Source organism: Clostridium weizhouense, from assembly GCF_019431045.1.
In the GTDB taxonomy this organism is placed as follows: domain Bacteria; phylum Bacillota; class Clostridia; order Clostridiales; family Clostridiaceae; genus Clostridium; species Clostridium weizhouense.
The window spans coordinates 173,015-217,531 of the sequence record NZ_JAHXPT010000006.1 but is presented as its reverse complement, the minus strand read 5'-3'; the positions used below and the strand labels follow the sequence as shown (position 1 = coordinate 217,531).

Here is a 44,517-nt window from a genome sequence, read left to right as displayed (position 1 = left end):
ACTATTTCATTTATAAGTTCATCATATGTCATATCAATATTTTGAAATGATCTACTCTTTTTTTCTATATCTAATTTAATACTTGAAGTTAAGGCTTGAATTTCTAAATAGTATATTCCATCTACATTACTTGTCCTAATATTTTGAACTATTCCATTAAATAATCTTTTACTATTTCCTTCATTAACCTCATTTATATTAGCTATCTTTTCATCACTACTTGTACTTTTATTCTCATTATTTGTATTCTCTAGTTCTTCATATACACATATTTCATCTTCTATAGAAGCTTTTATAGCAGAATTAAAATTTATACTTTCATCTATCAAACATTTTAAATACAAATATCCATGTTGATTTGGCTTATTTTCAATTTTTATATCTACTATCTTCATTAACTCATATGGTGATTTTACTCTTAGTTTATGAATTTCTCCCATCTATTTTACCCCCTTTAACTTATTAACTTTTCTTTAGTCCTGACCATCTGTAATAAATTTTATTACTCCTCCATAGGCGCATATTAAAATTGAAGCTGTAGTCAATGCTGGTGCTCCTTCTATTAAAGTATCGTTCTTGACATTCATCCATTTTTTTAATATCATAACCTGACATTTTTTTATTTTTTCATTGCTACCACTTGATGGACAGTTTCCTCTGCATGCTCCAAAGCTGCTTATATTTTGACCTACTAAATTATCATTTTCATTCATTATTGGTTGTCCATTTGAATATACTCCATGACTTACAGACAGATTTATTCTTTTTATCTCAGTTCCCTTGTTACATATCATACTTGCTCCTCTGACTACATATGCAGTACCCTGTTCCACTTTCATCATCTCCCATTTTTTAATTAAGACTATATTTTACTTAAATGTTGATATTCTAGTATAATGGCGAACTGGGATTATATTATAATATTAACAATGTTTTAAAAGATAAATTTTAATCATCAATTTCTAATCTTTTTAAACACATCCCTTTAAATTCTCTTCTCAGAAGGCTTTCAGCAACATCTAATCTTATTACTACTAATGTTTTTTCACTTTCTTTTATTTTAAAAATTTTCTTTCCTTTTATTTTTTCTTTGTCCAATATTATTTTCTTTACTACTGTCTTATTTAAGTTTAATTCTGCCTTTTCACTTAAACATTCCACTTCTTCAAATATTGGCATATAATAATTTTCTTGTCTTTCATGAGACAAATCTATAAGAGGAATAGTTTTGAATAAAATTCTCGGATTATACTTTTTAATTATTTTTTTCATTCCTTCTGAAATGAGAAATAGATTTCTATCTAGTATATCTAAGAATTCAGTTTCATCATTGCACTTAACATTAAATATAACAATATCATCAATTTTATGAGCTTTTAATAAATTTATATTCCTAATATCTAACTTATTAAAAACATCCATTAGTACTGGCGCATTTGTATATTCTTCATCCTGTTTTAATAAAAAATATTCCATGTTCTTTCCTTTCTACTAAAATCCCATTTATGAATTTTTAGTGTTTATTTGAATTGCAACATCCATATATTCACCTACCATAATCACTATATCTTCTTTCTTTTTCATTTCTTTATATGAAGTACATTCTAAAAAATTTTGCAAAGTATTTCTAATTATTTTTAAAGCCACACTGTGATATTTATTTGCTTCTCTTAGTTTTATAGCTTCTAAGTCTTTTTCTTTAATAGTTCTTCCATATTCTTTTTTCTTCTCTGAAAGCTCTTTCATATGATTAAATAAAGGTTTATAAATAAAATCTAAATCTATATTTACAGAGCATTCCTCTTTATCTAAAAACCATTTTTCATCATATAAATCAATTCTCCATTCTCCTTTATTTTCAAGAAGCTTTGTTCTAAGCATTGAAAAATAAATATATTTTATTTCCATTTTTACTTCTTTTTCTTGAAATAAAATAGCTGCCTTGCAAACAGAATTAAATTGAGATGTTAATTTCGCTTTAATTACTTCTCTATTATTTTGGTATTCTTCTATAATTTTTTTTAATTCTTCCTTATATCTATCTGCTACATATTTTTCCTGAAATTCTTTTAATACTTTTTCTTTATCTGGTCGTATTATCATATCTTTAACACCTGTAACATTCCCCATTAATTTTGGACATTTACTTTTCCTCCACTTATTGTTACATCATCTTTTATTGTCATACTTGCACCTGCTTGAGTTAAACTAATTCCTTTATACCCTTTAATTTGCACCTTAGATCCGCTATTTATTTCTATATCACCTTTAGCATCTAGTATTATCTTTTTATTACTATTTAGCTCAATCCCTCCATCATCAGTCATTTTCATTAAAAGATTACCATTTCCTATTATCTCAACAGAACCAGGACTCATAACAATTTCTTTTCCATACTTTGTACTTATACTTTTCACTGATGGATCACTTCTTTTACTATCATCAATTCCCTCATAATGCATTGAACTTATTACATATGCATTTTTTTCTTCATTATCAGGGAAATATAATCTAACTATATCCTCTATTTCAGGCATACAATACCAGCCTGTCCCATTAGGCTGTGAAAATATTGTTGCAAATTCAAACCATCTTGTACCGTCACGCTCTGTTGGACTTCCATCAAGTTCTAAAGAAACTTTTACTCTATCTTTTTCAGTAGCTAATATTCTTCCTTGAAGTGAAACACCAACTATATTGTTGTTATAAACTTTTTTCACTTTCATTCCTGTTTCATCTCTTAAGACATATTTATTTGATAGTATTCCACCTACAAGTTCAATCTCACATTTATATACTAAAAGTTTTTTTCCTTTGAAATTTACTTCACTATATAATCCAAGTATTTTATTTGTTATTACTTCGTAACTTATTAGGTTTACATCATTTAACTCATACCCTTCATTAGACGATTTTAAGTTATATTCTTGTAATCCCTTTTCTATTGAATAATTAAATTCATCAATATCATAAACTACTATTTGACCAGCTCCCCCTATTGAGTATTTTATTCCTGATAATCTACATTCAGGTACTAATGCTACATTAAAATGGGAAGCTAATCTTTTTAAAAATGTCCAATCTGTTTCTTTATATTGAACTATAAATTTATCTATTTTAGTTTCATTAGTGATATTATCTACCATTACAACATCACCATATCCACTATTTTTTTGATTAAAAATATCACTATAAGTAAGATTTGGATCTTGGAATGAGCCATTATTTTTTCTTATATCCATTAAAAATGTTTTACTTAAAGCTTCTATTTCTAAAGTTCTTACATCATTTTTTGCTTTAATTCTCACTTTGGTTAGTATTCCTTCAAATAAATTAATTATGTTTTCTTGATCATCTTTTGCTGACACTTTAATAGTTTCATCTGCACCTGCTTCTTCAACATACTTATCTACATTCTCATCACTTATTATTCCACTTATATAAAGTTTTGCATGTTCATTTAATTCCCTAACAACTTTTAATTTTGTTATTTTTTGAAACTTATAAGGTTCTATTAAAATATCACCTGAAGTATACATATATTCTTCACTCATTAATTTTCATCCCCCTTATCTTCTTTCATTATTCTTATAGTTTTAATAACTTGAAAAGCACACTCTCTCCATTGCTGACATTCACTATATAAACAGCTGAAAGTTCCCATTAATGTTTTTCCTTCAAATTCAAGAAAAAACATTATGTTATATAAAGAATCATCTATCGCATAACTTTTAAAATCAAAAAATCCAATGTTTTTAGAATCAACTTCTAAAACCCCATCTTCATAAAATACATTAGCGGGATTTGTTTTTTTTATTATAACTTTCATTCCATCTTTTAGTTTTCCAACATTTTCTTCATTTAATGGACTATCAATGATATTTAATGTTATGCATATATTGCCTTTTTCATTGCATTTAATTATTTCTGGTCTACTTTCTGATGGATATTTAAGCTTCCTTGCTTCTAGTGACATATCTGTAAAATCTTTTGGTATATATATTTTTAACTTTTCATCAAAGAATTCACTTTCCTCAAACTCATAATATCTCTCTCCAATTTTCACTGGTCCATTGCAAATATCTTTTTTAGCTTCCCTTTTCTCTACTTCATTTATAAAATCTAATATTTTTTCATCTACTCTTTGATCCATATTTTCCTCTCTCTCTTTAAACTCCATTAATCTTGAATATTATTTTACATAAAAACTATTATTTTCATCTTTTTTACAACTATATTTATTATTTTCGTCTAATTTATGGTTATCTTTACTTAAATTAGATTTTAAGGTATAAAATTGTTGGAATTTTATTACTGCTAAAAATAACTAGGAATGAAAAAAAACACCTAAGATAAATAAATCCTAGATGTTACTAAAATGATGCTACTCTAATTAAATTTCCAATAGTAGATTTTATCAGAAGTTAAGACTTTAAAAGTTCTATACTTTTCTTGTACAAAAAAATAAAAAGATTAGATTTAACTGATTGAAATAATACCTTAATTTATATTACAATTTTCTATAACCATTCTAACTATATAAGCTAATTCATCATCATAAATTTTTATTTTATAAATTTTCTCTAAAACTTCTAAATTCTTTCTAATTAATATAAACTCTTTAAAATGTTTACATCGATATTCTTCTAGACCTTTAAATTCAATTTGATTTATACCATGCTTAATCTTGTCTATTAAAAAACTAACATGAATTAAAATCCCTACTTGTACATCATGTTGAATTTTTACATTTAAACTTTCTTCTATTTGCCTTATCATTTCTCTAATATCACTAATTAACTTTATGCAATTTAAATTTTTTATTTCGTTTGTAAGTGCTTTTCTTACTTTTAAAAAATCACTCTCAATATCTATTAATTCATCTAAACGTTTTATTCCTTCTTCTATAAAAATATCTTGAGCAGAAATAAATGCAACTCCTTCAATAAATATATTTACTGTTCCTACAACTGCTAAAATTATATATTTTTCTTTTAATAAACCTACCTTCTTTAAGAAATCTTCCTTATCTAAAATATCTAAAGGTATAATTTTTACTTTTTCTATATTCTTAAGCCCACAATTTATCCTAGATTTTATTCTTTCTGCTGCACCCTCTCCTGTAAAGCATGTTGTAATTATTATAAATTCTTTATTACCAGTGTAATCTTCCTTTGGCATTTGGATAGATGTTCTTCCTATCTCCTTACATGAATTATAAATAGACTCTAAATTCCTACCATTTATCGCCTTTCTTCCAGCTTCAATAACACTTAATGTTGTTACCCTATCAATTGTTTTAATTTTAATATCTAATTCACTACTAATAATGTCTCCAAAATTAATTAATGATCCCATATCAACTAAAATCAATAAACCTTTTTTAGTATACATTTGTTTAATTGTTTCCTTAGCCTTTTCAAGCATACTTTCTGCTTTCATTGTAAGTGGCATATCCAATGCTTGTATATATTCTTCTCCTATTAATGAATTAGCTACCTCAACCATACTACTTGCTGTACTTCTTCCATGCATCATAACAAGTACACCAACTTTTTCTTCTAATTGCTCATTACTTTCATAATCACATGCAGCTAAAAACATAGTAACATACCCTATCTCATCTAATGGAACATCTAAATCAAACTCTTTTTCTAAAATCTTAACTATTTCCATAGCTACAATAAATTCTTCTCTACATTGAACTCTAATGACATTAAGTTTAGGATGATATATCTTTTTACCAGATGTTATTCTTTCAATACTTCCTTGCAAATGAAGTGATAATCCAAAATAAACCTTTTGATCAAATTCTCTCTTTAATTTTTCAGATGCTACAGTTAACATCTTTTCAACAACTCTTATTATTCTTAAACCAACAATTTTAGATATTTCATCTTTTTTAAAGCTTGTATTTATTGTGTTTATATATTTTTTAAAATACTGTTCAAAATCAATATTTAAAATATCATTAATATTTTTTTCATCCATGCCTTGATTTTTTAATATCTCTATCTTTTTTTCTATAGTTGAATAAAAACTTTTATTTGAAGAGTTTTCTTCTTCACTAACTTCTAATTCAAAATTTCTTGATAAATTATCTTCAGTAGAAAATCTTAAAATATCTGTCATGCTTTTTACCAAAGATTCTATTTCTTTTCTATGCTCTTGAATCTTCATTAGCCCTTTTTGTACTCTTGGCTGTAATTCTCCCTGATCTATTAAAATATAATTATCCTTATTTATTTTATAATTTAAAAATGCCTTGGCACAAGAAAGTTGTACATCACTCTTTAATTGACCAATATTATTTGGACAATCATATAATAAAAATGATATAAGAGCATTTTTACTTACATATATACTCTTTCCAAGTCTTAAAGACTCTGCTACTATAAATTCATTTAAAAGATAATACCTTTCCTTTAAACTTCTTTCCCTTAATGGGGGCAAAACTATTGTCATTGGGATTCTTCTAGTAAATGTCTTTAATAAAAATGATTGAGGAGATTCTGTTGTTGCAGCTATAATTTGTACCTCAGCTTTTATTTTTTTCTCTGTATCACCAAGTAATCTGAAATATCCTTTATCAATAAAAGTAAAAAGCATTTCTTGTCCTTGTGGAGATAGCCTATGTATTTCATCTAAAAAAAATATACCGCCGTCTGCTTTTTTTAATAGTCCTTCTTTATCACTATCTGCACCAGTAAATGCTCCTTTTTTAATCCCAAATATCTGGCCCACAACTAATTGAGGATTGTCTGCATAATCTGCACAATTAAACCTAACAAAAGGCGCATCTTCACTTATCATATTTGACTCTTTAGCAAAGTAATACATAACCTCAGCAAATAACGATTTTCCAACACCAGTTTCACCTAAAATTAAAGTGTGTAAGCCTCTAGGTGGATATAATATTGCTGCTTTAGCTTGTTGTATAGGTAGCTTAAGTGAATGTTTTGCACCTACAAGCATTTCTAAACTATCTTTATTGATTGATACTAGATTTTCTTTATTTCTATTTAAAGAATTATTCTCTTTTAAATCATCTTTGATTTTACTTATTTTATTTTTCTCTATTGAAACTTCATCTTCTATTAAGCTTCCAATACTACTGTATATAACAGGTCTACCCTCTTTTTTATTTATTCTTTTTTCTTTATATAATTCATTTAAATATCTACTTATATTAGTACGATCTAAACCCATATACGAACTTAATTCTGATGCTGTTACTCCTCCTTTTTTATTCTTTTCAAACTCAATTAGATGTTTCATAACCGTTTCTTTTCTAGTTACTACCCCCATCAAATTCTCCCCTTTATTAAATTCTTAAAAATAACATTTCAATGGACAATTGACAGTTATGGTTCTTTTTATTTTTTTGATATTTTATTTATTTTTATAAATATACCAATCAATACTATGCTGATTATTGGCAATATAAACATTAATGTTTTTGCAATAATGTTTTTGCAATAATGTATAAAGAATATTCTGAACCCCAATAAGAATCAACTATCTCCATACTTATCCTCCTTTTTCATGGTTGAAAGCTAATGCCTTTCTTAAAAATATATATTTTAGAAATCACAAGATGATTTTATCCTAAATTGTCAATCGTCCATTGCCTATTTAAAATATTTCATTTATCTTAGATTTTATCACTCTTTCAGTATTCAGAAATTCTATATTTTCCTATACATAAATAAAAGTGGCTGCCTGGTGTTTCAATTGATAGGTGGCACTTATTTACTTCTCTAACTTACTAATCACCTCTTCAAATTGAGGTAAATATTCTTTATGCGCTAACAATAATTCATCTAATACTTCCTTAGCAACTTTTCCACTTGGAACTAAAGGATTTATTGTAAATGCATGAAGTGCTTCATTATAATCCCCATTAATAGCTGCTAAGATTGTTGATTGTTCCATTGATTTCATCAATTGAACCATTCCTCTTGGTTCTACATCCAATTTTCCAAAATTTATTGGCTCTGGACCATGAGATGTTATTATACTAGAAACTTCTGCCACCGAATCATATGGAAGATCTGAAAGTGACCCCTTATTAAGAGTGCTCACAACCATTATTTTCTTTTTATTATTGTATATTGAAGATATAACTTCACATGCAGAGTCACTATAATAAGCTCCTCCACGTTTAGTTAATTGTTCTGGCTTATAATCTAAATTAACATCTTTGTATAATTCAAATAATTCTGCTTCAGTTCTCTTCACAACTTCTGCTCTTGTCTCCCCTTTTGAAAAGCTTTGCAACTCTTCTTTTAACATATCATCTGTAGCATAATAATAATTATGATATGGACAAGGTAATAATCCCAAATCTTTTATTTGTTCATATAAAAATTTTGATTCCTTAATATTAGCTACTACAGCCTCATTATTAGAATCAGCATTTTCTGGGTTATATAATAATTCTATTAATTTTGATGTTTTTTCATTACCATTTTTATCCCAAACTCTATGCCAATGGAAATGATTTATTCCTCCAAACTTAAAAAATAAATCTTCTTCAGGAGTTTCTAAAGCTTTACTATCTTGCTTTATACAATTAATCGGTACATTGCATAGTCCCACTGTTTTTTTCCATCCAGCATATTTAATTGCAGCTTCTGTTACCATTCCTGATGGATTTGTAAAATTTATAAGCCATGCATTAGGACATAACTCTTTCATATCTTCTATTATACCTAATATTACTGGAATTGTCCTAAATGCTTTAAACATCCCTCCAGCTCCATTTGTTTCTTGTCCAATTAACCCATGACTTAAAGGAATTCTTTCATCTTTTATTCTTGCATCTAAAAGTCCCACTCTAAATTGAGTTGATACAAAATCTGCATCCTTTAATGCTTCTCTTCTATCTAAAGTTAAATTAATCTTCCAATCTAACCCAGATTTTTTAACCATTCTTTTTGCCATAGCACCTACAATTTCTAGCTTTTCTTTCCCATCTTCAATATCAACAAGCCATATCTCTTTAATAGGTAATTCATTACTACGTTTTATAAATCCTTCAATTAATTCTGGGGTATAACTTGAACCCCCTCCAATAGTAACTATTTTTATCTTTTTATTATCCATAAAAATCCCTCCATATTTTTAATTTAAAATTACTGTTGAAAGTTTAGTATAAAGCTCATGGACAGAGGAATTTACTTTAAGAACTCTAAAAATAAAGCTTAGTCCAATTAATGCATGTTCCCAATCAAAGATTGATGACAAGCAATTAATTGTACAAATCTTCATTAAGAGTTCTAAAAAGCAAATTCCAATGCCAGTTCGCCCTTATACTAAAATTTCAACAATATTAAAAAATATAACATCATTAATTAAAAATTTTATTTATATTTTTACACAAGTATATAAAGCAACTTTTTTAATGGCTATGTTTTAATTAAGTGTTAATATTCATATATAACAATCATTAAAAGAGGAGTGTATTTTTTAATGATCATGGACCAGCGAATATCAACATTATTTTAAAACATAGCCTTCTTAAGATATAATTTGTTTATTGTTAATTAAAGAATCCAATTTAAATTTTAAGCAAATTCACACTTTATTTAACTTTAAGATTCTTATAACAACTACACGCTTTCAGATTATAATTTCTAAAGCTAAAGATACTTTATTGTACTTTTTTACACTATTTATATAAAGCAATTATTATGCCAAGTTTTAATATATTTAAAATTAATTCTTTAAAGCAGTTTAGATAGTATAATATAGATAGAACTGTAAATCTTCAAGCAAAAATTGTCTTTTAGATTAATAATTTGAATATTATTCCATATATTCTGTGTAAAATTAATAAAAAGTGTGCAATTTACACTTAGGTTTACCCTAAATAAATTACACACCATTTTATATTACACGCTATTTTTAAAAATTGTCTTTAATAGCTTTCGCGATTGCTTCTGCTATTTTTCTTTGACTACGTGAATCTGCACATCTTTCTGCTTCTTCTTCATTTGTTATAAATCCACATTCTACTAATACTGCTGGCATATTAGTATTTCTAAGAACAAATAAACTACGTTCTGAATCACTTTTTGCACCTCTATCTTTTGTATCAAATTCATTTACAATACTAGTATTTATAGCTTTAGCTAGTTTTCTGCTGATTTCAAGTCTGTTTTGGTCTATTCCACCACCATATTTATCATCCTTAGGAGATACACTATAATATGTTTCAACTCCCTTTGCAGTTTCTACTGCTGAATTATGATGTATACTTATAAAAAAGTCTGCTTTTTTCTTATTTGCTAAATCTACTCTATGTGAAAGACTTGCATTTAAATCTTCATATGATGGTCTTTCATCACTTTCTCTTGTCATTATTACATCAAACCCAATATCTTCTAATTCATCTCTAAGTTTAGATGCAACTTCAATATTTAAAACTGTTTCTTTATAAGTTGTTCCATTAATAGTATTTTGAGAACCATAATCTTTGCCATAATCATGTCCTGCATCTACCACTATTATTTTTTCATCATTATCTTTTTTATCTCTATCATTTTTACTATCTTTATCATTTTTATCTTTATCTTTTTCTGTATTTGAATTATTATCTAAAATCATTTTTTTACCATCAGGACCTACTTTTTGGCCATCCACTGTCATATTAGTAACCATTTTTCCACAAACTGGATCAAAATAATATGAATCACTACCTATATTAATCCAACCTGTTGCCATTGTTCCATTGTTATTTAAATAATATTTTCCACCATCATTTATCAAACCACTTGCCATACTTCCATCATTATTAAAGTAATGCCAAGCATTATTTATCATAGCCCATTCAGTTTTCATCTTTCCACTATCATTAAAGAAATAACATTTACCATCAATTCTTTTAAATCCTTTAACCATTGATCCATCCCCTTGAAGGAAGTACCAAGAATTATCTAATTGCATCCATCCCTTAGCCATATTTCCTGAATACTTAAGATAATACCATGTACCATTATCATTAAGCCATCCAGTCGCCATCTTTCCGTCATCTTTTAAATAATACCAATTACTATCAGGTTTAATCCAACCTGTTGCCTTTGTATTATCTGATTTATAATAATACCAATCACCATCTTTTACTTTCCATCCATTAGTTGATGTTATATTAGGAGTGTTGTTTTCTGATTGTTTTATAACATCACTTGCATTTGATGAATTAGGAATGGTTACTTTAATTTTATCATTTTGATTAGATGTATTTTGATTATTATCTTTATTCTTATCTACATTTGAATTAATACCATTGTTTATCTTATTAGACTTTTCTACTTCTTTAATTCCTGAATAAACAAGTAAACTATCATATAAACTATATAGCTCATCTCCATATGTAGTACTTGGACACCATTTTTCATTCAACCCTTTTACTGTAGTTGCTTTACCTTTAATAGTTATGAAATGTCTTGGATCATAAGTATTGCTCTTTGGATAACCATTTGCCCCTGCATATAAAGCTAAATGATCCATATGAGCTTGTACTCCATCATCCCAACTATCAAATATTTTATGAGCATTTTTGTCATAATCTGATCCTGATTTTGCAGTTTTAAGTCCACAAGGATTATAAAAACTTTCATCAAGTACTCCTGTAAATTTTCCAAAATTAGTTTCCTTAGCTGCTTGAACATATGCAATAGAAGGATTAACATCTCCACAATCTTCAGAATACTTAAAATAAAGGTTTGCTAAATCAATAAATGTTTCAGTTGCTCCTCTTGATTTAGCCCATTTTTTTGCTTGCTTTACAGTAACTTCACTCTCTGATATTATGTCAACATCATTAGTAATAGCTTGTACTTTTATATTTGGAAATAATCCTAACATTATTGCAAAAGCAAATATAAAAGCAATTATCTTATTCTTGTTTTTCATGAAACTTCTCCCCTTCCCCTTATCATTAAATTTTATCATTTTTTACACTTAATAACAATTTGCACCCTAAAGAATTAATTAATATTTAAGAATTATAAATTTCAATGCCAAAACTGGCTACGCCATGTTTCAATTGACAATTGAAAGTTGACAATGCACAATTATAGTTGAAAGCCACAGGCTTTCTTCAAATATATTTTATAAATCTTCTTAAGAAGATTTCTTCCTTCATTGTCAATTGTCCATCGTTCATTGTCAATTCAAAAACCTCTCTATAAATTTAGATTTGATCAAGGTTTTAGGCTTCTCAAATTATATATTTTGCTAGATATATATGTTGTAATATGATTTCTACACTCAAATTTAAAGTTTAATTTTAAATTCTCTTCAACAAGAGTGTTTAACAAATGTAAATTTAAAATTGCAATATATAATAAAAAAAAATGATTATCTCAAAACACATGCCTACATTTTGAGATAATCCTATATGTATTTTCTATATTCTAAATAAAAGTTTATATTGTAATAGAGAGGCGAATTTATATTGACTAATGGTTTTTAATACTTAGTTAAAGACAAGCTCAATCTTAAACTAAGAATTTTATTTATCCGATAGCTAGTATCTGTAACTTTATAACAGATACTTTATTGAGTGGGGTACTACTTTAGCGGATAAAAACTTCTAAATCTCATTTGAAGACGCTCTTCATATGTGACTAAGAATTCTGTTTATCCTACAACATTAACATTATTTTAGAATATAAATTTATTTTAAAAGCTTATCTATATTGCATTAGGGGGGACTAACACTAATATACGCTTTTATTATAACTCTTAAATAAGAGGAATAATCTAACTGGTCATATTTATATAATAAATCCCTTTTGTGAAATCTTTGTGAAATATATAAAATTTTTTCCTTAAAATATCTATGGCAAATCTATAAAAAATAAAACTCCATTCTCTACATTTTCTACACCAACAATTCCACCATGAAGTTCTGCTATTAACTTTACTATAGAAAGCCCAATTCCCTGACCTCCATATTGTCTTGATCTAGCTCTATCTACTTTATAAAATACATCCCAAATATTTTCCAATTCATTTTCTGGTATCTGCTTACCAGTATTAAACACAGATATTCTTACTCTTGATTTGTTCTTCTCTGCAACTATTCTTATAAATTTATTTTTATCTAAATGATTTAAAGCATTTATAATATAATTGTTTATAACACGTTCAATAAGCCCATAATCAGCTAATATTACTAAATTTTCTTTAATACTTAAATCTAAAATTACATTTGTCTCAGCAAATTTAGGTTTAAATATTTCCACTATATTTTTAATAAGTTCTCCTATATCAAATTTATATTTTTTTAGTTCAAATACACCTGATTCCATCATTGATAGATTTAATAACTCTTGAACCATTCTATTCATTCTATCACATTCTTCTGAAATAACATTACAATACTTTTCTCTATTTTTCTCATTTTCAGCAACACCATATTTTAAACCTTCTGCATATCCTTTAATTACCCCTATAGGTGTTTTTAATTCATGAGATATATTCCTAACAAGTTGTTTTCTACGATCAACATCATGTTTTAATACATCCATAGCATCTTTTAATTTTTTTGACATCTTATTTATGCTATTTCCAAGACTACCTATCTCATCTTCAGAAGCATACACTACACGTTCATCAAACTTAAGATTAGATATATCTTCAGCAATATTACTAATTTGTCTTATTGGTTTAGTAATTTTATTTGAAAAAATAAATATAAATATAATTCCTATAAATATTATAAAAACTCCTACAATAATATAAAATTGATTAGAAATATATACACTTTCACTAATGCCTTTCATAGATTTTCTTAAAATAATAAGTTCACCATCATCCATTTTTGATAAAAATACTACTTTAGGTTCTTGTTCATTTTGATTTTCAATAATAGAGTACACATATGTATTTATCTTTAAAGATTTTTTCCACATCATTAGGCAATCTTGCTGGATTAAATCCACCTCTTCTAGTGATAGAAGTATATTGTACTTGAAGATTGCTATCAGTAACCATGCAATTAACATTTTCAATTTCATTAATAAATTTTATATAATCTACAAAATCTTCTCTATCATTCCTATATTTATCTTTAATTTTCTCATTTACATCTATAAAAATACTCTTATTTTTATAGATATAATATTTTTCTAAAAATAAGTTATTTATAATAATACCTAAAGCAATCATAAAAAGCATTGCTAGAGCAAATATTAAAGAAATCTTTATTCTTATGCTCTTCATAATTTATCATCCTCAAACATATATCCAGAACCTCTTACAGTCTTTATATAATCACCACATTCTAATAATTTAGCTCTTAAAGTCTTTACATGAGTATCAATTGTACGAATATCTCCTTCAAAATTATGTCCCCATATTCTATATAGTATTTGTTCTCTAGTTAATACTCTTCCACTATTTTGAGCAAAATAAATAAGTAATTTGTATTCTTTTCTATTTAAATCAACCTCTATATCATCTATAGTTACCTTATGTGCCTTCTGATTTATCTTTATCTTTCCAACTATAACATCATCAGTATGTTCTTTTTTTATCTTATCTACCAATCTATTAAATCTAGCAATAAACACTTGATAACTAAATGGTTTTGAAATATAATCATCAGCGCCATTTTTAAATCCCATAACTTCATTTTTTTCATCACCTAAAGCAGTTAACATAATTATAGGCACATCCGAATACTCTCTTATATGTGTAAGAACCTGCCATCCGTCATATATAGGCATCATTACATCTAATATAATTAAATCAATATCATTCAAATTAAAATAAGTATCAATAGCCTGTTGTCCATCGCAAGCTTCTATAGGGATACATCCTTCTTTCCTTACAATGTCACATACAAGTTCCCTAAAAACATTATCATCATCTGCAATAAGAACTTTTATATCCACATAAATCCCCCCTTATAATTATTATTATCAAGTTATTTATTATGTAACAAGTTATTTTATAAAAATTATGTGAAATTTATATGAAAAGTTTATGTTAACTCTAGATATTTTTATATTTTTTTCCTTAAAATACAAAATAAAATGCCTATACTACATTTCAATGGAAAGTTTACAATAGACAATTAAGATATAAATTTCTACACAATTTTAAAAACATCTGAAACTAAATTTTATCGACGATTAAATCTTTAAGAATTTTATAATTTCTATATAATATCAAAGGCTATTTTCAAAAACATATTTTCAAATAACAAAATTTATATTGTAATATAAGGCAAACTAGCATTGAATTTTCCTGCACATGATTTCTTTTAAACATATCTTCAAATAAAAGAATAGTAGTGATATTAAATACATCCAAGAAAATTTTCTTAGTTCTGTAAAACAATTATCACTACTATTTTTAATATAGACTATGTTTTAAAATATCAACATTCACTTAAAATATAGCGTTAATATAATATTTTCTATTGTGCCTCTTCTCTCTCCATGTAAGCTACACTTCTGTTTCTTCCTAATGTTTTCGCCATATAAAGAACCTTATCTGCTTTTTTTAATCCTTCATAGAAATTACATTCATCTTTTTTAAATTCATAAATTCCTAGGCTTAAAGTTATATTATTAAAAATTGTATTATCAATACAACAACTATGATTTTCAACAGCTTTTCTTATTCTTTCACTAATTATTCTTGCTGTCTCCAACTCAACATTAGGTAATAAAACTAAAAATTCTTCTCCTCCGTATCTTCCTATAATAGCATCTTTTCTTATTTCATGTTTTATTATAGAAGTTACTTCTTTAAGTACAATATCTCCTGTATTATGTCCATACGTATCATTTATTTTCTTAAAATAATCAATATCAATCATTATTATAGAAAACTTATTTTTATTTGTAATACTTGATTTTAAAATCTCTTTACCTTCTTTTAATATAACACTTCTATTAAAAACTCCAGTTAATGAATCATAAGTTGCAAAATATTTAACCTTATTAAATAGTCTACTGTTTTCTAAAGCAACTCCCATATAAGATGCTAATACTTTAAGTTCGCTAACATGATTTTTGTTATAAGCATTCTTTTTATAATTTTGCATAGTTATTATGCCTACAGTTTTACCTTTAACTATAATTGGTACATAAATCATAGATTTAGATTTTATATCATCCAGACTTTTTATAGAAGTATATTTTGAATATTCACTGAAAAAATCATTAATTAATATATCTTTTTTATTTCTAAAACAATATCCTGCAAGATTTTTTTTGTCATTTACATTTATAGGTTTTAAATTTACTGTATTCTTATTATTTATAAATAATTTATAATTTAGCTCTTTAAATCTTTCTTCATATAAAGCTATTCCAAAGATATCCGCATCAACCAAATCTCCAACTTCAGCATAAATTACCTTAAACATCTCATCTATCTCCAAAGTTGATGTAATTTTTTTACCCAACTCTGAAATAACATCCATTTTTTTATATAAATTCTTATATAACTTTGCTTCTTCCACTACATTCTCATATTTTAAAATTGTGAACCACACACTGTTAAATGAATTATAAATAATCTTTTCACAATGATTAAACTTTTCAATAGCTTCACATGCTTGTTCATACTTTCCTAATTTTTTATATATATTGCTTAGCCCACTATATGCTTTAGATTCTAAAATAATAAAATCTGAATTTTTTAAATACTCTAATGCTTCAATAAATTTATTTTCTGCAAAAACATATTTTCCAAAATTCAAATCACATTTTGCCCATCTTATTAAAGTTTTTATCTTTAAATATTCTCTATTATTTTTTTTGCATATATTAATTACATTATTAAATTCTTCTACTGCCTTCTCATGTTTACCTAATCTATAAATAACCTCTGATTTAATTGATAATATCTTAACCTTATAAATCTCATCATTGTTTTTATTTATTAAATCTAAGCTCATATCACAGTATTCTTTTGCTTTTTCAAAATCTTTAAATTTTAATTTAAATTCAGCTAATATTATATAAAATTCAATTTTATCATTTAATTTAAGATTATTTTCATAAATTTCTAATTTATCAATTATTTTCAGCGCTTCATCATAATTATTACTTTCAATATAAGCGTGCACTATATTTATTAACAATTCAACTAAAAGATTTGAATCCTCTATTTGATTTGCTAATTTTATTCCTTTTAAACCATTCATAATTGCCAAATCAAATTTTCCAAGTTTTGCGTAATCTAAAATAAGTAAAGCACATGTTATAATACGCCCTCTTATACTACCAATATTTTCAAAAAACAAATTTGCTTTTAAATTAAAATCTATAGCTTTTTTGAAATTACAATTCATACTTTCATACCAACCATTATAAACAAAGCACCAGTTCTTGCTATATTCATAATTATTTTGTTCTGAAATTTGTAGTAAGCGATTCATTATCTCTTTCACGTATTTAGGATTATATTTAATATTTTCTATAGCAAAATTTTTAAAATATTCAATATACTTTTCATCTTGCTTAAAATTATTAATATGTTCCTCCAATTCAGGATAATTATTCATGTCTCCCCCCCATATTAATCATTGTCTAAATATATCCATTCTATATTTAAATTAATTAATTTTTTTCATCACCATCAAACTCTTCTTAAATATAAAATAAGAAAAGTTAAAAGACTGAATATCATACTTGATTAAACTTCACAGATCCATCTTCATTAAAATTATAAGTATATCCATCAATAGTTATAGTGCTTGTCCTCATACTCCCATCTTCATTTAAATAATAATATTTATTATTTTGATATAGCCATCCAGTTCTCATCGTACCTATATAGTTTATATAATACCAATATCCATTATCATACATCCATTCTCCACTTTTCATAGAACCATCATTATTTAAATAATACCAGTATCCATTGTATTGAAGCCAACCTTCTTCCATTGCACCATTAGAATTAAAAAAATATTTTTTACCATCATATATAACCCATCCTGTAACCATAACTCCAGAATTATCTAATAAATACCAATTACCATCAACTTGTATCCAACCTTTTTTCATCATTCCTGCTTGATTTAAATAATACCATTTATTATTATTATAAAGCCATTCTGTTTGCATAACTCCATCTGCATTAAGATAATACCAATCGCCTTCTTCAAAAAGCCATCCTGTTTGCATTGCACCATGACTAGCTAAATAATACCATTTATTATCTACAGTTATCCATCCAACTTGCATATTTCCTCTTTTATTAAAATGAAAATATCTATCATAGTATTTATCATAAAACCAAGTATCTTTTAAACATTCACCTAACGAATCATTATATCTCCATCTCCCGTTTACAATAACCCATTGATTAGGCTTAATTACTGAATTAATCGAATTTGAAATATCTGGTGATATAGGAATTCCCACATACATATTTAATGTATATTCCTTAAATCTTTTGGTTTCTATATCAGTGACTTTAACTTTAATGACATACTTTCCAATCTCACTGAACCTTATTTTTATCAAATTAGGTTCATCTAATTCTGTGCCATTAACTGATACCTTATAAGTTTCATCCTCAGTAACAGCATTAAGAAGTACCTTTGATGTATCCTGATCAATTTCTATATTATAAGAATTTCTTTCTTTTTCAAATCCAACATTACTAGAATCAATAGTTATATCATTTAAATATATAGCTTCTTTTCCACCCCTATATATATACAAAGTATAAACACTTGTATTGGCACTATTATCGTCTTTAACTTCTATTTCTATTTTATTTTTTCCATCTTTTAAACTTATTATCTTTCTATACTTATCGTCCCTTTTTAATAATTCTCCATTAATTTTTACTTTATCATCATCATCTTCTGGTCTAGCTCTAATTATTATCTCATCTAATGATTTATCAACATCTAAAATATAAGAATATTTATTTTCAGAAAAATCAATATCGTATCCATCACTTAAATATAAACTCTTTAAATATACTTTGCTTGCAGCATAAGCTTTATTCCTTGTTAAATTCAAATAATCTGCTGGCCAAAATACATTAAAAGCATTAACAATTAATATTGATGTAACTATATTTTTTAAGATTTTCTTCAAAACGCATCCCCCCTTAGGCCTATAAAATAATAGTTCAAGTAATTAATCTATTATTTTTTTATCTGCCTCATATAGTTGATATAATATATAATTCTACCACTATAATCCTATAAGGTAAATTAATATTACCTTAATATATGATTAACTTTCAAAGAGGGATATAGAGTTAAATAGCCTTATTTTTGTATAATTATTAGATATTGCTTGCTAATTTTATAGGTTAATTATTTTTTATTTTAATTATAACAAAACAAAATATGTATAACAAATATACTCTATTTATTCCAGATATATATAATACCAAAATTAAATACACACTTCATATGTAATATTTGCCACAATAATTTTAATATTTTATATATTGTAAATTTTATTCCAAACATAATTAATTTTTAAATTCACTTTTTTCTTAAATTTCATTTAATTTTCAATTCTATAAAATCATATGATTTTCTATACAAAAAAACTGTATTACTCCAACATAGTAATACAGTTTTTCTCTCTCTTTAATAATTTGTCGATATAATTAAAACTTAACCTTATTATAACATATTTTTAAATTTATTCAATATATTTTTGTAAACCTTTATATATTTTTACTTTTTATAAATTATATATTAAAATTTAACAGAATATCATTTCTATATAGTTGCTCTTCTAAATATATAATATTTATAAAAAAGAACAATTAATACGAAATGATGCATAAAAAAAATAAGCTTTAGTATTTCTTGATTTTAGGCACATGAAATAAAATAATAGATCAAAGAGGTGTAGTATATTTTGTGTCAGACAAGGAAGTAAATTTAGTTAATAGCGAGCTATTAGCTAAATTTACTGACGCAGTCTCACACAAAATAGACAAGCATGTTGATCTATTATTTTTTGAATGTGCCTTAATATGAATTTTACGTTAAGAATATTGTTATTGTTTTAGTGCTTGATAGTCTATTTTTCCAAAGATAATCTCTATGTAAAAATATAAGAGTATATATAATTGACGAAGATGCATTGAAACAAGCTTTTAGTGTTTCATCATTTGTTTAAGCTGCTTAGCGTTAAGAAATAACTATTCTTTGAACCTTTAGGTGAGTTTAGTTATTTTAGCTAAGTTGATTAAACAAACGATAGAAACTCTTAAGCGTAGTTTCTTAGCATCTAGAGTCAATTATATATACTCTTTTTTATTTATAGATTATCTTATCCAAGCTCCATTCCAGCCTAATCTATATCCACCTATTGTTGTATTCTTAAGCATTGCTCCTGAACTATTACAATAGTACCATACTCCATTATCATATACCCAACCAGTTTGCATTGCACCACTATATTGGTTTAAGTAATACCATGTTCCATTAACATATGTCCAACCTGTTTGCATTTGTCCAGTGTATGGATTTAAGTAGTACCATGTTCCATTAGTGTATGCCCAACCTTTTCTAGCATATCCATATGCATCAAATAGATACCATGTTCCAAAATTTCTATCAAGGAACCAAGAATTTTTAATAGGATTTCCTGTTGAATCATTATATACTAAGTTTCCATTAACAGTTATCCATTGATCTGCCTTGATTGGTTTGTTTGTTTCTTTATTACTTTCTTTATCATCACTATCTTTATCTGAAGATTTTCCTCTATTGATAGTTAATGTATAAGTTCTTCTGTCATCATCTTCTTTAAGTTTTATTTCAAATTCATTTTTACCTTCTTTTAAGCTTACAGTTTTCTTATAATCGTCATCATCATCAACTCTTTTTCCATCAATATAAACTTTGCAGTCATCACCATCTTCTGGTTCAGCTATTATTTTAACTGATGAAGTTGATTTATCAAAATCTATGCTATAAGAAGTTTTACTTTCTTTTAATTTTATAGTTTCTCCGCCTACTTTAAGTCTATCTAAATAAATTTCATCATAATCGTCATCATCATCGTCATCATCATCGTCTCTATCTCTATCACATTGAACATATATTGTATATCTTTTACCATCTGACTCTGATTTGTCTTTTGGCCAAACATCTATTGATATTTTAGTTGAAGATGAACTTACAGGTATCTTTTCATTTTCTTCATATTTTTTAGAACCTTTTTTGATTTTATAATCATAATCTCCATCAACATCTAAATCTATATATACTCTATTGCCTGATTTTATATTAACATAATATTTTGAGTCTTTTTCATCAAAATCAACTTTATCCTTACTTTTACATTTTTTGCTATCATATAATTGTAATCCACTGCTACCAGATGATTTTTTCACCTCAACCTCTTTTACTTTAAACTCTGTTTTAGCTTCATCTGCATGTGCCTGCGTAGTCATTAAATTAATATACTTTGCTGGTTCAATTGTAGCAAATGCTGATACAGTAAGTAGTGTAGCAACTACTCTTTTGAATATTTTATTCATTTTACCACTCCTCCCCCTATTAACATACATTTTACCATGGAATTATTAAACTGTAAATTAAGATAACCTTAAGATATTCTTAATTGAATAATTATCAAATATTTGACATGAAATTTCAAAATTAGATATGATAATAACAGTTATGATTTTGAATCTCATTAATACATACAATTTTCTTTGAAAATTTTGGTACCTTTTCAATAAATAATTGGATATTTAACAACAAAAAAACTATAAATTACCACTTCAATATTTTTAATAAACACCTAAGCTAATTACTTCTATAAACAAAAATAAGTATATATAACTTACCTATATTTAGGAAATTACATATACTTATTCATAAAATATATAAGTACCTTCTTAACTATATTTTAAAACTGTTGATATCCACGTTTCAATTCACGATTGACAGTTGACAATGAACAATTGTGGTTGAAAGCCACAGGTTTTCAAAAAAATATATATTTTAGAAATCACAAAGTGATTTCATCCTACATTGTCAATTGTCCATTGTGAATTCAAAATATCTCTTTAAAACATACTTCATGTCTTATATATTCTGTTATTTATATATTCTACTGTTAAAAATTTATCCTCTTATCCATGCTCCATCTGAACCTAATTTATATCCATTAATTGTTGCATTTGTAAGCATTGCTCCAGATTGAGTTAAGTAATAATACTTACCATTATCTATTATCCAACCAGTTTTCATTGCTCCTGATTCACTTAGGTAATACCATTTACCTCCATCAAGTAGCCAACCTTTTTGCATTGCTCCACTTCCATCTAAATAGTACCAAGCTCCACCACTAGGTAACCAACCTGTTACCATATCTCCATTCGAATCCAAGAAATACCATTTTCCTGAAGATCTATCTTGATACCAATTACTCTTTATTGCTTTTCCGTTTGAATCATTATATTGCCATTTACCATTAACAGTTACCCATTGATTACATTTTAATTGTACACTTGGTCCTGGAGTATTTGAATTATTGTTTGTGTTATTGCTTGGTTTAGTAGTATTTGTATTGTTTTCTGTTTTTTTATCTTCTAAAGATTTATCTGCTCTATTTATATTTAATGTGTAAGTTCTCTTATTATCATCATCATCTTCAACAGTGATTTTGATTTTATTCTTACCCTTCTCTAAATCAACTTCTCTTCTATATTTATCATCATCATTGACTTCATGTCCATCAATTTCAACTGTATAATCTTCATCTTCTGGTTTAGCTTTAATCTTTACAGATTTAACTGATTCAGGAACAGTTATATCATATGAGCTTGTTTTCTTTGAAAAGTTTATTGTTCCTTCACTTAATGTAATATCATCTAAATAAATCTTATCATTTGAATCATCATCATCATCTTTTTTTGAATCAGATTTATCATATACATGTATTTCGTAAGTTTTTTCAGCATGTCTTTTTACATTATCTTCATCAAATTCGCCTTTTTCGTATATTCTTAAATAAAGAGTTGATCCAGAACTAACTTTTATATCATCTCCTAAATCATGAGCTTCCTTTTTACTATCTTTAAATACATATGCTTCATAATCATCATTTATATCAGCATTTATACTAAGTTCTTTATCATCTTTACTTGGCTTTACATAATATTTTGTAGTGCTATATTTAAACTTTGTTTTATCTTTACATTTTGAATCACTGTAAAGCTTAAGGTCATCACTATCTCCATTAACTTTAAAATCATCAATGTCATCCTTATCTATTTTAGAAGATTTGGCATAAGCTGTAGTTGTCCCAAAATTAATAGCACTTGCTGGTGCTACTGCAGTAAATGCACTTATAACAAGTGTAGCTGCAATAATGTGTTTTAAATGTTTATTCATGTTCTTTCCCCCTCATTCAATATAAGTATAATTTTACCACATAAGGCATGTTTTATGAATACATTTAATCTTAAATAATTCTTAAGAGAAAATAAATACCCCTTAAGCCCAAAATCATATTACAACAAATGAACAAACTTTCATTGAAACTTATATAATTTAAAAATAAATTCAATAAAATTATCATCTTCCTGAAAATAAAAATTGATATTGTTGAATAATTCAGAACCGACATTGGAATTTACTTAAATCCTCCTGTCCATTATTTTTATTCAACAATATCAATACTATTTTAAAATTTATTGTAAACTTCCATCTTCATTGAAGTAGTACTTAGTTCCATCTATATATCTTGATTTTGTTACCATAACACCATTTATATTAAAGTAATACCATTTTCCATTAATTAAAACCCATTCATTTTTTTTCATTTGACCTGATTCTTCATCTAAGTAGCACCATCCATCACTTGAATATGCCCATCCTGTTTTCATTGCTCCATTTTCATCTGCACAATACCAGTTTCCATCATGTCTAAACCAACCTGTATACATAGCTCCTGATGGATCTTTAAAGCAATACCATTTTCCATTTACTAAGTTCCAATCTATAGCTGCTGCACCATTCTCTTTTAAATAGTACCAATCTCCATCAACCCATTTCCAAGCGGAACTTTCCATATGACCATAATTATCAAAGTAATACCAATCTTCTCTATCAACCTTAAACCATCCTGTAGCTAAAGTCCCGTCTGCCTTTAAATAACATGTCTTACCACCATCTTGAGCCCATTGTGATTTTCTCACTTCACCATTTCCATCAAGACAATATATCTTATCTCCATCTTTTATCCATTGAGCATATACTTGATATCCTTGCTTTGGAGAGAAGTAACATCTCTTCCCATCAACAATTTGCCAACCTGTTTCCATAGCTCCATCAATTCTATTGAAATAATAATTTTTACCCTCTATTTCATGTACTCCTCTATATTTAATACCATCCTCATCATAGTAATAAACATATCCATCTTGCTTGTCCCATCCTTCATCTTTGTTAATCCTATCAAAGAAGTCATCAGTATGGTCATCTAAATCATCAAATAAATCAGTTATTGAATTTGTAACCTTATCTACTGAATGAGCTATATCATCTAACCCATCAGTAACTGAACTAACAATATTCCCTATTTTCCCTTCTATTTGCCCTATTATTCCATCTACTTGACCTTTTATTTTATCTCCTAAATTTTTTATTACATCTTCTAATTCATCAATCAACTCAGGTAAAGCTGCATTCCCTACAGTTCCTAACTTAGTAGTATCAACGTATATAGGTTTTTGGCCAGACTTTAATAACATTCCTGTAATTGGTCCACCAGCTATAATTCCCATTCCTAATACTGTACCATCGTTCTTTGATGCTGCATACTGATATACAGGTATTTGTTGAGCTGCATTTTGTAATTGTGTAGCTGCTGTATCAATTGTGCCAGGCAATACTTGTGCAACTACTGCCTTAACTTTTTCATCAATCTGAGGTTTAATCATTTGTGCAATTTTTTCGTCTGGTAATGCAGCAAATTCTGGATGTTCTTTTTTTGCTATAGCAACTGCCTGTGCTGTTACCATTGCCGTTACCTTTGATGTAACCTCTTTAGTTACCATTGGAGTAACTATTTTTTCTGCCGTTTGCTTGCTTAAGTTCACCTTTACATATTTCATAAATGTAAGCTTAACATCATCTGCTGTTGTATATATAGTACTCTTTAAATAATCTTTTAATCCAATTTGCACCTTTACTTCATCTGCTGCTGTCCATCCACCTGTCTCAGATGTTGTTTTTGCATAAGCTGAAACATTTCCTGTAAATATATCCTTAGGTGCTATAGCTACAACTGAAGTTGCTACTAATACTAATGCCATCACTTTCTTAATTCTTTTTATCATATTTCTTCCCCCTTGATAATTCCCGAAATTTAAAATAATAAAATCTATATACCCCTGGGGTACCCCAGAGGTACCCCAGGGGTATATAGATTAAAGTTAATATCTAAACTATAAGATTAAAATTTCAATTTATAGCTTGTCTAATATGTAAATTCCATAATTACATATTAGATTTAATTAATTATATTTTACATCATAAAATCAAAATACAGGAAACAAATCCACAATAATATTGATATAAAATATTATACCACTTATACTGATCAGTTTAAATATGAAATTGACCAACGTTCATTGTTAATTTTTTCTAATAAATATAGCTATTATTAAACTTTTAAGTTGTAATAAATAATTATATTTTAAATAAGGCACATTCAAAAAAATAATAGAGCAGTATGCTAGTCTATTTGATCTATTATTTTATTTCATGTGCCTAAATTATTTGCAAATGTATTTACCAATTAGTATCATATTTTTGATATAATTTATTTATTATATGTAATACCTTATTTCTTAAATACATTAAAATTAAATTTTATGCTATCTTTTAAAATAGCTCTAATTTAAAATGTCAACATTCAAGATTTAAAAAAGGATGTGAAAAATTTGAGTGAATTTTATCTTATGAATAAAGATATACAAGTTCTAATTTTTAATGATAAATTAAATATTAATGGAGATTATGAAATCATAAAAATAATTAATAAAGCTCTAAGCCCATATATTTTAAAAAATGAAACCTCAGGATTAAATGATTGGTTTAAAAGCAGAGTAATTCCTGCTAATAGAAATCATTTAGAAAAACTAATTGAATCTTTAAAATTTGAAAAAAAACCAACTGCCCTGGATTATTTAAAATTAAATAATGGATTTAGTTTAAATGATAGCTACTGGATAAAACCATTAGATAGTATGAATATGTATCCATCTGATTTATGTTGGAGTAAACATAACTTATATGATAATAACTTTCAGGAAGCCTTAGGATTAGTAACTTTCTTTGGTAATAATACTAGCTTAGGTGGTACAGTAAATACTCCTAAAGTTTCATCACCAGAACTTACAACTCAAGGGGTTATGAATAAGGCTTGGAGAAGAATAAATAATAAACTTTTATTATATAAGCGTGGTAATATCGGCGCTGCAAACTTAGATAAAGAACATTTTGCAGAAGCCATTTCAAGTGAAATAGGAACTCTATTAAACATTAATTGTATCCCTTATTGGATAGATAAATGGCATAATCAAAATTGTTCAGTATGTGAAATTTTCACTTCTAAAGATAAAGGTTATTTACCTGTTAGATACTTTTTAGAAAACATGGAACCTAACAAAAAAAAGTGGGGTTTTGCAAATGTCATTGGATGGATTCCTAAAGAATTTAAACAAGATTTTTTGGATATGATAGTATTTGATTATATTATAGAAAATAGAGATAGGCACTTAGGGAATTTTGGATTTATTATAGATAATAATACACAAGAACTTTTATCTTTTGCTCCATTATTTGACCAAGGATATTCTTTAATGTCTAATGCTTTAAGTGATGATTTTCATAAAGATCTAACTAATTATTCTGAACCACATCCAAGTTTTGTATTAGAAAATAAAGATTTAGCTAAGTATGTTATAGAACAAAACAAACCAAGATATAAACATTGGACTAAACTTCTAAGATTAAAATTAGATACTATCGACTGGTTTAATTGTCCTGATTGGTATAAAGATGGCATCAAAAAATTAATATTTACTAGATGTGATATTATAGATTCCTTTTAAAAATACTCTACATTTTAAATAAATGCTAGTATTTTATTATAAACCTAAATGTACATTAAAATTTTATTTTGATTAACTATATACTAAAATATCAATATAGTTTTAAAACATAAATTTAAAATACAAGTTTACTCTTTTAAATTAACTTTAAAGTACTAACATGAAAGGATTTGATACTATGAATATAGGTACTATAATATGTTTAACACTTGCAATATTTTTTATATTACTATCACTTATTTTTACTTTATTAAAGGAAAAAGCTGCTTTATTAATCAGTGGATTTAATACTATTTCTAAAGAAGAAAGAGAAAAATATGATAAAAAGAAAATGAGCATAGATATGAGAAATTCTCTTTTTCTTTGGTCTATAATTTTACTTTTAGGGGTAGCTTCATCATATTTTATAAATAAATATTGTTCAATTATAGCAATTGTTATTTGGTTAATTGTTTTTCTGAAAGATATTCACATTAATTCAGACAAAGCATTTGAAAAATATAAAAAATCATAATTCTTCTTATTTTAATAAGGATATTCAATATTCTAAAATTATAATAGATTAAATCATAAAAAGTATAAATTTATACTTATCCCTTTTTATATTTTATTATTAACAGTAATTTAAAGTAAAAATTGATATTATAAAATAATGAAAATTTAAATTTCCTTTTCATGAGCTTTATTTTAAAGATAATTTTAATTAAAAATAATAGACCAGTATGATGGTCTATTATTTTATTTCATGTGCCTAAATCTTAAATTTTTGTACCATTTCAGCAAGTTTTTGTGCAAGTTCTGCTTGACTTTGTGCTGATATAGCTATTTCATTTATTCCTCTTGTATTTTCATCAATACTTTGCTTAATTAAATCTACCTTTTCATTAGAATTTTGATTAATTGTCTCCATCTTTTGAATTGCCATACTAACCTCTCCAATTGTAGCTGCAACTTCTTGAGACATGCATGAAATCTCATCTGACATTTTGCTTACAAAATCTGAATCATTGTAATAATGGTGTCCTGCATCCCCATAAGCATCAAATTGTTTTTGTATATCTGTATTAATAAACTCAATCATATCTTTACCAGTATCAATACTCATTTTAAATGCTTTATTAACATCATCAATAGTATCTTGTATTCCAATTACTGCCAATGAAGATTGTTCTGCAAGCTTTCTAACTTCATCTGCAACAACAGCAAATCCCTTACCTTGTTCTCCAGCTCTTGCTGCTTCTATTGCAGCATTTAAAGCAAGCAAATTAGTTTGATCTGCTATACTTGCAATTGTATCTGCCATAACTTTTATATTTTCAACTACCTTACCATCTTCAATAGCCTTTAACATTCTCTGTTCTTTTTCATGAGATAATTTTTCAGTTTCTTCAATAGCATTTTTACTTTTTTCTTGAACTACAGTGGCTTTTTTCTTAAATTCATTTGCATTATCACTACCTTGCATTGCCTTAGCTGAAAGTTGATTTATATTTGCATCAACTTCTTCAACTGATGCTGTTATCTGTTCTGATGCTGCACTTGTTTCATACATTCCACTTGAAATTTCACCTACTGCTTCATTTATGTGTGTAGCACTCGCTGATAATTCCTGAACAGTTGCTGAAAGTTCTTCACTAGCTGAACTTATATCTTGAGAATCATTTATTATATTTTTTACTAATTCCCTTACATTCCCTTGCACTTTATTTAAAGCATCAGCAGTTTGTCCAAATTCATTATTTGTTCCAATGTCAAGAGGTGTTGAGAAATCATATAAAGCTAATTTCTCAGCAAAATTCCTCATTTTATTTAATAATTTAGAAATAGTAAGTGATGAAATTAATGCAAGTGCAATTGCAATTAAAATTGATATTATAGTTATAGCATCAATATATAACTTAGATTTCAAAAAAGTATTTTTATTACTTTCATTAGTTGTCTTAGCCACACTTTGATTTGCATCTGCAAGTTCATTTAAACTATTTACCATTTCATTTCTAAGAGGTTTTATATTAGAATATATTTTTTCAGCTTCTTCTAAGTTACCATTATAAATTTCATTAAGTAAATCGTTTCTCTTATCTCTATATGCATATAAATCATCTTTAAATTGAGTAAATGCCTTTCTTTCTTCTGAAGAAATATCTAGTATTTCATATTTTTCTATATGTACATTATTTTCTTCAATCTTTTTATTTATATCACTCTTTGCTTCTTCAAACATATCCTTATGGTCATCATGCATTATAAGTAACATCTTCCCATTTATAGCTTCAATATTTGATTTTATTGATAAAATTCTATCCATTCCTTGTAAATTGACATTATACATCTGTTTTGCATTATCATTTATTCTTATTAAAGCAGTTCTTCCAATATACCCAACACATAGTACAATGATCGCCATAAATAAAAATGATAATATTAATTTAGTTTTGACCTTCAAATTTTTATAAAAATCCATCCTATTTACAATCCTTTCCTATTTAACTTCTTGATATATGATACTAATTTTATAGTATTAATACAGATATTTATTTTCTATAAAAATTAAATAAGAAATTATAAATGTATTAACTTAATTAGAATATATATATATATTTATCTTTCGTTTAATATTAATTTACCTTTATGTATTTATAAATTAAATCCTATTTTAAATTAATTTTTTATGACAAATTCCTTCATAGACTAAAGACCACAAAAAACTTCTTTTATCCTTACTTTAAAATTATGCTAAATATTATTAGCTTAATAATATAAATTTTAGAGTTATTGCTTTAAGGAATAAACTTATAATATACTAAACATTACATACAAATTATATTTAACTATTTAATTCAGATATTAATATAACTTATTTATAAATTTAAATCTATATAAATTTATAAAAGCTCAAAAAAAATCACACCCAAAGAGTGCAATTTTTTTAATTTAAATTTTCAACTATATTTTTAATTTAAGCTCCTACTGTTTGTATCATTCCATTTTTATTTGTATAATATTGTGCACCACAATCTTTTATACAACCAATTTGCATTACTCCTTTTGAATTAGCAAAATAATCTGCTTCTCCATCCTTAAACCAACCAGTTTGCATTTCTCCCTCATCATTTAGATAATACCAAGCATGTCCATCTTGAATCCAACCAAATTGCATCTCTCCATCATCATCAAAAAAGTGCCACTTTCCATCAATATATTTCCATCCTATAAGTTTGTTATTTTCTACTGGTTCATGTGTACTTTCTGCTGTTTGCATTAACAAAGTCCCCCTTAATCTTTAGTGTTTTTATTTAAGGCATCTTCCAAAAAATAATCTACCTATATATTTTTGATTTATTAAATCTTTTCATGTGCCTAATGTTATTGTAAAAATATTAAGTTAAAAATTCCTTAATATTTATAATGCTTACCTACACTTTCTTAAACAAAAAGTTTCAATTCTATTTCACAAATATAAGCTAAAATTTTTAATTAAAATTCAAACTAAAAATTCAGTTAAACACCTTGTTTATCTAATAATTACATAGTTAACTGATAGTCAAAAAAATATGCTTAGGCATATGAATGAAAATAACTAATCCAAAATGCCTGATTATTTTTATATCTAATATCAAGCCTATAACGCAGTATAATGGAAAATACGCTTAGCTAATGGACTTATTATTTTTTTGATTATGCCTTAACTTCAAGTAAATTATATCAAGTGTAATATTTTCTGTAACTACCCCAAAGTGTAGGTTGCATTTTTAATTAGCTTTGTAATTTTTTCATCATATGTTTAAATATATGGTAATGAATTAATAAGAGGAATTACACCTTAACTTTTCCGATAAAATTCCTATCAAATGATCCCAATATTTTTAGCTACCTGTACTGCTTTAATTCTATTTTTTACATTAAGTTTGCTATATATATTTTTAGTATGAAACTTAATTGTATCTTTTGTTACATTTAAATGTTCACTTATTTCTATATTAGACATTCCTTTATTCAATAAATCTAGCACCTGAAGCTCTGATTTTGTAAGATTAGTCTTTAATAACTTATCATTATCAAGATATTTAGGATATAATTCTCCAAATTCTTTTGTTCTTCTTAATATCTTTTTTAAATATCCTTTATCTATAGACTTACTTAATTTATTAAGTTTTTCATATTTAGATAATATCTCATAGCATGGCTTTCCTTCATCAGCAAAAACTCTTATATATTTAAATTGTAATCCTATCTTTAAAGCTTCTTCAATTTTCTCTAATGCTAAAGCTTCCTGATCATCCATATTTAATGCTATCGCTTGAAGTATACAACACTCTGCCATATTTAATGTCTGATTATACTTAAAATTTAGTTTATATAAATTCTCTAAGAAATAATTTGCTTTTTTATATTCCTTATTAAGAATAAAAACCCTTGCCCTTACCATATATTGATACATTCCTAAAAAGTTATAATTCATCTCTCCATAATTAGAAGGATTAGCGATCCATTTTTTTGCCTCATCTACATTTCCTATTAAAAGATTAAATTTTATATCATAAGATTCGAGATTTTTCATAAGATAAAGAGCATTTTTTTCTTCAATAAGAGTTCTTATATTACTAATTGTTATTTTCGCTTCATTTATATAACCATTTACACACATACATCTAGCAAAAATTATATAACTTACAAACAATATATCTATATTTCCATCTATCTTATACTTTGCAATCTCTCCAGTTAATTTAATTAATGCTACTTCTATATCATCTCTTTCATAATCAACTTCAGCAGAAGTAATATTAACTAGTCCAAGTATACCTTCGCTACCATCAGTTACATTTAACTTATTATTATCATTTAAAAATCTTTCATAATCAACATATATATTAGATAAATCTCTTAGCCCTCTTAATAAACTTGGATTATTTCCTGTTATACTTAGATTATCAAGAATTTTATTAATATCTTTATTTTCTTTATATAGCTGATTAAATTTATCCATAATCTCTTCATTACTAATCTGTGGCAAACTCATATATACATAGAAAATCTTTTTTTCAATATCTTCAAGCTGATTCTTTAATTCTATTTTGTTTAAAGAGCTTTCAATATAAAAATTATCTTCTTTAATATTTATGACTTTGCTATTTTTAGTCTCCTGATGATTAGAATTAATTTTGTGTAAAGTATTTCCCTCAAATTTGTTAATATCATTACAATTTAAATTGTTTTCTTCATTTAAAATATTCTTATGCTCTTTATCATTATCTTTACATAAAAGTTCTGCTTTGCTTTCACTTAAAATATTACTTTGATTTTTATTTATACAGAATTTTTTACACTCATATTTGTTTAAAATTTTTGCTTTACTATTATTTAGAATATTGTCACTATTTCTATTAATATCACAATCTCTGTAATCATATAACATTAAAAGTTCTTTCCTTATATTTAACAGCTTTTCATACCATTTCTTAGCCTGTTTTGGCCTATATACTATTACCTCAATAAATGCCATAACAGTACATAAAGTAGCATTTTTCTCTATTTTAAAATCAGGTAATTCTCTTATATATTTTTCTACATTAAAAAATTGTATGATATTATTACTTTTGCAAAATTTCTCTAAATTTTTAATCTCATTTTCAAAATCTTTTGAGATGTAATAAACATGTGCAGCTTCTAAATACCTCTCATGTTTTTCAAGCCATGAAGCTGCTCGTTTATGAAATTCTAATATATCTTTTTGATTAAACTCATTATATTTTGACTTTAAAAAGTTTAAAAATATAGGATTAAACTTATATGTTTTATCTGTTTGTATTATTAAAAATTCATCTAATATATCTTTACAATTATCATTTTTTATCATTTCTAAACATAATTCCAACTCAATATCTTTAAAATAAGAAATAGCTATAAGAAATTTTTGAGTTTCATAATCAATTTTTGGCCAAATATTCTCTTCAAAAAAGTAAGTCAAATAATCATTGTTTTTAAACATCTCATTTAAGTTTGAATATTCACCCATTTTTAAATATAAAAAAGCTATATTTATACACGATGGCCAACCATAAGTATTAATAATTAATTTTTCAATATTATCATCATTAATATCAATTTTACTATTAAAACAATATTCTCTAACTTCTTGTGCATCGAACTTTAAATCTTCTTTAGTTATTACCTTGAGTTCACCATTTGCAATAAAATGACTAAAGTATACTGGAACTTTATTTCTACTTAAAAATATAAATTTACAATTATTAGGCATGTCCTCAATTAAATTTACTAATGCCTTAAAAATCAAGTTATTATTTATACGTTCAAAATTATCAAATACTATTACTCTCTTTAAATTATCAGTAACACTTTTTTTAATGTTTGATATTGATTTTAAAACTTCATAATCATTATCATTTTTTTCAAACTTAACCCAAATAACTCTTGTGAAGAAATCATTAACATAATTAGCTGCTGTAATAGTTTTTCCCCAACCAATCGGTGCAAAAATATAAACTATTTTACTAAAAGACATGATTTTATCTATTTTTTTACTTATCCTTATTCTATCAACTGTGTAATTTGTATCAATTATCTTTAACGCATCTGGATTTATAATCATATCTATACCCTTCCTGTTACCTTGTTCACTACCCCAGGGGTATAATAAAGTGGCTATGCCACATTTTAAGTGTCCATTTTAAATTTTTTCCATATATACCCCAGGGGTACCCCTGGGGTATATATGGGGTGTAAAAAAAAGAAACTTCCCAGATAAGGGAAGTTTCTAATGTATTAATTTTCCACCCTGGGGTGTAAATTTCTATTAGATTATCTGATCCAAGCTCCATTAGCTCCTAATTTATAACCATTTACAGTTGTGTTAGAAAGCATAGCTCCTGAAGCATTAGTGAAGTACCAAGTTCCTCTGTCATTGATCCAACCAGTTTGCATAGCTCCTGATGCATTTAAGAAGTACCAAGTTCCATTTACGTTAACCCATCCAGTTTGCATTGCACCTGAAGTATTAGCATAGTACCAAGTTCCTCTATCGTTGATCCAACCAGTTTTCATAGCTCCTGATGATTGTAAGAAGTACCAAGCTCCGTTAGATTGTACCCAACCAGTTTGCATTACACCTGAATTGTTTAAGAAGTACCAAGCTCCGTTTAAGTTTAACCAACCAGTAGCTTTAGTTCCATCTTCTTTAACATAAGTCCAAGTTCCATCTGCAGCTTGTACCCATCCTTTAGTTACTTCAACTGGTTTTTCTTCTTCTTTATTTCCGATTACTGAGTAAACTTCATCTTTTTCGTTCCAAACAACCATGTTGTCTTTGTTGTAAACTGACATTTCATTCATAGAACCGTCTACTTTGTAAACTTTGTTCCATTCATCTACGTTATCGAATTTGTAAACAAATCCACTTTTTAACATCCACATGTTACCATCAGCATCGATATCGAAAGCTACTGCATCTTTTTCAGTATTAGCATCTTCAATTTCAGTATAAGTATATCCTCTTTCAGTTGAGAATTTAACTTCTCTAGTTTCAAATGTTGTTAAACCACTAGCTGTAGTTGTTTTGTAAGCTATTAATTTTCCACCAACTACGTTGAATGACATACCTGTTAATTTAGCAGTTGCATCTACACCTGCTTCATCTGTGATAGCATAGTTAGCTACTGTTTTAGCATATTTAGCTCCATCTATATCATCAGAAGCTTGAGCTTTTGATATTTTTTGGATTACTTTAAAGCTTACTGTTGATGCTGGTGTTACAGCAACATTGTTGATTTTTGATATTGAATCAGTTCCAGCTGTTAATTCTATAGTTGCAGTTCTGTAGATGTAGTTAGCATCTTGTCCAATTACATCTGATGCTGTAATTTTAGCTCCAACTTCTTGTCCAGCTGTGATTGAATCTTCTTTATCTTCAGTATTGTTTAAATTAACTGATTTAGTAGATGATCCTGTAGTAACTTCAACTTTTATTTTTCCTAAGTTGTAGTCAGCATCTATATAATTTCCTTTGATATCTGTGTAAAGGTTCTTTCCATCATATTGAACGCCATACCAAGCATCTGCAAATTTAGCTCCATCAAGTAATGTGAAGTCTGAAGTAGTTTTTAAAGTACTGTGTTCAGTTGTATATCTGTCATCAGCTTTATCTTTGATTGCTTTTCTTAAAGCTACAGCTAAATCGTCTAAATTATCTTCTGCTAAATCTTCATCACTTACTTTACCAGTTTCTAAATCGATGTAGTAATCTCCACCTTCAACTGAAAGATATTTGTCAGCATATGTTCCGTTAACATCTACTCCAGTATCAATGTTTTCTAAATCTGAGAATTTTCCACCGTTTAGGTAGTAAGCTGCATCAGTTTCTTCATCTTTAATGTTTCCATCTACAAAGAATTTTCCATCTTTGTAAGCTACTGCTGAATATATGCTTCCATCTTTTGATTCGATTCTTTGGTAATCTGCAGCATTAACCCCTGTTGCTGGTACTATAGAAGCTACTGCTGTAGCTGCTACTAATAGAGCTGTTAACTTGTTCATTCTTTTTATCATATTCTTTTCTCTCCCTTTGTTTTAACTTAATTAAAGTATTTTATAAATAATTGCTTATCTTTTGTTAAGTACGGCTTGTCTGTATAAAAAATTACTTTTAATTTAGAAACAATTTTTATTAATTAATTTAGAATTCTTATCTAACTTAGTTAATTAGTTTTTGCATTTATTATTTTTATTAGGTCATACTTAAAATAAGAAGTCTAATAAATTTTTAATAAATATGAACTGTTATTTCTTAGTTGTTATTTCTTTAAGTAATTTTTTTATACCTCGGTTGCCATGACTTTATTCTATCACCATTCGACAAACTTGCAAATAGTTTTTTTAAAAAATATACTCAAATTATATTTCCTTAAAAAACATTAAAATGTATTTAAAATATTTAAATCCAACACTGTAATTTTATTCATTTACATATTATTCTTAAGTATCCTTATTATTAGTTTATATCCATAAGTAGCGCTATAATAGCTAGTATACTTGTTAAAAATAGATAATATTTAACTAATTTTTCTTAATAAAAAATCTCTAAAATAAGTGTTTAATTAATAATTTTTGTTTTTCTGATTTTTTTAATACTTAAAAAGTCTATAAAATAACTATTATCTTTCTGTTTTTTATCTAATATTGATTTCTATTGAACGGGGGAGCTGATATTTGTAAAACAATAACAGATTATATTTGTATTTTTTACTTAATATTAATTTCTGTGACATAAAACCAATTATCAAAAATATATATTTTCCGTATTTTGTAGTTTAAGTTATAGATAATAACATAAATATAGTATAAAAACTTATAGATAATAGCATAAGAATACATAAATCTCCAAAATTAAAATACAGTAACATTTCATAACAGAAATATCACTGTATTTTCTTTAAATGTATATGTTCTAATTAAATTACTAGACTTGTGCAGTTATTTGAACATATATTCCAAAAACCAACATTCTATTATTTTTAAGCATAAATTTTAGAATTAAATAGATTTTAACTCGTTATATTTGAAAAATAAACCAAATTCATATAAAAGATTTAATAGAGTATATGTAAAATTTATTCTTTGGTATTTAATAAAGCTTGATTTTAATCCATTGGTAAAATTGCCTAATTAAGTATACAAGTCAAGTAATATATATGTTCTAATTAAATTTATAATCTTTTATATAATTTTTATAGCAAATTATATATTTAGTTAATAATATCTAGTTAGAAGCATATATATCATGAATTTGCTATATAATTTCCTAAATAATAAAAAAAGATATTATAGAATAAAGTAAAACTTGCATTGAAATTCACTTTATCCTACAATATCAAATTTAAATACATTTAAAATATTATCTTACTAATGAACCATCTGAATCTAAAAGGTACCATTTTCCATCTAAAAATAGATTTCCAGTTTTCATTCTTCCATTATAATCAAAGTAGTACCATTTACCAGCAATTTCTTGCCATCCAGTTATCATTCTTCCATGGTAGTCTAAATAATAGAATTCTTTTCCAGTAAATAACCATCCATTTCTCATAGTTCCATCATCATTTAAATAGTACCAATTTTTATCATAATATTGCCATCCCTTTTTCATTGATCCATTGTCTTGTAAGAAATACCAGTATCCGTCTCTTAACATCCAACCAGTTTGCATCATGCCATTTTCATTAAACATATACCACTGCTTGTCATATTGTCCCCAACCAGTACCCTTCATCTTTCCATCACCTTGGAAATAATACCAATATCCATTATCCTTAATCCAACCAGTTTGCATAACGCCATCTTTATCTAAATAGTACCAATTTCCACTCTCATAAAGCCAGCCATTGCTTTCTTTATATCCGCTTACATTTATAAAATACCACTTATTATCATAGATAACCCAGCTGTTTTTAACCTGCATTCCATTTGCATCATAAAAAGTCCAATCATCTCCTGAAAGAACCCATTCATTAATAGCAGATATCTTGTCTCTTATTACGCTTAATTTATAACTAGTTGTTGTTTTCTTATCTTCAGCCACTACCTCAATATTAATAAGGTTTGCCCCAATCTTTAAATCAATATAATCAGATTGTTGAGCACTTGCATATTCTTTACCATCTATTTTAATAGTTGCTTTATCATTTTGCGCAGCAAATGTAACTTTTATCTTTGAAGTAGCTCTATCCACCTTAACTGTATAAAGATAAGTTTCTGGATCAAACTTTGGAGATAAAGTTCCCTCTGAAGTTTTAAGACTTCCAAGTCTTACATTATCTTTTCCATATCTTCTTGTTATATTAAGAGTATAAGTACTACTATCACCCTTTGCATCAGTAACAACCACTTCTATTTCATTAGAACCTTGGTCTAAACTTATAAACCTAGTTGTACCTCCATTAGCAACACTCTTACCATTAACCTTTATAGTAGATGTTGCATATTCAGCTGTAGGTGTAACTGTAACTGCTGTAACTTTATTATCAACAGTTCCTGTATACTCAAAAATTTCTTTATTAAAAGATGGCATAAGACTTCCTGTACTTAATTTAAGCGACTTTAAATATGAACTTCTTGGTGCTTCAGTACGAGTAACCTCAATACTATAAACATTACTTTGTCCATCTTTAGTAGTAACTCTTACTGTAATAGTATTTTTACCTTCTTTTAATTTAATTGGTTGACTATTTGATCCACTATTTACAATAGAGCCATTAACTCTTATAGTAGATGAATTGTCAGTTGCAGTTGGTCTTAAAGTAATAGATGTTGTTGCAGTTGGCACAGTAGCTGTATAGTCAAACTCATCTGATTTAAATGTTGGTGACAGTGTAACACCTGTTAATGATTTTAATGTTGCACTTCCTTTTTTAGAAATCACTAATTTAAATATTTTAGTACGACCATTTACAGTTCTACTTATATTAATCTCATTATCTCCACCAGATAATTTAAAAGTACCTGTTTTACCATCCATAGTTATCTTAACGCCTGTAGTTATAGGTTTCCCATTTTCATCAACAATACTAACTTTAACTGTATCTAAAGTTTCATCTAGATTAGCTAAATTATATTCATCAGTATTAGCACTATAATCTAAATCTAAATTTACATTTTCTCCATGACCTGATGCATTTATAACTATTTTGTTAAATTTAAATATTTCAGCATTTTCTTCTTTAAATCTAAATCTAACAGTATAAGATTTAACTTCTTTAGTTCCTAAATCTTTAACTTTTATAGTTGCATTAAAATCATTATATTTACTTACAGCTATTTTTGCAGAAGTAACCCCATTAGTTGTTGAAGTAGCAATCTTCACCCCACTATCACTTGAAGTTACACTTTCAATATTATAGTATGAAGTATCACTTGACTTTATATTAATAGTTGATACTGACATATCTATTTCATCAGTGAAATAATTTGAACCACTCTTATTAATGTCTACTATACTTCCACCAGCTTCGACAGTAAAACCTAAATCTAAGTCTACTGCTTTAACCCCTTTAGTATTTCCTATTTGTACTGTTGCTACAATTAAAGCTAATACTAAAAGCTGTGATATAAATCTTTTGAAATATGCTTTCATTTTTATCAATTGCCAATTATAGGCAATTTTCCTCCCCTCTTTTTAATCTGATTAATCAAAAATTCCCATAATATTATAGTTTTCGTACACTTTTACATAAACTTTATAACAAAACCATATAATATTAAATTTAGTATTAAAAATATTTTTTGATATTTTTATAATTTTTTACCCCAGGGGTACCTCAGGGGTACCCCTGGGGTAAAAAAAACATTATGTTAAGTGTACAAACTATATAACAAGAATATTGTAGCACATATAACCACAAATTTGAAAACATATCAACATTTTTTTCTATATTTGTATAAAAAATTGTTAATAACTTTAAACATTTACACACCATATAATACTATTTTCAGCACTTTAAATTATAATAAAAAATTAAGTTAAAATTTTAAGAATGATATAATTGCCATACAATAAAAATATCCATAAGATATAAATTATTGTAATTCATATCCTTGGATATTCTTAATTTTTCTAAAGTCAATATACTTTAATAACATTATAATTTGTTGAGTACAAAAGTGGCTACTCCAAGTTTCACTTGACAGTTGACAATAAACAATTATGTTTGAAAGTCTTTGTCTCTCTCAAAAATATATATTTTAGAAATCACAAGGTCATTTCATCATGAATTATCCATTGTAAATTCAAAAAATAATAGACCTGTATGTTTGTATATTTTATTTAATGTATCTTATTTATCAATATTTAGTAAATTTTTCTGTATCTTAAAAGTATCTATTTCTAAACAGATACTTTAATTATTTTAATTCCCCATTTTCACCAAAATTGTATGTTTGTCCATTAATTGTTTTTGCTCCTATTTGCATAGAGCCATCACCATTTAAGTAATATTTTTTACTTCCTTCTTGTAACCATCCAGTTCTAAGAGAACCATCAGCATTTAAGTAATACCATGTTCCATTTGGATTTATCCATCCAGTAACCATTGAGCCATCACTATTTAAATAATACCATTTATTATCATCATTTGCCCAACCTATTGTCATTTCCCCATTTTCATCTAAGTAATACCATCTCCAATAGTTTTTATTATCATAAAACCATTTTTTCTTCAAAAGATTTCCATTTTCATCATAATATCTCCATTTACCTGTTGAAGTTTTTACCCACTTATTCTTATTAACAGTTGAGTTATTATTTGTATTTGCTCCTGGAACCACATTAGTTTGAGTTGAATTATTTGTTCCTGAATTAGAATTTTCAGTTTTATTAGGGAATATAGCATTACCTGGTGTATTGTTAGTTTGAGTTGAACTATTTCCACCTTGAGTTACATTAGATCCTGAATTATTATTTTTTTTATCTGAATCCTTTTTACCTCTATTTATATTTAATTTGTAAGTTCTTTTATTGTCATCATCATCTTCAACAATAACTCTAATTAAATTCTTTCCCTTACTTAATTTAACTTCTTGTCTATATTTATCATCAGATGTAACTTCCTCGCCATCAATTTTTACTGTATAATCTTCATCTTCTGGTTCAGCTTTAATTCTTACAGAATCATCTGATTCATCAACATTTATATCATATGAAGTAACTTTTTTATTAAATTTAAAATCATCACCTCTATTTAAAGTTAAATCTTCTAAATAAATCTTATCTTGTCTATCCTCATCTTTTTTAGAACTACTTGATCCGCCTCTATCAACATAAATTTTATATTCATTTACAACATTACTCTTAACATCATTTTTATCAAATTTGCCATCTTTATAAATTCTTACATAAAGTGTTGTAACACCACTTTTGTCTAATTTAATTTCTTCACCATTATCATATGCAGTAGATCTTTTATTATTATCAGCAAAAATCTTTGCTTCATAATTACTAGATTCTAAATCAAAAGTTACATTAACACTTTTTAAAGTTGTTTTAGTATAATATTCTTTTCTACTAGTCTTAAATTGAGCCTTTGTATCATAGTCATCATCGGTATATAATTTAATTTCCTTCTTATTATCATCTTTCTTATTAAGTTGTAATTCACTAAGCTTACTGCTACTTGATGCATAAGCTTTTGTAGTTGTCATATTAAAATACTTAGTTGGCTCTATTGTTGAAAAAGCACTAATTGTAAGTGCAATCGCTATTATTCTTTTTAATCTTTTATTCATAATTATCCCCCTTAATACATATCCTACTACAATTTTACCATTTTTGCCGCAATTAAGGAAGTTCCAACTCGTATTTTCTGGTAAGTTGTAACTCCTTTGTAATTTAATATACCCCTGGGGTACCCCAGGGGTATATTAGGGGTGAAATGTATTAGGGTATATTTTTATTCATATCTAAATATAAATATATGATTTAATTTTTAAGGAGGAGACATAAAATGCAAGCCCTAGAAATGATTTTTTCAAAAGCAAGTATTATTATTCCTATTATTATAATAATACTCTTAGTTCTTTCATTCTGGCGTAAAGTTCCAACAGATAAAGCCATGGTTATAACAGGTATAAAAAAAAGAGTATTAACTGGTAAAGGTGGATTTATAATTCCAATCTTTGAAACTTCTTGTGTTATTTCACTCGAAAATATTTCAATGACAACTGATGTAAAAGAAGCACCTTCTCAACAAGGTATTTTTGTTGATGTTACTGGTACTGCTGTAGTAAAAGTTGAAAATCAGACTGAAAGTATATATAAAGCAGTTGAACAGTTTTGTAATGGAAATGCTGATAATACCACTGGTGTAATTAGAGCAATGGTTGAACCTGTTCTTGAAGGACGTTTAAGAGGCATAGTTTCTACAATGACAGTTGAACAAATCAATAATGATCGTTCTGCATTTGAGAAAAAAGTAGAAGAAGATATTAAACGTGAACTTAGTGAAATGGGACTTGAACTTATTTCTTATTCAATACTGCAAATTTCAACCCAAGGTGGATACCTTGAAAATAGAGCTAGACCACAAGTAGCTCAATCTAAAGCAGATGCTGAAGTTGCTGAAGCTGAAAGAAAAAGAGATACAGATATAAAAACAGCTGAAGCTACTAGAGAAGGAGAAAAAGTTAAACTTGCTGCTGATGCTGAAGTTGCTGCTGCTGAAAGAGATAAATGCATAAAAGTTGAACAATTTAGGGCAGAGCAAGATAGAGCAAAAGCTGAAGCTGATATAGCTTATAGTTTAAAAGAAATAGAAAAACAATCAGAAGTTGAAATACAAAAAGCAACTCTAGCAGAACAAGAAGCCATAAGAGTTGAAAAAGAACTTATTGCTAAAGTTGAAAAACCTGCTGATGCTGAAAAACGTAAAATTGAAATATATGCTGAAGCAAATAAAATTCAATCAATAAAAGAAGCTGAAGCTGAGGCTGAAAAAATCCGAATTCAAGCAATTGCAAAAGCTGAAGCCAAGAAAATTGAAGCTGAGGCTGAATCTGAAGCCATAAGAATGCGTGGAGAAGCTGAAGCATCATCAATTAAAGCAAAAGGGATTGCAGAAGCTGAAGCTAAAGATAAAATTGCAGATGCTATGGCTAAATATGGTGATGCTGCACTAGTAGAAATGCTTATTTCAAGACTACCTGAAATAATGAGTGAAGTAGCCAAACCAATGTCTAATATAGATAAGATTACAGTTATAGATACTGGAAATGGTAAATCTGGAGCATCAAAAGTTGCAAAAACAGTAACAAATGTTGCTGGTACTGGTTTTGAAGTGCTAAAAGATTTAACTGGTCTTGATGTTTCAGAAATGCTTAAATCTTTTGTAGATAAAGATAAACATATTATTCCAAATAATGATGATAAACAAAATATTGATCTAACCAAAAATAATGATAAAATTAAAAATAGTAATATTAATCATAATGATCATATCAAACAAAATCAAGATACAGACAATACAAATAGAGATATATAAAAAAATTGCTAAACGGCTATAGAGTGTGGATTTTTTCATCCATGCAGTACTTTTCACCCCTCACATTTTCATCACTTTTATAGATTTTACCAATTTCACTACTTTTTTTACCCCAGGGGTACCCCTGGGGTAAATTTAAGATAAAAATAAAAAAATACTATATTTTTCTCCATATTTACTAACCAAAATTATTATTACAAACTTTATCAATTCCACTTTCTACAAACATTTTATATATTTCATATTTATTTTCTTGATTAAAATATCTCCAGATAAAATTAGGATTTATTAATCTAAGTTTACCACTATAATTATCTTTATTTGAGAAATTTTTATATTCAACTTTGTTATTATTATTTTCAAAATATTTTTTTATTTTTACAAACTGTTCAGAATCCATGCTCTTTATAAAAAATCTATAACTTGACTTACTATAGTCCTCAGGTTTGTTTACGATTTTAGCTTTCACTGGATTTAAATGTATATATCTGCTTGTTTCAAGTAATTGAATATCATTTTTTATAATCTCTGAATGATATCTTCCTTGAAATAAATGACCAGTACATTCATATTTCTTATTAAAATACATAGCATAACTACTACTTATTCTTCTTATAAAATCACCTAAAGGTCTACTTCCAGTCCTTATCATAATATGTATATGATTAGTCATAAGGCAATAGCATATTATTTCATATTTATCTTCATTGTAATAATGAAGTGATTCCTCTACTAAATCCAAATACTTTTCAAAATCTTCTTCTTCCTTAAAGATAATCTCTTTATGATTTCCTCTTGTTGTTACATGATACATAGCACCTTCATACCATATTCTTTTAAGTGTTGGCATAAAATTAACCTCCTAAATAAATTTATCTTACTTAATATAAAATATAAAAATCCAAAATAAATATAATTTTTTAACGAATAATTTATAATTTGGAATTTTAAATTTATACTTAAATCTATTTATCTTAATCCTTGCCAATTAAAATAAAAAAATGCATCCCAATTTTAATTTATCCCCTTATATACCCCTGGGGTACCCCAGGGGTATATAAAAAGATATCATGGAATATCAGTGAGTGGGAATATCAGGAGTGTAGTTATATATTTTTTAATACATTTCTCCTGATGCATTTAATTCATGTCCATCAATACTTGTACTATATGCCATAATCCCATTTGGATACATATAATACCATCTTCTGTCTATCTTTTGCCATCCTGTAGCCATCTCTCCAGTATCTTTCAAATAATATAATTTACCACTTAAATACATCCAGCCTATCTGCATTACTCCATATTCACCTAAGTAATACCATTTTTCATCAAGTTTTAACCACCCTGTTTGCATTACTCCATATTCATTCATATA

Annotated in this window: 27 protein-coding genes and 1 pseudogene (1 of these 28 running past the window's edge); 3 read left to right on the top strand and 25 right to left on the bottom strand. The window is 26.7% G+C overall.

The window, feature by feature from the left end; all coding sequences use genetic code 11:
- The 17 genes and pseudogenes from KYD98_RS09525 to KYD98_RS09450 all read right to left on the bottom strand — a co-directional run.
- Positions 1-440: pseudogene (locus KYD98_RS09525) on the bottom strand (late control protein D); the annotation flags it as partial.
- Positions 441-473: 33 nt separating this feature from the next.
- Positions 474-839, bottom strand: a complete 366-nt coding sequence (locus KYD98_RS09520) for a DUF4280 domain-containing protein (RefSeq protein ID WP_219779557.1) — start codon at positions 837-839, stop codon at positions 474-476.
- Positions 840-948: 109 nt separating this feature from the next.
- Positions 949-1,476 (bottom strand): hypothetical protein, encoded by a 528-nt coding sequence (locus KYD98_RS09515; protein ID WP_219779555.1) that lies wholly within the window; start codon positions 1,474-1,476, stop codon positions 949-951.
- A gap of 27 nt (positions 1,477-1,503) precedes the next feature.
- Positions 1,504-2,103, bottom strand: a complete 600-nt coding sequence (locus KYD98_RS09510; protein WP_219779553.1) for a hypothetical protein — start codon at positions 2,101-2,103, stop codon at positions 1,504-1,506.
- A gap of 26 nt (positions 2,104-2,129) precedes the next feature.
- Positions 2,130-3,554 carry a type VI secretion system Vgr family protein gene (locus tag KYD98_RS09505; RefSeq protein ID WP_219779551.1) on the bottom strand — a complete coding sequence of 475 codons (1,425 nt, stop codon included), beginning with the start codon at positions 3,552-3,554 and terminating at the stop codon, positions 2,130-2,132.
- The gene (locus KYD98_RS09500) at positions 3,554-4,153 is read right to left on the bottom strand and encodes a hypothetical protein (RefSeq protein ID WP_219779549.1); all 600 of its coding nucleotides are present in this window, start codon (positions 4,151-4,153) and stop codon (positions 3,554-3,556) included. Before KYD98_RS09500 ends, KYD98_RS09505 begins: the two co-directional genes overlap by 1 nt.
- A gap of 347 nt (positions 4,154-4,500) precedes the next feature.
- Entirely contained in the window at positions 4,501-7,308 is a 2,808-nt protein-coding gene (locus KYD98_RS09495) for a sigma-54-dependent transcriptional regulator (protein WP_219779547.1), read from the bottom strand.
- A gap of 444 nt (positions 7,309-7,752) precedes the next feature.
- Positions 7,753-9,108, bottom strand: coding sequence for a 6-phospho-beta-glucosidase (locus tag KYD98_RS09490; RefSeq protein ID WP_219779546.1), 1,356 nt, complete (start codon positions 9,106-9,108; stop codon positions 7,753-7,755).
- 801 nt (positions 9,109-9,909) lie between these two features.
- Positions 9,910-11,919, bottom strand: coding sequence for an N-acetylmuramoyl-L-alanine amidase (locus KYD98_RS09485; protein WP_219779545.1), 2,010 nt, complete (start codon positions 11,917-11,919; stop codon positions 9,910-9,912).
- 929 nt (positions 11,920-12,848) lie between these two features.
- Positions 12,849-13,928, bottom strand: a complete 1,080-nt coding sequence (locus KYD98_RS09480) for a HAMP domain-containing sensor histidine kinase (RefSeq protein WP_258049722.1) — start codon at positions 13,926-13,928, stop codon at positions 12,849-12,851.
- On the bottom strand, positions 13,876-14,235 hold the full coding sequence (locus KYD98_RS18200) for a hypothetical protein (protein ID WP_258049721.1): 360 nt from the start codon (positions 14,233-14,235) through the stop codon (positions 13,876-13,878). Before KYD98_RS18200 ends, KYD98_RS09480 begins: the two co-directional genes overlap by 53 nt.
- Positions 14,232-14,909, bottom strand: a complete 678-nt coding sequence (locus KYD98_RS09475; protein ID WP_219779544.1) for a winged helix-turn-helix domain-containing protein — start codon at positions 14,907-14,909, stop codon at positions 14,232-14,234. Before KYD98_RS09475 ends, KYD98_RS18200 begins: the two co-directional genes overlap by 4 nt.
- A gap of 527 nt (positions 14,910-15,436) precedes the next feature.
- Positions 15,437-17,536: a sensor domain-containing diguanylate cyclase gene (locus KYD98_RS09470; RefSeq protein WP_219779543.1), complete on the bottom strand. Its 2,100-nt coding sequence runs from the start codon at positions 17,534-17,536 to the stop codon at positions 15,437-15,439.
- Between the two features lie 121 nt (positions 17,537-17,657).
- Positions 17,658-19,088 (bottom strand): cadherin-like beta sandwich domain-containing protein, encoded by a 1,431-nt coding sequence (locus KYD98_RS09465; RefSeq protein ID WP_219779542.1) that lies wholly within the window; start codon positions 19,086-19,088, stop codon positions 17,658-17,660.
- Between the two features lie 1,195 nt (positions 19,089-20,283).
- Positions 20,284-21,504, bottom strand: coding sequence for a cadherin-like beta sandwich domain-containing protein (locus KYD98_RS09460; RefSeq protein WP_219779541.1), 1,221 nt, complete (start codon positions 21,502-21,504; stop codon positions 20,284-20,286).
- Positions 21,505-22,096: 592 nt separating this feature from the next.
- Positions 22,097-23,368, bottom strand: a complete 1,272-nt coding sequence (locus KYD98_RS09455; protein WP_219779539.1) for a cadherin-like beta sandwich domain-containing protein — start codon at positions 23,366-23,368, stop codon at positions 22,097-22,099.
- A gap of 299 nt (positions 23,369-23,667) precedes the next feature.
- Positions 23,668-25,317 carry a PspC-like choline-binding domain-containing protein gene (locus tag KYD98_RS09450; RefSeq protein ID WP_219779537.1) on the bottom strand — a complete coding sequence of 550 codons (1,650 nt, stop codon included), beginning with the start codon at positions 25,315-25,317 and terminating at the stop codon, positions 23,668-23,670.
- A 606-nt stretch (positions 25,318-25,923) separates the two neighbouring features.
- On the opposite strand from KYD98_RS09450, the gene KYD98_RS09445 reads away from it, so the two are divergent.
- Positions 25,924-27,096, top strand: coding sequence for a HipA domain-containing protein (locus KYD98_RS09445; protein ID WP_219779535.1), 1,173 nt, complete (start codon positions 25,924-25,926; stop codon positions 27,094-27,096).
- A gap of 178 nt (positions 27,097-27,274) precedes the next feature.
- Positions 27,275-27,610: a DUF3784 domain-containing protein gene (locus KYD98_RS09440; protein ID WP_219779533.1), complete on the top strand. Its 336-nt coding sequence runs from the start codon at positions 27,275-27,277 to the stop codon at positions 27,608-27,610.
- A 237-nt stretch (positions 27,611-27,847) separates the two neighbouring features.
- Here the strand turns inward: KYD98_RS09440 and KYD98_RS09435 are convergent, their stop codons facing one another.
- The 6 genes from KYD98_RS09435 to KYD98_RS09410 form a co-directional block, all read right to left on the bottom strand.
- A complete protein-coding gene (locus KYD98_RS09435) occupies positions 27,848-29,560 on the bottom strand; it encodes a methyl-accepting chemotaxis protein (protein ID WP_219779531.1) in 1,713 nt (570 codons plus the stop codon).
- Between the two features lie 495 nt (positions 29,561-30,055).
- Positions 30,056-30,358, bottom strand: coding sequence for a hypothetical protein (locus tag KYD98_RS09430; RefSeq protein ID WP_219779529.1), 303 nt, complete (start codon positions 30,356-30,358; stop codon positions 30,056-30,058).
- 585 nt (positions 30,359-30,943) lie between these two features.
- Positions 30,944-33,709, bottom strand: coding sequence for a LuxR C-terminal-related transcriptional regulator (locus tag KYD98_RS09425; RefSeq protein WP_219779527.1), 2,766 nt, complete (start codon positions 33,707-33,709; stop codon positions 30,944-30,946).
- A 209-nt stretch (positions 33,710-33,918) separates the two neighbouring features.
- Positions 33,919-35,661 (bottom strand): N-acetylmuramoyl-L-alanine amidase family protein, encoded by a 1,743-nt coding sequence (locus KYD98_RS09420; RefSeq protein WP_219779525.1) that lies wholly within the window; start codon positions 35,659-35,661, stop codon positions 33,919-33,921.
- A gap of 1,345 nt (positions 35,662-37,006) precedes the next feature.
- Positions 37,007-39,241 carry a cadherin-like beta sandwich domain-containing protein gene (locus KYD98_RS09415; protein WP_219779523.1) on the bottom strand — a complete coding sequence of 745 codons (2,235 nt, stop codon included), beginning with the start codon at positions 39,239-39,241 and terminating at the stop codon, positions 37,007-37,009.
- Between the two features lie 767 nt (positions 39,242-40,008).
- On the bottom strand, positions 40,009-41,388 hold the full coding sequence (locus KYD98_RS09410) for an N-acetylmuramoyl-L-alanine amidase family protein (RefSeq protein ID WP_219779521.1): 1,380 nt from the start codon (positions 41,386-41,388) through the stop codon (positions 40,009-40,011).
- A 218-nt stretch (positions 41,389-41,606) separates the two neighbouring features.
- Here KYD98_RS09410 and KYD98_RS09405 point away from each other — a divergent pair, with 218 nt between their 5' ends.
- Positions 41,607-43,139 carry a flotillin family protein gene (locus KYD98_RS09405; RefSeq protein WP_258049718.1) on the top strand — a complete coding sequence of 511 codons (1,533 nt, stop codon included), beginning with the start codon at positions 41,607-41,609 and terminating at the stop codon, positions 43,137-43,139.
- Between the two features lie 178 nt (positions 43,140-43,317).
- Here KYD98_RS09405 and KYD98_RS09400 read toward each other — a convergent pair whose 3' ends face one another.
- Both KYD98_RS09400 and KYD98_RS09395 read right to left on the bottom strand, forming a co-directional pair.
- Positions 43,318-43,989 carry a transposase gene (locus KYD98_RS09400; RefSeq protein ID WP_258049717.1) on the bottom strand — a complete coding sequence of 224 codons (672 nt, stop codon included), beginning with the start codon at positions 43,987-43,989 and terminating at the stop codon, positions 43,318-43,320.
- 267 nt (positions 43,990-44,256) lie between these two features.
- A protein-coding gene (locus KYD98_RS09395) for a hypothetical protein (RefSeq protein ID WP_219779519.1) crosses the window boundary here: on the bottom strand, positions 44,257-44,517 show its final stretch. The gene runs 2,583 nt beyond the window's last position; only the last 261 of its 2,844 coding nucleotides appear in the window; the start codon falls outside the window, past its right edge — the gene reads right to left on this strand; its stop codon occupies positions 44,257-44,259.

Coding starts and splice junctions, on each gene's coding strand:
- KYD98_RS09440 (WP_219779533.1), top strand. CDS start 27,275: ATGAATATAGGTACTATAATATGTTTAACACTTGCAATATTTTTTATA.
- KYD98_RS09510 (WP_219779553.1), bottom strand. CDS start 2,103: ATGATAATACGACCAGATAAAGAAAAAGTATTAAAAGAATTTCAGGAA.
- KYD98_RS09435 (WP_219779531.1), bottom strand. CDS start 29,560: ATGGATTTTTATAAAAATTTGAAGGTCAAAACTAAATTAATATTATCA.
- KYD98_RS09430 (WP_219779529.1), bottom strand. CDS start 30,358: ATGCAAACAGCAGAAAGTACACATGAACCAGTAGAAAATAACAAACTT.
- KYD98_RS09460 (WP_219779541.1), bottom strand. CDS start 21,504: ATGAATAAAATATTCAAAAGAGTAGTTGCTACACTACTTACTGTATCA.
- KYD98_RS09495 (WP_219779547.1), bottom strand. CDS start 7,308: ATGGGGGTAGTAACTAGAAAAGAAACGGTTATGAAACATCTAATTGAG.
- KYD98_RS09415 (WP_219779523.1), bottom strand. CDS start 39,241: ATGAAAGCATATTTCAAAAGATTTATATCACAGCTTTTAGTATTAGCT.
- KYD98_RS09470 (WP_219779543.1), bottom strand. CDS start 17,536: ATGAATAATTATCCTGAATTGGAGGAACATATTAATAATTTTAAGCAA.
- KYD98_RS09420 (WP_219779525.1), bottom strand. CDS start 35,661: ATGATAAAAAGAATGAACAAGTTAACAGCTCTATTAGTAGCAGCTACA.
- KYD98_RS09485 (WP_219779545.1), bottom strand. CDS start 11,919: ATGAAAAACAAGAATAAGATAATTGCTTTTATATTTGCTTTTGCAATA.
- KYD98_RS09505 (WP_219779551.1), bottom strand. CDS start 3,554: ATGAGTGAAGAATATATGTATACTTCAGGTGATATTTTAATAGAACCT.
- KYD98_RS09520 (WP_219779557.1), bottom strand. CDS start 839: ATGAAAGTGGAACAGGGTACTGCATATGTAGTCAGAGGAGCAAGTATG.
- KYD98_RS18200 (WP_258049721.1), bottom strand. CDS start 14,235: ATGAAGAGCATAAGAATAAAGATTTCTTTAATATTTGCTCTAGCAATG.
- KYD98_RS09400 (WP_258049717.1), bottom strand. CDS start 43,989: ATGCCAACACTTAAAAGAATATGGTATGAAGGTGCTATGTATCATGTA.
- KYD98_RS09480 (WP_258049722.1), bottom strand. CDS start 13,928: ATGATGTGGAAAAAATCTTTAAAGATAAATACATATGTGTACTCTATT.
- KYD98_RS09410 (WP_219779521.1), bottom strand. CDS start 41,388: ATGAATAAAAGATTAAAAAGAATAATAGCGATTGCACTTACAATTAGT.
- KYD98_RS09515 (WP_219779555.1), bottom strand. CDS start 1,476: ATGGAATATTTTTTATTAAAACAGGATGAAGAATATACAAATGCGCCA.
- KYD98_RS09405 (WP_258049718.1), top strand. CDS start 41,607: ATGCAAGCCCTAGAAATGATTTTTTCAAAAGCAAGTATTATTATTCCT.
- KYD98_RS09425 (WP_219779527.1), bottom strand. CDS start 33,709: ATGATTATAAATCCAGATGCGTTAAAGATAATTGATACAAATTACACA.
- KYD98_RS09455 (WP_219779539.1), bottom strand. CDS start 23,368: ATGAATAAACATTTAAAACACATTATTGCAGCTACACTTGTTATAAGT.
- KYD98_RS09500 (WP_219779549.1), bottom strand. CDS start 4,153: ATGGATCAAAGAGTAGATGAAAAAATATTAGATTTTATAAATGAAGTA.
- KYD98_RS09490 (WP_219779546.1), bottom strand. CDS start 9,108: ATGGATAATAAAAAGATAAAAATAGTTACTATTGGAGGGGGTTCAAGT.
- KYD98_RS09450 (WP_219779537.1), bottom strand. CDS start 25,317: ATGATAAAAAGAATTAAGAAAGTGATGGCATTAGTATTAGTAGCAACT.